The following is a 57,671-nucleotide window of genomic DNA, read 5'->3' as shown; positions in this document are numbered from 1 at the left end:
TCCAGGCTCATTTAAATGAATAGCACGAAGCTCAGAGTCGTTGTAAATCAATTGGTCAAGCGCCATTTGAGGAACTAATGTAGTCCCTAGTTTACCCGCAACCATTTGTGTCAAGGTATGTAAACTTGCTGAGTCAAAATTAGACTCTTGCTTATCGCTTTGTAGCTTACACGCCGCAAGTGCATGATCTTTCAAACAATGCCCCTCTTTTAACAACATTAACTTTTCAGTTTTTAACTGTTCACTTGTAATTTCGCGTAGTTGACTTGGACACTGATCTTTATGACTAACCCAATAAAAGTCTTCTTGCCAAAACTCAAAACTCATTAAACCATCAATAGCATAGGGCAATGCTAATATTGCAGTATCAATGTCACCATTTCGCACCATATCAACCAAGACATGAGATTGCTCTTCAATAATTTTAAGCTTAAATTCTGGGTATACTTTGCGTAACTCGGGTAAAACTTTAGGAAGTAAATAAGGTCCAATAGTAGGAATCACGCCTATAGTCATAGGGTTAGAAAAAGGTTTTTGCCCTATTGATGCTACTTGTAAAAGCTCATCTACTTCTAGTTTAATTAACTTAGCTTTATTTAAAATTAATTGCCCTTTATCAGTAATTAACACCTTTTTATTATTACGTTCAAAAATAGTCACCCCAAGCTGTTTTTCGAGTTCTGTAATAGCGGTACTCAAGGCAGATTGAGACACGTTACAGGCTTCAGCAGCTTTCTTAAAATGTAAAGTTTTTTCAATGGCTAACGCATAATGCAGCTGTTTTAATGAAATCATCGTTCTCTACTATTGATTTTATAGAATATTATCTAAATTATAATAGATATTTTAGTATATTGTTACTAGGATTGAGCTTATTGGTGGGATTAAATGAATAGTGAGATCCTATTAAGAGAGCTCACTATTCATATTGAATACAACATAAAAAATAAATATTACATGCCTAAGGCAGCTTTAACTCCCGCCCCATAAGCACTATCGGCTAAAGTACAATGCTTAATATGTCGTTGCTTAATGTCATCAGGTACATCAGCCATAGAAGCAGCGGTATTATTAAATAATGCCTGTTGTTGCTCAGCATTCATTAATCGAAATAAATCCCCAGCTTGTGAAAAGTAATCTTCATCTTCTCTATGATCCCAATGATCTGCAGCACCATCAATAGCTAATGGAGGCTCAGAAAAGTCAGGCTGTTCGGCCCACTCACCTTGGCTATTAGGTTCATAACCTATAGTTGCGCCATAATTCCCATCTGTTCGCATTTGTCCATCTCTGTGATAACTGTTGACAGGGCAACGTGCAGCATTTACGGGGATGTGATTATGGTTAACACCTAAGCGATAGCGCTGTGCATCACCATATGAAAATAATCGACCTTGTAACATTTTATCTGGTGAGAAACCAATACCAGGAACTATATTTCCAGGATTAAAAGCTGCTTGCTCAACATCAGCAAAGTAATTTTCAGGATTACGATTTAATTCCATAACACCAACTTCAATTAAAGGGTAATCTTTGTGTGGCCAAACTTTTGTTAAATCAAACGGATTATAAGGAACTTTTGTTGCATCAGCTTCCGGCATTACTTGTACTTTTAATACCCATTTTGGAAAGTCACGAGCCTCTATTGCTTCAAATAAGTCTTTTTGATGACTTTCTCTGTCTTTACCCACCAATGCTTCCGCCTCAGCATCAGTTAAATTTTTAATGCCTTGTTGAGTTTCTAAATGGAATTTCACCCAAAAACGTTCATTATTAGCATTAATAAAACTAAAAGTATGACTACCGAAACCATGCATATGTCGATAACTAGCAGGAATTCCTCTGTCACTCATAACAATGGTCACTTGATGCAAAGCTTCAGGCAACGATGTCCAAAAATCCCAGTTATTAGTTGCACTTCGCATGTTAGTTTTTGGATCCCGCTTAACTGCATGATTTAAATCAGGGAATTTAAGCGGATCACGTAAGAAAAATACAGGCGTATTATTACCTACTAAATCCCAGTTACCTTCTTCAGTATAAAATTTAACAGCAAAACCTCGAATATCACGCTCTGCATCAGCAGCACCACGCTCACCTGCAACAGTACTAAAACGTGTAAATAACTCAGTTTCTTTACCAATTTCAGAGAAAATTTTTGCTCGTGTGTATTGGCTGATATCATGTGTTACGGTAAATTTACCAAAAGCTGCTGAACCTTTAGCGTGCATTCGTCTTTCAGGAATAACTTCACGATCAAAGTGTGCCAGCTTTTCTAAGAACCAGACATCTTGTAAAAGCTGAGGTCCTCTAGGACCAGCGGTCATCACATTCTGATTATGTGCAACAGGACAACCTGCAGCTGTAGTTAATTTTTTATCTTTCATCGACATAATCCTTATTTCTTATATTAATAAAACTAAAGTAATTTCAAGTAGAGTTATCACCTACATTTATTGTAGTTAAGGAATCACAAAACAATATTCTGTTTTTTAGAACATTAAATTCAATTCATTCAAATATACCTATTAAAAAAACTTATCTACTATAGCTCCATCGAAAGCAAACAAGCTTTCAAATACAAAACATTTATTAAACAACATTTTTAAACAAGAGAGGAAATACTCATGGCACAGATAGGCAAATTAATTCCAGAATTTAAAGCACAAGCATTTCACAACGGTGAGTTTGTTGAAGTAACATCTGACAGTGTTAAAGGTAAGTGGTCAATATTCCTATTCTACCCTGCTGACTTTACTTTTGTATGCCCTACTGAATTAGAAGATATGGCGAACCAATATGAAGAATTACAAAAATTAGGCGTAGAAGTATATGCAGTATCTACTGACACTCATTTTTCTCACAAAGCTTGGCACGATTCTTCAGAAGCTATTGGTAAAATTAAATTTCCAATGATTGGTGACCAAACAGGCAACATTACTCGTGGTTTTGATGTAATGATTGAAGAAGATCACATGGCTCACCGTGGTACTTTCTTAGCAGACCCAGACGGTGTTATTCAAGTCGCTCACATCCATGCTGGTGGAATTGGACGTAGTGCAAAAGACATGGTTCGTAATGTTAAAGCAGCACAATATGTTCGTGAAAACGATGGTGAAGTATGTCCAGCTGCTTGGGAACAAGGTGAAGCAACATTAACACCAAGCTTAGATTTAGTTGGAAAAATCTAAACTAACTTAAATTAAATTCATTTATAGCAATTGCTATATAACTCTCCAATGTACTGGCGAGATCTGGAATCTCCAAATCTCGCCTTTTTTTCCAGATTGCAGTAATAAGGTAATACTATGTTAAGCAACGATATTTTAAATGCACTAAAATCATATACTCAAAATATGACTAACAAGGTGGCGCTAGTTCTACAAACTGGTGAACATACAAAACGCGCAGAGTTAGTCGAATTTTTAACACAATTATGCTCTGTATCAGATAATTTAACCTTGATTGAGCGTGATGATAACCTACGTAGTCCTATTACGTTTTATTTAGAAGTTGAAGAAAAAAATAATGGCATTCATTTTTCAGGTATTCCCAGCGGCCACGAATTTAACTCATTAGTTTTAGCCATACTACATTCTTCTGGTACAGAGCTTAAACTTGATAACACCTTGAGTAGCATGGTTAAGAAAATTAAAGACTCGCTACACTTTGAAGTATTTATTTCGTTAAGTTGTCACAATTGCCCTGACGTTGTGCAATCGTTAAATCAATTTGCTCTACTTAATGAAAACATCAGCACTGAAATGATAGACGGCGGTTTATTTCAAGACCTAGTCAACGAGCGAAATATTCAAGGCGTACCCAGTGTTTATTTAAATGGTGAATTATTTGCCAATGGTAAAATTGATACAGCTCAACTAGTTGATAAGCTTATACAACGCTTTCCTGAAATAGTCGGTGGTGACGAAACGCAAGCCCTACCATTACAAGATGTGACTATAATTGGCGGCGGTCCTGCGGGTATAGCATCGGCAATATATGCTGCACGTAAAGGCTTAAATGTGACTATGATTGCTGACCGTATAGGTGGACAAGTAAAAGATACAGTGGGTATTGAAAACTTAATTTCAGTACCCAAAACCACCGGCGCTGAATTAACCGGTAATATGCAAGCACATTTAAATGATTATGATGTGACTATAAAAGAATTTTTACGCGTTGAAACCATTGAAAAAGGCGACGCAACAACAAAATCTGCACACAAACTACACCTTTCTAGCGGTGAAACTATTGAAACAAAAACAATTATTGTAGCTACAGGTGCAAAATGGCGTGAACTAGGAGTTCCTGGTGAAAAAGAAAATGTTGGTTCTGGCGTGGCTTACTGTCCACACTGTGACGGGCCTTTCTTTAAAGGAAAAGACGTTGCTGTTGTTGGCGGTGGTAACTCAGGTATTGAAGCGGCGCTTGATTTAGCAGGCATGGTTAATCATGTAACAGTATTTGAATTTTTACCCGAATTGAAAGCCGACCAGGTATTAGTAGAAAAAGCACAAGCACATGAAAAAATTACCATTATTAAAAATGCGGCAACAAAAGAAGTGATTGCAGAAGATGGTAAAGTAACGGCTCTTGCTTATGAAGACCGAGTTACGGGTGATATTAAACAACAAGCACTATCAGGTATTTTTGTACAAATAGGTTTGTTGCCTAACAGTAGCTTCTTAGAAGGTGTAGTTGAACGTACTCAGCATGGAGAGGTTGTTATTGACGAAAAATGTCAAACGAATATTCCAGGGATATTTGCAGCAGGTGATGTAACGACAGTACCATATAAACAAATAATTATCGCAATGGGTGAAGGTGCTAAAGCGTCTTTATCAGCTTTTGATTATATTATAAGAGAAAGCTAGACACTGAAATTAAACGGTTTCTAAAACGAGAAACGCCCCACTTAACGATGTCTAAGTGGGGCGTTTTTTTATTAGTAATCTCGCTTAATAGGCACCAGCGCCGTATGTTAATTCATAACTATGGCTATAAATTTCAAGAATGTTACCAAATGGGTCTTCCATGTATATCATTCGATAAGGTTTTTCATTCGGATAATAATAACGAGGTTCTGCCATGCGTTTTTTACCGCCCTCTGCCACGATTTTTTCAGCTAGTTCTTCTAAGTTTGGATCTTGAACACAAAAATGAAATACCCCGGTTTTCCAATATTCAAAATTGTTTTCTGGTTGCTGCTGATTTTCAAATTCAAACAACTCAACACCTATTCTATCCCCCGTTGAAAGGTGGGCTATTTTAAACTTGTTCCATTTCGCTCCAAATACATCCGTGCACATTTCGCCAATAGGACTATCATCTTCCACGATTTCTGTTGGTTTCATAATTTCGTACCAACCCAGCACTTCGGTATAAAATTTAACGGCTTGTTCTAAATTAGGTACTGAAATACCTATGTGTGAAAAAGTTCTTGGGGATGCTTTGCTCATTTTAATTCCTCAATTGATGTAATGACCAAAGTATAAAACTTATGATAAAGTATAAAAAATTATCATTTATTATCAATATAAGTACATTTCGTAATGATTAATCACCTTTGGTTGAAAACATTTTGCACTCTTGCAGAAATAGGTCATTTTACTAAAACAGCTGATAAGCTTTTTATGACGCAATCAGGAGTCAGTCAACATATTAAAAAACTAGAACAGCAATTAGGAATCACACTGTTAATTAGAGATGGTAAATCATTCACACTAAATGACGCTGGCAACAAATTATTTATCAAGGGACAAGAACTTCTTAAATCGTCACAGGAATTAGAACGTTTAATTACCCAAGATGAGCCACATGAAGGCTCTATCATAATGGCATCACCGGGTAGTGTTGGTTTACAACTGTATCCGCACTTACTTAATATTCAAATAAAGTACCCTAAATTAGTGATAAATTATGATTTTGCACCCAACCGCAGTATTGAACAAAGGTTAGCCAATAGAGAAATAGACTTAGGCATAATTTCGCAGCTTAGCGGTTTAGGAAGCATTGTTTGTGAGAAAATAGCAATTGAGCCTTTAGTGCTAGTCACTTCGCAAAAATTTCACTCGATAGATTGGCAAACCTTATTATCACTTGGCTTTATATCACACCCTGATGCTAATCATCATGGACAGTTATTACTCAGTAAAAACTTTCCGGAATTTGAACATGTAAATCAATTTATCCAACGCGGTTATTCTAATCAAATTAGCTTGATATTAGAGCCCGTATCTAAAGGGTTAGGCTTCACTGTATTACCTCTTTTTGCCGCTAAAGCATTTCACCAGCAGAACTTAATTAACATCCATCCATTAATAAATTCTGTCAGTGAAAGCCTATATTTATGTGTTAATAAACACGCTATACCTACCAATAGAGTCAAATTTATGAAAAATGTGATCAAAGATTTTCTCTGTTAATATCATGAGAAATACCTTAAATAAATCAAAGGTTAGTAGAAAGTTATTACTTTGAAACTTAAGTTTTTATAAACCAAGCAAAGGGAGATGTTTTATTTTTTTGTATCGTAGTGAGAGTGAAATACAATGTGATAGTTCATTCACCGGCAGCGCTTGCCCTCTATTGAATACAAGAGCACGATTACCTTCATAAATAAAAATATTGCCATACACTTCTTTGAATGTTTCTATCAATGTTGTTTTGCAATTAAAGTAGACATAATATTGTTCAGGAGATTTAGCTTTCCAGTCAAACCTAATGCTACTACCGATTTTTGAAGTATAACTAGGCTCACCCCACTTCAAGGTTTCAATTAAATCACTAATACCTTCTTGTGCTGCGACTCTTAAAATAAGATCACGAATCGTATGCAGCGAAATAGCAATATCTTTTGGATAAGTTTCGAATTTCTGTTTTACACTACAGTTTAGCATCCTGTACTAATGATGGTGATCACAGGTTCGCCATCACTTTTCCAATGATATTCAAAATAACAGTTGGTCGCTTTCACTTCAGCAACTGATGGTTGTGCTATATCTAAAACACTGCGAGGTGAAGCAACCACAGAATAACTACCGCCTGTTGTATAAATACGATATGCCCAGTCATTCACATCTAAACCTGCACCTTCAAATATTTCAGGGGGAGAAGAGTAATCTGCAGAAAATCCAGCACCTAAAGCTGTTGCAGCCCAAGGTTGATAATTACTGCCCTTTACACCTGAAAACTCAACAACGGTAGTAAAACTATTACCTGATGTTAATGTTTTTGCCTTAAATAGCGATACTGCTGATTTAATTGCGCCCGTAGCACCTTCCATTATCGCGAGGTTAGCATCTGACTTTAAATTAATATATTTGGGGAGTGCCGTAACAGCCAAAATACCAAGAATAACAATAACAACAACTAACTCGATTAAAGTAAAACCTGAGTTTTTCTTAACTACTACTTTTTTTGTCTGTAAGTGCATTAAATTAACCGAAATAATAAATGATGCTAATTGATTAGTAGGCAAAGGTTAAAGCATACTTTTATCACGCGCAAGTAGTGCTGTATGCTTCAGTAAATTTATATCACCGATTTTACCATGGCCAGGCACCACTATGTTAATATCAGGGTATTGAGATATTACTTTTTCAATAGATTTTGGCCAGCTACTTATAGATGCATCCGCAGTATTGCCTAAGTTTTTACTCTCAATACTTTTAACAAAACAGCCCCCAAAAAGTACTTTACTTTTAGGTAACCAAACCACGATGTTGTCATGACTATGGCCCGCTCCTGGATAAAATATTTCTATTGTATTTGGCACTAATACATAGTTATCACTGATAATTTCATCACTAGATTGTTCTTTATTATTGAGAGCTAATAACTCATTGGTTAGCGATAATGCATACGTTTTTATTTTAGAACGATTAAGAATAGGAATACCCGCACTAGCATCTTCGTGAAAATGAGTAACAACACTTGCCTTAAGTTTTAACCCTTTGGACTTTATCCACTTGATCAATTGCTGAGTATCGGCCAACGACCATGGCGTATCAATAATATAAGCATCGTTGCCATCAATAACTACTAAGCCAGAAGCGGCAACCATTCCCCATGGTTTAACATGTTTATATGATATATGTTGATAAACATCATTACTTATCTCTACTATTTTTAGTTGCGGTACATCTAATTGAGTTACGTTTGTCTGAGGTATTTTTTCATTAGCAAGACTAATGAAGGTAATAACGCTAAATAAAAAAATAATATACTTCATGCTCTAAGCTCATTAAATAGGAACTCGAACAAGTTAGCATATTAAATTTATCAGTGAAATATTGATAAGAAAAATAAAAGAAGCATCAAGACGCCTTGCTGCTTCTTAACTTTTTAGGATGGAATTTATTGGCTAATAATCACTACTTAGTTAAAAGCCTCAAATAATTACTTTGTTCTAGACAATAAATACTCGGCCACTGCAAGACGTGTTTTTTCGTCTAAATAATTCTGTGGTGGCATTTCAGGATAATCTTCACGTTTTTTAGTTGGGTTATTAATATAATCAGATATACCTTGAGGGTTATCCATATATAGAGCCTGAATTATTTGAATTGGAGGACCAATCATACGACCTGTGTAGGTATGACAGCCCGCACAAACACCATTATATACTACCTTTCCACGTTCTGATGGATCAATAACTCTCGGCGGTACAGGTTCATCTAATAAATAAGTATCAATCGATGCGGTATTAGTAAACCCACACTCTTCCCAGCCTTTTACACCAACACTAACATAACGATGACGATTGATAATACAGCTACCTGTACTTTTACCAACACGGACAATGTCAGGTTTCCCTTGTTTAAACTCAGTCAACATTAATGCTTTAACTTCATCGATAGTGTCATAACCATTATTATGCATAAGGTTATTCAATATTTTAACACCATCAGGGTTAGGATCAGATTCTGGATCAGTTGTTACATTTGGCGCATTGGCATGGTCGGTAATTAATATTCCAGCCGTTTTATTTCCGGTGATAATGTTATTTTCAACGACAACGTCATCAGCAGCCATAATCAATATACCGGTACCAGCAGGAATACCACCAACAGTTGAACCAGGTGCCCCAAAGTTTTTATGATTGTTATCATAAATAAAATTATTACGTATAATTACATCAAACGTTGTTTTTATAGGTAAACCTGGAGTAATAAAAGCTAAAATCCCCCCAGTATTATTGTAAACATTGTTATTTTCAACAATTGCATGGCGTGAGTTTTCAATTTCAATGCCAGCAACATTAGCAAATACATCATTATGAGATACATGAATATTATCACTCATTCCAACATAAATAGCAGCGTCTTCAATACCCGAAATCACGTTATATTCAACAATGCCATTTTTTCCTAATTGAGGGAATATACCGTACACGCCAGTATCGATAATTATATTATTTCGGATCTCAAAATTATTACCCGCCTGCCCCATTATCGCATTACCTTTATATTTGGTAATAATAAAGTTTTCGATAACAAAGTTATTACCCGAGTATAAAAAGGCATCATTTAAAATCCCTTCACCATCTAAGGTAGCTCGTTTACCTTCTTGGATCACTCCAATAATACGAATGTCATCTTTATCAACATAGACTGTTTCATGATAAGTACCAGGCATAACCTGAATAGTATCTCCAGGCTTTGCGGTAATTACCGCATCCATAATTTTATCACCATCATTTACTACATGAACTTGGCCTGCAACTGTTCGCTCTGCGGCTGCCGTTTTAAGCGCACTTTTAGCCACATCAACATCGGCTGACTTATCATAGCCACCACTATAACTTGCACCACCAGAAGTATTTGTGATCACTGGGGTTGCATTTTGATTTCCACCAAAATACATTCCTCCTGCAAAGGCTCCTACGACAAGTATTGCACCAATTATTTTTCCTGAACTCATATTATTCCCCACTATGCGTGATTATTTTTTCGTTATTTGGTTTTAATTGTGTTGATTGTTTTACTAATGTTGATGATTGATTTTCACTTATTCTTTGTTGATATTTTTTATCTACCACAGGTAAGCCTGAAGGCACTTTCGTTGGAATTCTTGGAGTTAAACTTGCATCGGTTAATGTACCTAAAAAGGTCACAATTAAGTCTAGTTCATCGTCGGTTAAATTAGGCTCAGAGATATGCCAATGAATTAACATTGTTTCACCTTCTGGGATTGAATTTCCACGGCCATCATTATAAAACTTAACGGCATCTCTCAAATTATCGTATCGGCCAGAGTGCATATAAGGAGCTGATTTAACGATATTTCTCAACGTCGGAACTTTAAAGCCACCACGCAGCTTAGGTGCGTTATAAGTTTTTTCTGCTCCAATATCTAGTTTTCTTCCTTCTGGTTCCGGAGCACCGATCACTGCAACTTCGTTATTTGTAAATAAAGGAGGTTGATGACATTCTGCACATCTTGCAACAAACGAGCGAAACACATTTAACCCTGCAATTTCTTCCTCTGTTAACGCTTTGTGATAACCATGTGCATATCGATCGTAACGGCTATTTAATGAAATAAGAGAAGTTTGAAATGCCGTAAGGGATGTATATATTTGCGCTAATTCAATCTTTTCTTCTTCAGGAAACGCTTGCTTGAACATAGCGACATAATATTCATTGGTACGTAAAGTCTCTAATAACTGACTTGGGTTATTTCCCATTTCAAGAGGGTCATATAATGGTCCCAACGCTTGTTCCTCTAAACTAGTAGAGCGAGCGTCCCAAAAAAACTTATCAACAAAAGCTACATTCCATAATGAAGGAGCAGAACGCGCAATTTTCTCACCTGTAATTCCGATACTTCTATCAAGATCATCACTAAAACCTTTATCAGGTTGATGACAACTAGCACAAGAAATTGAACCATCTTTTGATAACGCAGGATCGAAAAACAAAAAGCGTCCTAAATCAATTTGTGCAGGGGTAAAACCATCTCTATGTGGCGGTAAATTAGTTTGTGTCCCCCCTAAACCTTTATTTTGTACCGAGCTATAAAATTGATATTGAGTTAACAATCTACAAACACCTTGTTCTGTTAACTCAAAGCTTGGTGGACAATGTTGTGCTAGCGTAAAATCTTCAACTTGCTGAAATACAGCTAATGTTTGCCTAACTTTATTTTGTTTGGCCACAGCAGCACCTTGAGGAGCCGCATTAGTAAAAAAGATAATACTAAAAATAACTAACACTGCGATACTCGTTAGTGTTTTCATAGCGTTATTACTTCTGCGTTGAAATGTAATAAAAAATATCTTCAAGCTCTTTGCCTGAAGAGGTTTTAGACATCATCGCCATTTGACGACCAAGCTTATCATCTGAATGCGTACCACGAATTCCAGTTGAAAAGTTAATCATTTGGCGTCTTAAATAGTCTATGCTTTGTCCTGATAATTTAGGTGAATTCATTGAAGGATTCCCTTGGGCTTGTCCACCATGACATGCGCCGCATCTTGCTTGATAATAACGGTCTCCATTTTTTAAATCACCTGTAACTTGATGTTCGATAGTAGGTGAAGGCAATGCCGCTAAGAAAGTGGTAATTTGGGGAACTTCCGTGTTCAAATCTAATTGTTTACTAATAGCAACCATTTGCATACCAAGCACATCTTTTTCATGACGTCCTCGTAGTCCATTAGTAAAATTCAATAATTGTCTATTAAGATAATTAGCTGATTGCCCTGCAAGTGCTGGTGACTTTAATTGTGTATTTCCCTCTCCTTGCTCTCCATGACATGCAATACATTGACGATAACTTTCAGGCATTTTATTGGCACTTAATGAAAAACTAAAACTACTTAGAAGTAAGCCAACTAAGATCAAAAATGTTGCCCGTATATTTTTAATAAAATATACGTTGATTAAATTCGCAGAAGATAAAAAATTCAATTTACTCATAAAAAACTTATTCATAAAGAAGTCACCTTAAAATTTAAGGATCAATATAAAGTTAGAAGAATTAAATTGCTGACGAATTCCAGAAAAAAGCTGACGAATTACATAAAAAGTTAAAAATTAAAGAATAAATAAAGGGGAATATACAAGGTAAGGATTAAAAATGAGTACTAATTATAATTTGATAATAAAAAGGCGAGCTATCAATACAAGCCGTTCAGTTAATGTGGTGCTAGCGCTTAATATTTTATAAAAATGCACTATAATTTAGTTAGTTAACTTAATTATGGTGCTTTTTTGTGAGAAAGAAATCTAGCCAGAAGGATTGGCCTTCCTTCCCTGAGCCGTATAAAGGATTGCAAGTCAACTGTTGTAAGTTTACTAAATGCGAGAACTTTGGGATATCCCCTGAGGATGCTACACATCGAGCATTATCTGACGAAAACTTTAACGGCAATGTACCAGAACGTCAAGTAACTAAACACCACCCGCTTTATGGAACATCTGGCTCAGGTAAAAATGAAGCCGCGCTTGTATGCAAAGCTTGCAAGAACAGAATAGCCAATGGAGAGCTAGTTCAAGCCACCTATATGCTCAAGAGCAATCAAGCTGTTATCGAAGAATATGAGCGATTAAGTCGATATCTGGAAGTTGAGAAGCCCAAGTGTACTAACCCTGATTGTCCTACCTATACCGTTGAATTCTTTGAGCCTAGTGTAAAAAAACGTGGTTATACAGGTGCTGGAACACCTAGGTATGAGTGCAATCATTGTGGAAAAACCTTAACTATTGGTAAGCAGACCAGAAAGCAAAAGAGACCTGAGATCAATATCAGGTTGTTCGATCTGATATTGATGCACACACCGCTAAGAAGGATCATTAAACATTTAGATATTTCACCCCAAACGCTTTACGACAAGATAGATTTTATTCATAACCAATGCTTGAAATTTGTAGCAGAGCGAGAAAGAAAGTTAGTTGAAGGCAAGTTACAACTAGACCGACTTTATTTAGCAACAGATAGACAGGTACAAACAACGAATTGGACTAAGCGAGAAGATAAACGTAACACTGAGCTTTATGGAATCAGTACAGCTTGTCTAAAGACTAGTTACATTTTCGCGTTCAATTTCAATTTCGAAGAACGATTAACCCAATCTGAAATTGAGCTGCTGGCTGATACTTATAACGATCATGAAAAACCCAAGCATCATCGATATACCGCTAGGATATGGCTTGAACATGAATTTGCTTTGGCTACTAAACAAAAGTCTAAAGTGTCAGAGTCGCAATCCAGCAACCTTCAAGAACAAGTTGCACTAAAAATTGAACAAGAGTTGTCTTCATCTGACTTAACAAGCTCTGAACATATTGATGGCGATGTAAAATTACCGTCAAAAGGTGTGTTGGTTCACAATGAATATACAATGATGGCACATTTCCTTCTCGTTAAGAGACTTACCGAATACGCAGGAAAAACTCGCTTTTACATGGATCAAGATACAGGGATGAAAACTGCCTATTTAAGCATTTTTAAAGACGATATATTGAAAGGTCTTAGCGATGGTTTTTTAGTTAGGGCTTCAAAAAATTTGAGTGTCGATGAAAAGCGAAAGGCTGTAAGAGCAACAAATCGGGTCATAAAGAAACGTACTGGTATACCAAGACAGGATTTATCAAATAAAGAGTTTAGAACAGTCGTTAATGAGATGATTCTAGAGCGACTAGATAAACTCCAAGTAATTAAGCACTCCCCTGAAAAGTGGTTGGAATATCCTGTTGCAACACTGCCAGAGCCAGCAAAATTGGTAGCGGCAATAACAAACATATCCAGATACGATGAAAAGCACCAAGCTAACTTGTATAGAAAAGCTAGCCTGCACGCTGTCGATAGATTTTTTATGCACGTGAGAAGAAGCGTTAACCTTTTGGAACGCCCTCATTCTTCTGCAACGAATCGCTCACGAACATGGCATGGCTACGCTCCATATAACCCCGCCATGCTAACTAAAATGGCTGATATATATCGTGTCTATTACAACTACGTTAATAAAAATGATAAAGGTGAAACACCAGCAATGAGACTAGGGCTGGCTAAAGGTCCTGTAACAGTAGAGAAGATAATTTATTTCGGAAAATATCAAAAAGACAAAGATTAAAACGTCTTGAGTTATTTGCAATACCGATACTAGGTATCACAACAAAAGAAAGCTTTAAAAAGTTTCCTTACACCTTTCATTAATTAGTTCATTTGTCTTTTTGTAATTGTTGAATGAAAAGTTATCTATTAGCCAATCATAGTGAGTAACGATGAAATCAATAGACTGCTCTAGGTTAAGATTCCAGCGACCTTTGCTTGCAGGTTCAATTAAATCCTTGATAAAACTAACAGGCCACAATTTCTGTTTTATTTTTGCAGGACCAACTTCAATTCCATAGATTCCTCTTTCACAATAAACTGAAATGCATATAAAGTTGTTTTCAAAGGTTTTGTATGCCCCCATAGAGCCACTCATCTTATCTATTTCTCTAAACTTTTTATCTTGGAGCTTTACCAGCAAATTATTCTTCGCCCACCGTTCGATTTCGTAGATGTAATGCATATATTTAGTATCCTAAATGTATAATTAGGGCCTTTCGAATAACCATCGACTTTTTCGAATTTGTATTAAGCGATCATTTTCAAATTGCAGATAAATTGAATTTACCCAATTGGACGGTATTTCAATATCCCAACGAGTTGTTAATAACAATGGAGCTGTCAATTCTTCAATTTCTGTTATTGGCACTTTATATTCGCTATAGCGCCTTCCGGGGTAATCTTTCCACTTTGTGTTTTGAAAGGATTCGAGTTTAAGATTTATTTCAGAGTCTTTAGGCCATAAGACTCTTAGTAAATAACCTGATTCGCTATAATTCTTTTTCACATCGGCAAATACTTCACTTTTGGTTGAACCAATAGCGAAGTGATGAGCAGTCCCGTCCGTTACCTGTTCATCTCCCTCTATGAATGGAACACCATTAAATACTGAATAAATGAGAAAAATAAAGGAAATAAGTATGGTTAACAAACTATAACCAACGATTTTCAAGAACATAGCCATTTCTAATACTTTCCTTAGTATGCAATGAGTACTAAATTAGCATGTTAAAGCGTTCATTTGTAATGATATATAAGTTTCAAATGTAATAAAGCGACTACAAAGGTAAACGAAAAGGTTTACTAGTAGTCGCTTTAATATTTACGCAAGTCAACCAAGAACCACGTTAACTGAACGGCTTGCTATCAATAGCTCGCCTTTTTAAGAATATTTTGATCTTTGTCTATTAGCTGTTTACGCGTTTTTCAGCAAATGAAGCTAACTCAGAAGAAGTAATTGAAGCCAATAAATCAGCTACTGTTTTCTTTGGTAATTTACTGATCATTAACTCACCAGTTGACGTTGCATTTTGTTGGGCAGCAAACGCAACTAAGTTCATACCGTTACATTGAATGCCGTCAAATACTGAACGAATTTTTAATTTGTTAGTTTTTAAAAATGAACGTAAACGCTGTTTATCGTCTGCAGCAACATAATCACACATAGTTTGAGCAATATTTGTTGCAGAAGCTTTTGGAGAAATAACCGTAGCAGTTAAAGATAATGCCGCAATAAAAGTAACAACTAATAAGTTTTTCATTTAATAACCCTTTAATATAAATTTGTAAAATCAATTAAAGAAACGATTACTAATTACCTTCGCGCACATATAAGTAAGATGTGTTCTGCTGAGGTAACTCCGCTGTCTTAGACTCATGTCCTTAGACCGGTAGTTTTGCGTAGTACCCTTTCAAGTACCTTGCCGTTTCTAGCTGCGGCGATTATACGGTGAAAAAAAAACCAGTCAACAAAATTTTCACCATTTTTTATGATTATTTTATTACTTATTAAATAACTAATTCGTGTACTCTATTTTTCGCCATGATAAAATCGCACACAACAAAAAAATAAATGACCTTTAATGGATTCTACTTTGAAGACACCCAGCTTAGAAATTGAACTCGCCACGCAACCAATCGAGCTATGTAAATTATTAAAAGCAGTTGACTTAGTTAGTGGTGGCGGTGAAGCCAAAATGGTGATCAGCGAAGGTTATGTCTACGTTAATGGCGAACTAGAAACGCAAAAACGCAAAAAAATCTATCATAATGATCAGGTTGAATTTAATGGTGAATGTATTGTTGTTATTTGTCATGCACCTGTAGAAGATAAACCCAAACGAAAAACTAAACCAACAACTGCTAATCAAAATAATACAGCGATTAAGCAAAGTAATAATAGCCGTAAAAAAACACCTCAAAAGAATAAGTCAAAAACTAATACTGCAAATAAAACAGAAAAAACCAGACAACCAATTAATGATAGTAGTGGGCAAAGAAAACCTATTAATTTTTAGTATTCATTCCACTTTTATTATTAATACCAATTAATGTTGTTTTGACTGCACATTCCGCTTTTGCCAAGAGTGTTGCCCTGCTAGAATAACCGCACTAAAATTTTATCTCTTGTTACTTACGGAATTTTGCATTCATGCGCACGAGCCAATATCTACTATCAACACTTAAAGAAACCCCTGCTAGCGCAGAGGTCATTAGCCATCAATTAATGTTACGTGCTGGATTAGTCCGTAACGTAGCGTCAGGCTTATATACTTGGTTACCCACTGGCTTAAAAGTGCTGCGTAAAGTAGAACAAATTGTCCGCGAAGAAATGGAAAAAGCAGGCGCTATCGAAGTGCTAATGCCAATGGTGCAACCAGCGGATTTATGGGAAGAATCTGGTCGCTGGGAAGATTACGGCCCAGAATTATTACGATTAAATGATCGCCACAACCGTTCTTTTGTCTTAGGTCCTACTCATGAAGAAGTGATCACTAAGTTAATTGCTAATGAAATCAGTAGTTATAAACAATTGCCTGTAAACTTATTTCAAATTCAAACTAAATTTAGAGATGAGATACGTCCAAGATTTGGTGTAATGCGTGGTCGTGAATTTTTAATGAAAGATGCATATTCTTTCCATTTAGACGAAACCTGTTTAAAAACCACCTACCAAAATATGTATAACGCCTATTGCCGTATATTCGAACGTTTAGGGCTAGATTATCGTCCTGTTATAGCAGATACAGGCTCAATTGGTGGTGATGCATCACATGAATTTCATGTATTAGCTGACTCAGGTGAAGATGATATTGCGTTTAGTGATCAAAGTGATTTCGCCGCAAATATTGAAAAAGCAGAAGCATTAGCGCCAAAAGGAACAAGGCCAAGTGCAACTCAAGAGTTAACGCAAGTTGCAACACCTAATGTGAAAACTATAGAAGAAGTCGCTACTTTTCTATCTGTAGATGCACAACAAACAGTTAAGACGCTTTTAGTACAAGGTGCTAATGAAAACACCCCGGTGATTGCGTTGGTACTTCGTGGTGATCATCAATTAAACGAGATTAAAGCTGAAAACTTAAGTGAAGTAGCATCTCCATTAACTTTTGCTACTGATGAGCAAATTCAAACTACAGCTAATTGTAACGCAGGTTCAATTGGCCCTGTTAATTTGCCAATACCCGTAATCGTTGATCGAAGTGCTGCTCATCTTGCCGACTTTATTTGTGGTGCAAACGTTCACGACACTCACTTTAGCGGCGTAAACTGGGATAGAGATATTCAAAACTATCAAGTTGCGGATATACGTAATGTTGTTGAAGGTGATCCTAGTCCTTGTGGTCAAGGAAATATCGTGATTAAGCGTGGTATTGAAGTAGGGCATATTTTTCAGTTAGGTGAAAAATATGCACAAGCGATGAACTGCGGGGTATTAACCGAAACAGGCAAAAATCAAACGTTAACCATGGGTTGCTATGGTATTGGTGTTTCTCGAATTGTTGCTGCTGCTATTGAGCAAAATCATGATAAATACGGTATAAAGTGGCCAAGTGCTATTGCTCCTTTCCAAGCGGCTATTGTACCAATGAATATGGCTAAATCGGCTCGCGTTAAAGAAACCGCTGAACAACTATATGCGCAATTACAACGAGCCGGTGTTGATGTTATTTTTGATGATCGAAAAGAAAGACCTGGTGTTATGTTTGCTGATCATGAGCTTATAGGCACGCCGTTTTTACTTATTATTGGTGAAAGAAACTTAGATACCCAAGAAATTGAAGTTAAAAACCGCATAACAGGTGAAAAATCGCTAATGAAAATTGACCAAGTAATGTCATTATTTCAATAACCAAGCCTCTGATTAAATAAGATCTCAGTATAGTTTGAATATTAAACCGTCAAAAATGCAAGTAGGTAACGTGTTAATACTTACTTGCATTTTTTTCATATACACTACATATCATCTAACAGCTTATATAAATCTAACTTACTCAAACGCTGATCAATATCAATTAACAATGCGCGATATTCTTGTGTATAAATTGCTTTATATTTAGCTTCAAATCGTTGAGACGACAAATTTTCAGGTAAACCATCAATAATAGGTAACAGTGTCTCATCGGTTATTTGAGCTAATATATTTTGCGCTTTTATCGCTTTTTCTGAAGAAAATGTTGCTAGCTCGGCTAAACGCGTTCCAGCCCTATCAGCCATTAAATCTGCAAATGAAAAACCAGACCCGCCCTTATTACTATCAAGAAACTCTTTAAACTCACCAATAGCGTCACTTGCATCTACCGATGAAAATATTTGTAAGGCAACAGAATAGATAAAATGCTTTTGCAAGTCGTTTCGCCCTTGCAATAATGTTTGACGCTGCAATTTTTGGCGCAATAATTGGTTATCAGTAGAAAGCTGAGAAATATCACCTACTAATAGCTCAAACTTATCTTCACCAAAATATAAAGCTAAGGCAAGTAAAGCTGCTTTATTTTCATTTATTATTTCCGATTGTTGAACGAGCAAACTACGCTGTTGGGCAAATTGAAATAACTGTCTAAAATAATAGGCTAATGAGGCTTTTTCCGGTGCAAAACCGGATATTCTTACTAACTCCTGATAATAAGTATAAATAACTTGAGGATCACCAAAAAGCGTTAACTCATCTCTTAATGCCAATAATAAAGATCCCTCTTTGTTTGCTTTAATTAAATTTGCAGGCAATAACAAGTTAAATGTGCAGTACTTACTATTAATAGTCACTTCATTCACCATTGTTAAAAGTGAATCACCTAATTTAGGTTGTACATAATGATTAAGTCCCCATCGTACTACCTTAAGCGCTACCTTACCTGATAATGATAAATCCCCTATATGAATATTACCCAAATTAAGTGTATTAGTTGACGGTAAGACTTGTGTTTTTATATTGATGTAGCGCTTAACCATAGGTAAGTATATAGAAAAGGCTAACTGCATATTAGTTTGAGACAATGTAATATCGCTGGTAATAGTAGGTATAGCCCTATGCAATAATGCCGACAAGGCATTTAATTCATCTTGGGATATTATTATTTGTGAAGCTTCTTTACGTCCTCTTAATACTGATATTGCCCGTTTTATTAATTGTTTGCTTTTTTGTGCAGTAACACTATCGAGTTGGTAACTTTGTGAGACACTGGGTTTTGCATCTAATGCTAAAAATAAAGTAATACCAAAAGAAAGTATCAATAAAAAAAGTAGGGCTAAAAACCATTTTATAAAACGAGCAAGCAAGTGATATTAGCCTCAAATAATTGGCTGTAAAAATAAAGCACACAATATTATCGAGTTCATAAGAAATGTATAGCGCTTTCCGTAAAATATATTATTGCTAATTTTTAGTATCACATAAATCCCAATATATTTTACGGTCAAAGTGTTGGGCTAAACGCAAATTAAGCGACTTAAACGTTGATAATGGTACATCATTAGGCTTGAAGCACTGCCAAATAAATTGATGGCAATTATTATCAATCATGTGATATGGCACATGCGTAAATATTTTTTCAATTGCTCTTGATGCTGCCAATGGGCAACTTAATGGTTCACCATTAGAATCACAAGCAATGAAAATATCTTTTCCCGATCTTTCTTTGGTAAAACGTCTTGGTGAAATTGGCTTTATTAGCCCCTCACCATCAAGTTCTATAATCATATTATCTTCAACCCAAATCCCAGTATGATCTAACACACCACCAATCCCACAACAAACAATAGCTCCGATCTTAGGTTTAACCAGCTGTAGCGTAGTTAATATCTCACTAGGATAAGTAGCAATGGGCGACTCGTGCCGTTCCAAATGAGATAATGTTTGTACTGTACGATATTGTTTCCTTTTTTGTTGCTGAAGTTTTCGATCATCAGCCAGTGTTTTTACAGTGACGGCAGATAGTGTTGCAGCGCCTAACCACAATAAAGGTAGAGGCATAAATAACTCCCTTTACATCATGAAAAATACATTAATAACTAGATTAGACAAAAAATAATTAATTACTATAAAAAAAATGAAAGTAACTGTTTCATTATAGTAGATAATTCGCTTTAATAGAGTCAGTACTGTAAGCAAATACTTAAGCACTATGGTATGCACCTCTATCTATCACTCATCGTAAAATTAAGAAGTAAGTTATGAAAAGCGTAAGAAAATCGTCGAAACTCAAAAATGTCTGTTACGAAATCAGGGGACAAATTGCAGCCGAGGCGAAGCGCTTAGAGGATGAAGGTCATAAAATATTAAAATTGAATATTGGTAACCCTGCCCCATTTGGCTTTGAAGCTCCTGACGATATACTCAAAGATGTAATTCATAACCTTCCTCGCTCTCAAGGTTATAGTGATTCAAAAGGAATTTATTCTGCTCGTGTTGCAGTAATGCAATACTTCCAGCAACAAGGCATTTTAGATGTTCGCGTAGACGATATTTTTATTGGCAACGGTGTAAGTGAATTAATTGTAATGGCTATGCAAGCCTTGTTAGATAATGATGATGAAGTACTCATTCCTGCACCCGATTATCCATTATGGACAGCTGCGGTATCATTATCAGGCGGCACACCCGTGCATTATCAATGTGACGAAGATAATCAATGGTTCCCGAATATTGAAGATATTAAAGCTAAAATAAGTAAGAAAACTAAAGCTATTGTGTTAATAAACCCTAATAACCCAACAGGCGCAGTATATACAGAAGAAGTTTTACGCGACATTATAAATTTAGCTCGTGAGCATAATTTAATTATTTTTAGCGATGAAATTTACGATAAAATCTTATATGACGATGCCATTCATATTCCTACAGCAAGGCTCACGAATGACGTATTAGTGATCACGATGGGCGGATTATCAAAAAATTATCGTATAGCCGGATTTCGCGCTGGTTGGATGGTGATTACTGGCCCAAAAATTCACGCTGAAGATTACCTCGAAGGTTTAACCATGCTGTCTTCAATGCGACTGTGCTCTAACGTACCTTGTCAACATGCGATTCAAACAGCTTTAGGTGGTTACCAAAGCATTAATGAATTGATTTCAGGCGACGGACGACTAGTTAAACAACGTAACTTAGCCTATAAAATGATAAACGAAATTGATGGTCTTTCTTGTAACCAAGCAATGGGAGCATTGTACTTCTTCGTAAAAGTCGATCGTAAGAAATTTAACATTAAAGACGATGAAAAAATGATCCTTGATCTGTTAAAACAAGAGAAAATTTTATTAGTTCATGGGCGCGCCTTTAATATAAAAGAACATCACTATTTTCGCTTAGTATTTTTACCGCATGTAGATGAACTTCGCCCAGCCTTGGAAAGGTTAAAAAACTTTTTCTCAACGTATAAACAGGAATAATAGGATAATAAATGCCTGATTCACAAAGCACTTTTCTTGCATGGATGTTCAGAATGCCCTTAATCAAACGCTGGGCATTAATGTTTTGCGTTAAACCTGAAAATGTTGCAGAACATTCACATCAAGTAGCGATTGTAGCCCATTTACTAGCAGTCATTCGTAATAAGAAATTTAAAGGCAATATTAATGCTGATCGCGTTGCTACAGTTGCTTTATATCACGAAGCCTCTGAAACTCGTTACGGCGACATTGTTAGCCCAACTAAGTATGCAAATCCTGAAATAGCTAGAGAATTTAAAAAAATAGAAAGCCTTGCTGAAAAAGAATGTTTAGCGTCATTACCAGAAGAGTTTCAAGAGTTATTTTCAGATATAATTGTGCAAGATAATGTTGATGATGAATATAAAAAAATTGTCAAAGCCGCGGATATTCTAGTCGCTTACATTAAAGCATTGGATGAACTAGCACATAATAATCATGAATTTGATCACGTAGAAGAACGATTAGAAAAAAAATTAAATGATATAAAGCAGCAAATGCCTGAAGTAGATTATTTTTTAAAAACTTTTTTAAAATCTTGCTCAGCTACTGTAGACCAATTAACGAAGAACATTTAACTTAAACATCAACGACTTAAGCATATTAAGCCTTCTCGACTAAGTTCTGATAGAGATCAAGTTTAAGGCATAATTAAAAGGTATTAAATGAAATTTTTCCCTAAATTACTCCACATTTTAACGACAACGACACTGTTGTATAGTTGCTCAATAACGCCTAAAACTCAAAACTATACTGATGTCACTTTTGACTGCTCTAGAGAAACAACCATTTCAGTACGTTTCTATGAGGATCAAGCATTAGCTTTGCTTACCTATCAAAATCAAACCTCGAAGTTACAACAAAAACCTACAGCATCAGGCTTTTATTATACCAATATGAAGACAAGTCTCAGAGGAAAAGGTGATGAAATAACATTTACTATAGGCAGAATGACGCCATTAACCTGTATTGCTAAAAGCTAGATAGTATAATCTCCCCCAGTCCCCTTTTATATTCATATCAGTGCGCAAGTATAAATACATGTGCTATTTTTAATATAAATGTTTTAATAACTACTTGGAGATAGTAAATGAGTGATAATCCTGTTGGCTGGTTTGAGATTTATGTGGATGATTTATCTAGGGCCAAAAATTTTTATGAAGCCGTGTTTGATGTTAGCTTAGAAAACTTAATCGTTCCTGCTGACGAAACTATTCAGATGTTAGCATTTCCTTCTAACATGGAAAAATATGGTGCTTCGGGCGCGCTGGTGAAACTTGATGGTTTTACCGCAGGTGCTAACAGCACCCTAATCTATTTTTCGTGTGACGATTGTGCATTAGAAGAATCAAAGGTAAATGCCGCTGGTGGTAGTGTAGAAACATCTAAAATGTCAATTGGAGAGTATGGTTTTATTAGTTTAGCCAAAGACAGTGAAGGAAATATGTTTGGCTTGCATTCTTTAAAATAAATACTTCAGCTATGCCTGCGCCTATAACAATTAATAGGCGCAATAGTTAAGTAAAATAGAGGCAACATCAACTAAATCCAGTCTGCTTGAATTTTTCCTAATTCGCCATAGTGTTCAAGAAAAAGCTCAACTAAAGAGGGTTCAAATTTTTTCCCTTTCTGTTCAATAAAAAATGTTTTGATTTGTTCATCATCCCATGCATCTTTATAACTGCGAGTAGAACGTAAACTATCATACACATCGGCAATAGCCATTATACGAGCCTCTAAAGGAATAGCCTCGCCAATTAAACCTTCAGGATACCCAGAACCATCCCAGTTTTCATGATGTGACATCGCCATTTTAGCCCCAAGTTTAGAAATATTCGCTTTTGATTTAGATAATAATTCACTACCTTTTTCAGTATGCTGCTTCATGATTAACCACTCAGCGGCGTCAAGCTTTCCTGGTTTTTGTACAACAGATTCTGGCACAATAATTTTGCCAATATCATGAAGAGGTGCGGCTAGTCTGATAGCCCTAACATGCTCGCTAGGCAACCCCAACTTAATTGCTAATAACTCACAAACTAGCGCAACTCTATGTACATGTTGCCCCGTTTCTTTACAACGAGCTTCTATTGCATCTCCTACAATATAAATGAGCTCTTTTTGTGTTCGTTCAATTTCATGTTGCTTAGTTAAACTTTCTAGGATTAGTGCCACATTAGTTGCGAATAACTCCACTAAATTGGAACGAAAATGCTCATTATCATCTTCAAATTCTATATACAATACTGATGAAACATTACTCGCTGTTTCATAATAACCAATAAAACAATCATCATTCGAAAAATGTGATTTATTATCAAATGTTTCACGTATTAGTTGTTTAATATTTTCATCAATTTCAGAGCTATCTAAATCATCTGATTCGCTAACGTACTTGCCCGTACACGCCAAAATAAAATTTGTAGATTGTTGATCATAATCTATTTGATTTCGGGCAATATAAAGTGCTGAGCTATCTAAATCCATGAGAGTTAATAAATTATTTAGTGCAGCCGAACCAAAAGACTTAAACTGATTAATTCTTAAAAGATCATGTGTTGATTTAATAAGTTGCTTGAACGCATCTAAACTGCGTTGAATCGTAATAATATCTCGGTACGCTCTTATTGCAGCATATACCGTTGTGATCATTTTATTTGAGGTGAAATCTGTTTTTTCTTTATAGTCGTTAATATCAAATTCTTTTATAACTTTTGCTTCGGGAGCTGTGCCTGCTTGTCCCGTACGAAGTATTAATCGAATCGCTTGATTTTTTAGTGTGTTTCTAATCCAATCAACCAATTCAAGCCCTGCATGATCGGTTTCCATCACAACATCAACAAAGGCCATACAAAATGAATCATCGTTGTTTAAAATATCTTGTGCTTCTTTGGATGAATAGGCTGAGACCATTTCAAGTCTGCGGTTTTCAATAATAGCGTCTAACAATACAAGTTTAGTAATTTGGTGTACCGCTTCATCATCGTCAACAATCAAAACTCTCCAAAGTTTTTTACTTGTTTTAATTGCCTCTGATTTTTCAATGGGTTCTTCATCCTTAAACACGAACATTGACATAAAACTAAAATCCTGAAGTAAAACTATAAATTTAGTGTAACTCAGTAAATAAAATTTGCTAATCATTTATGTATAAATAATTAAAATAATTTGAATAAACTAGATATATATCATTGTGATAGCTGTATTAATCCAGCTTTATTAGATATGTTAAATCTAAAAATTCGACTGCACTTTGTATTAGAATTAAAACTTACATTACAAGCTTTCCAATACTGTCAATTGTCTTCATAAGAAATAGTTATAACTAAAATCAAATAATTTGTAATTATAGGTTGACACAAACAGTTAAACCCCTTAAAAATATAGCCACGCAAATTTACATTATTTAATTTTTTATAAAGTGTATTAACAAATGAATTTTTCAACTTTACTCAACGTCGTCCTCTCTGTCGTGGTGGTTATTAAACCAGCGCGAGGATTGTGTTTTGTATAAATAATGTAACGTTATAACCAAATACCAAACCCTCGCTCTGAAAAGACCGAGGGTTTTTTAATGAATTTTTTAGGTACTATTAAGGGAAAGCACATGACAACAAACTCGTTTACAGGCGCTGAAATGGTGGTAAAAGCACTAGCAGCGATGAAGATTAAATATATCTTCGGTTACCCCGGTGGTACCGTATTAGATATTTACGATGCTATTTTTCAGCAATCTGAATTCGAACATATCCTTGTACGTCATGAGCAAGCCGCAACCCATATGGCAGATGGTTATTCACGAGCAACCGGCGAAGTGGGTGTAGTATTAGCCACCTCGGGTCCTGGCGCGACTAACTGTATTACCGGCATTGCAACCGCTTATATGGATTCTATTCCAATGGTAGTATTGTCTGGTCAAGTGCCGACTAATTTAATTGGCGATGATGCTTTCCAAGAAACCGATATTGTTGGTTGTTCTCGTCCAGTAGTAAAGCATAGTTTTAATTGTAGAAGCGTCGAAGATATACCTAATACAATTTCAAAAGCATTCTATATCGCGAAATCTGGTCGTCCCGGCCCAGTAGTTGTAGAACTTCCTAAAGATATTTTAATGCCACATAATAAAGGCGAATTTCACATTGAAACCGATGTGCAATTACGTTCATATAACCCTACGGAAAAAGGTCATCCTAAACAAATTCGTAAAGCTGTAAAAGCAATAAGCTCCGCCAAAAAGCTCGTTGTTTATTCTGGCGGTGGTATAGTGTTAGCTGATGCAGCTGAGCTATTAACAGAGCTGGTAGAAACATTAAATGCTCCTTGTACTAACACATTAATGGGGTTGGGTGGCCTTTCTGGCACACATAAAAACTTTATTGGCATGTTAGGGATGCATGGTAGTGTTGAAGCTAACAAAGCAATGGCAAATGCTGATGTTATTTTAGCTCTAGGTGCTCGCTTTGATGATCGTGTTACCAATAATGTAAAAAAATTCTGCCCAAACGCTACCATTATCCATGTAGATATAGATCCAACCTCTATATCTAAAACAATTAATGCGCATATCCCAGTTGTTGGTTTAATTGATATTGTATTACAACAACTATTAGATGAATTAATAGAAACCGACTATCAAATTGATCAAAAAGCAAACGACAGTTGGTGGCAACAAATTAATCAATGGCGTGCCGTAAATAGTGTTGGTTACACTCAAGGCGAAGGTAAAATTAAACCTCAACGCGTAATAGAAGCTATGTATAAAATTACTAACGGTGAAGCTTATGTGTGTTCTGATGTAGGACAACACCAAATGTTTGCTGCACAATACTACCCTTTTGCTAAACCCCGCCAATGGATTAATTCAGGCGGACTCGGCACCATGGGCTTTGGCTTACCCGCAGCCATGGGAGTTAAGTTAGCTTTTCCTGATAGCCATGTAATTTGTATTACCGGTGACGGCTCAATCCAAATGAATATTCAAGAGCTATCGACATGTTCACAATATAACTTACCTGTAGTTATTATCTCTCTTAATAATCGTTCTTTAGGCATGGTGCGCCAATGGCAAGATATGATCTATGGCGGTAGACATGCTTCATCTTATATGGAATCACTACCAGATTTTGTGAAATTAGCCGAATCCTACGGTCACGTAGGAATGCAAATAAATCATTTAGAAGAGCTTGATGATAAGCTTACAGAAGCTTTTAATATTAAAAACCGTTTAGTCTTTGTTGATGTACTGGTTGATGAACTTGAACATGTTTATCCAATGCAAATACGCCTTGGTGCTATTGATGATATGTGGGTAAGAAAAGGAGAGAAAGCATAATGCGTCGTATTTTAGCTATATTATTGGAAAATGAACCAGGTTCCCTTTCTCGCATTGTTGGCTTATTTTCACAACGAGCATTTAACATTGAAAGCTTAACCGTTGCTCCAACTGAAGATGCCAGTTTATCGCGTATAACTATTGCCACAAGCGGTGATGATCGTGTCCTTGAGCAAATAGTAAAGCAAGTAAACAAATTGATCGATGTGATCAAAATTACCGATCTCACTGAACGTAGCCATATAGAAAGGGAACTTCTATTGATCAAAGTATTAGCAATGAATGAAAAATCACGTACGGAAGTAAAACGTATTACAGATATTTTCAGGGGTTCAATAGTTGATATTGGCAAACAAATTTATACTGTTCAGTTAACAGGTAATGCTGAAAAACTTAACGCTTTTATTGAAACAATGGGGAATGAAACAGAAATTATTGAATCTGTTCGCTCAGGTTGTGTGGGTATTGCCCGCGGCGAAAAAGCGCTAAGGGTATAGACTGACAGTACTTTAGTAAAACAAAACCAAGCATCATGCTTGGTTTTGTTTATTACAGCTATAAAATCAAATGACTTTACACATAATAACCGCAGGTAAAAACGATAAAAAAAGAATCCTGAATTTTTATAAACAACAACATTATTCAGCGCGTTTTTTAGGCTTAGATCACACCTACTTTATTAAAGAAGGAGAATTGATCATTGCATGCGTTATTGTTTCCTATATTACAAAAAATAACCCTCAAGGTTTTTTACACGCTTTGGTGGTAGATAAAAAATATATGGGTAGAAAATTAGCATCTAAGCTAATACACCATTGCATTCGTCAGCATCCTATACTTATTTGCTTTGCCGGCCAGTCTTTAACTCCACTTTACCTTAAAAATAAGTTTACAAAGGGAAATATAAACACTCTATCAAACGAACTTTTACTTCGCTTTAACGTGTATTTCAACAAGGATAAGCAATTAGTTATATTTTCCCATATACTCCAATAGATCCCAATTTAAGTCATTAAGCATTTTAACAAAGGCCGAAAGCCTATATATTAGTACGATTAATTTGGTTTATAAAAACGTAGGCTATTGTAGTAATGTCATCATTAGAAAACTCGACACCAGCTCATTCTTCACACGCTAGTTCAACAAAAGAAAGTAAACCTCAAAAGGCAGGAGGATTTTCTTCTTTGAAATCGACTATTAAGCATATTATTGACAGTCAACAGCCCAAAACCAACATTAAAAACTTATTGAAAGCCAATAAAGATAAAGGGTTTGACTGTCCGGGGTGTGCTTGGGGTGATCAAAAAGAAGGCTTACTGCAATTTTGTGAAAATGGCGCAAAAGCTATTGCATGGGAGTCCACAACTAAAAAAGCCGATACTCAATTTTTTAAAAAACACAGTGTTAGCTATCTAAAAAAACAAAGTGATTATTGGCTAGAGTATCAAGGCAGGTTAACGGAACCTTTACGTTACAACTCGGCAACGGATCATTATGAGGAGATTGATTGGCAAGATGCGTTTAAATTAATAGCCCATTATTTAACTCAGCTATCCTCTCCTGATCAAGCAGAATTCTATACTTCAGGCCGAGCAAGTAATGAAGCCGCATTTATCTATCAATTATTTGGACGTATGTATGGCACAAATAATTTTCCTGATTGCTCAAATATGTGTCATGAGGCAAGTGGAGTAGCACTTAATGAAAGTATTGGTATCGGTAAAGGCACTGTTACTCTAGAAGACTTTGATCATGCTGATGCGATTTTTGTCTTTGGTCAAAATCCGGGAACCAATCACCCTAGAATGATGAATGCATTGCGAAAATCATCACGTGCAGGTTGCAAAATAGTGTCGTTTAATAATTTAAAAGAAGTCGCATTAGAGCGTTTTGCTAGCCCACAAGATCCCCTTGAATTATTAACCCCTAGTGCAACTACCATTAGTCATTTATATCTCACTCCTAAATTAGGGGGGGATATGGCTGCTATTCGCGGGATCTGTAAACATATTTTTGAAAAAAATGAACAAGAAATGAGTCAAGGGCGCGACGCTATTATCAATAACAATTTTATCGAACAGCATACCCTAAATTTTGATAAATATTATCAGCAAGTTATCAATACATCATGGCAAAAAATAGAGCAACAATCAGGTTTATCAAAAGCCCAGTTATTAAATGCAGCAGAAGTTTATTTACAAGCAGAACGAGTCATTTGCACATGGGCGATGGGAATTACTCAACATAAACATTCTGTTGCTACTATACAAGAAATAGTTAATTTACAGCTACTTAAAGGAAACATAGGTAAAAAAGGTGCTGGGTTATGTCCAGTTCGTGGCCATTCAAATGTTCAGGGCAATCGAACCGTTGGCATCAACGAAAAACCGAGTAGCGATTTTATTAATGCTTTAACACATTTAGTTGATAAACCTTTACCTTTTACCAGCGGCCATAACGTTTATCATGCACTGAAAGCATTATTAAATAAATCAAGTAAAGTCATCATCTGTCTAGGCGGAAATATAGCAGCTGCAGCACCAGATACCGAACAAACACTAGAAGCATTATCAAATAGCGAACTCAATGTTCAAATTAGCACTAAGCTAAATCGTAGTCATTTAGCTATTGGCAAAGATGCCTTAATTTTGCCTTGTATTGGTAGAACTGAACTAGACATTCAGGCGAGTGGACCACAACATATTACCGTTGAAGATACTTTTAGTATGGTACATGCCTCACAGGGCAATGTTGAACCTTTATCCTCTGCGCAAAAATCTGAAATAGCAATTGTCGCAGGTATCGCCCAAGCAACCCTAGGCAATCAGCATGTGAAGTGGCAAGAATTAACTGATAATTATGATGTGATCAGAGATATGATCAGCGAAACATTACCAGAATTCTCCGACTTCAATAATCGCCTAAATGCCCCTGGTGGATTTTATTTAGGTAATAGTGCGGCAAAATTGCAATGGCTAAATAAAGCTAAAAAAGCGCTATTTAGCGTACATACTTTACCTGAAAAATTAATAACAGAGCATTTTCAAGAAAATAAAAAACAGCCATTATTTACTCTTCAGACATTGCGCTCACACGATCAATACAATACAACGGTTTACGGTTTGAATGATCGCTACCGAGGTGTTAGCAATGAGAGAAATGTCGTTTTTATTAATATCAAAGATGCTAAAAAATTAGGGCTAGATGAAGATGATATTGTTACTATCACATCGATTTGGTCTGATGATAAAAAGCGCTCAGTCAGTGGTTTTAAAATAAAGATTTATGATATTCCTCAAGGTAACTTAGCTGCGTATTACCCTGAAACAAACCCTTTAGTGCCATTAGACAGCATTGGAGATCGATCATATACGCCAACATCGAAAGCAATCGCTGTAATGTTAGAAAAAACAGCTAACGAACGCATTATCTAATAAAATCAAAATACTGGTGATTAACTAATGGAATTTTCTCGTTTAGGTTCAAGTAATATAGAAGTATCACGTGTTTGTTTAGGCTCCATGACTTGGGGAATTCAAAATAATCAAAGTGATGCTAATCTTCAAATAGACTACGCAATAAACCAAGGGATTAATTTTATAGATACTGCTGAAATGTATCCTATCCCCCCTTCGGCTGAAACCTCAGGACAAACTGAAGCTATATTAGGTAATTGGCTTAACAATAATAAAGCTAAACGTCATGATTTAGTCGTTGCATCTAAAATTGCAGGACCTGGTTTAAAATGGATAAGAGAAGGCGATCAGATTACAGGTAAAAATGTAATAGAAGCGGTTAATAGCTCTTTAAAACGGCTGAAAACCGATTATATCGACTTATACCAACTGCATTGGCCAAATAGAGTTTCCCCACATTTTGGTAAGCAATGGCCCAATCAAATACCTTTAACAACGGTTAACGCTGCAGAGCAAACAGATCAAATGCACGACATATTAACAGGGTTAAGCCAATGTGTTACTGAGGGAAAAATTCGTTATTGCGGTTTATCAGACGAAACCCCATGGGGTATTAATACTTACCTTAAATTAGCTCGTGAGCATAACCTACCGAAAATGGTATCTATTCAAAATGAATTTAGTTTATTACATAGCAAAGATTGGCCATATTTAATTGAAAACTGCGTACATGAAGACATTGCTTACTTGCCTTGGTCACCACTAGCCACAGGAATGCTAACAGGTAAATACCTGAATGGCACTCGACCTAAGGGAAGTCGATGGACTTTAATACAACGTAATGGTTTATTTAGAGATACACCACTTGCTCAACAAGCTGCTGAAAAGTATTGTCAACTTGCGAAAAGCTATCACATGACCCCAGCTGAGTTGGCACTGGCTTGGTGTAATCATATAGACGGTGTTAGTTCCACAATAATTGGTGCAACCAGTATAATTCAACTTAAAGAGAACATTAACGCATTCTCAAAGCCAATATCTGATGAGTTATCATCTGACATTGAAGAAATACTAAAACAATATCCCGCTACTTTTTAAGGAAAAATTAATGCAAAAATTTGTTATTTTATTCAGAGGGATTAATGTTGGCGGACATAATAAGTTACCGATGAAATCACTCGTCCCCATATTAGAGGCTTCAGGGTTTAAAGATATACAGTATTATATTCAAACAGGTAATGTGATTTTATCAAGCGAAGATGAACCAACAACTAGAATTAAAAAGATTATTTCACAACATTTTAATATTACCCCTGAAATTATTACCTTGAACGCTGAAGATTTTTTTCAAGCGCTATCAAAATGCCCATACCTCAATAACGAAGGTAAATTAGTACATTTTTATTTCTGTAAAAATACGGCTGAGTTAGCAATGGAGAAAATTGAAAAGTATCAGATTGAGAGTGAGCAATACTCCTTAATAAACAATATAATGTATCTATATGCTCCTGAAGGCATTGGTCGTTCTAAGTTTGTCGCTAATATGGAGTCTTGTTTAGGTACAGCAGTAACAGGGCGTAACCTAAATACCATAAATAAGATCAATACTATGTTATAAAATAACCAAAAATCATAGTCAGAAATAAATTAATTTTATATGTACTGTTGAATTTTTGATATAAAAAATGCCGCTACCTGCGGCATTGTTTTATCTCTACTATTTTAAAAGATACTTTAGAGTGAATCTTTAAATGATAAGGCTAGTTTCATTACATCAAATATTTCTTCCAATGTATTTTTAGTTAATCCCTCTCCTTTCTCATTGAGAATACTCACAGCGGTTCTGTTTTCACTTTCTTCTAAATGAAATTGATACTTACCCTCAGGTAAGTCTATCACTGGGGCATCATCTCCCCAAAAACTATCCCATATACTTGTTTCAGGTTTAGTATAAGTAACATAATAGATTTGTTTTGATTCATTCAAATCATTAACATCAAATCCATATTTAGAAAATAAAATAGGCATGTTAGACCAAAGCATATCCTTTTCCATTTCAACAATATATGCCGCCTGCCCTTTTTCATTTTCACCAAGCGAAACAAGTTGTTGATTAGCTCTTAATAACTGATTTTCACGTTGATAACTTCTATATTTAAAGTCTACTTGGGCAATAATCTCATTGAGCATAGCCATTTCAAAGCGCTCTTTATCAATCAAATCAATCTCTGTAGTTTGACCTGATTCATTCACTTTTTCATAATCAGTCAACTCAACTATAACAGCAACACTTCTACCATGAGGCTTAGTTTCTAACTGATACTTAAATTTAACTCGTACCGTTTCTTCTATCGATGTAAATAACCAGCCTGATTCTTTCTCATTAGTAAACCAGCTTGATTGATAAAGTAACTTATCACTATCAAGCTCTGACAAAGTAACTTGATTAGTAGCCAATTCATCAACAATAGCTTGATAGATAAAAGTTTTTAAATCTTTGTCTTCAAGCACTTTATCAAACCATATTTTGATTTGCTGGCTCTCATTTTCAATACGCGTAGCGGCCGCTATTGGTAAGGCTAACGATGGAGCTCTTATATCAACTTGTTCACCAATAGGTCCTTTATGATTAATTTTATCACTAATAACAAAATCATCTTTATATTTAGGCTGTTCTAAGTTTTCTGGTATAACTAATGTTGATGACTCTTCTTTACTAGCGTATTCAAAACCACCTATTGCGTGTTTTTTACTAACAGTACTACAAGCCGTGATTGCGATACAAATCAAAGACAGAGAAATTATGCTTCGGTTCATCAAAACTCCTGACGAAAATAAACCTTAATACTAGGATGTACTTTTCTTTATTAACTGGCAAACTCAAGCAACCAGCTAACTGTAAATTTAATAGATTACGCGCTTTTGAGTCACTTTTTAATAATTAGTTCCTCAAAACACCAAACTTACCACTTAATATAATCAATAGCGCATAACACAAGCGCACCATGGTACTTATCTGATTTAACAAACACAAGCGCTAGTTTACATTAGCCCGAATAATTAATTTGCGTTACAATAACGCCCTTTCAGTTAACCTAGGTTTAAAATGTCTCAATATCTTGTATTAACAGCTATGGGCGCTGACAGAACAGGCAGTGTTAGTGAGTTAACCAAACTTGCAAGTGATTGTGGCTGTAATATTATTGACAGTCGGATGGCGAGATTTGGTTTAGAATTCACTATGATCATGTTGCTTAAAGGTACAGTAAAAGCCATTAATCAACTAGAATTAAAATTACCTCATGTTGCTCATCAACTTGAACTAATAACCATGATGAAACGTACCTCTGGCTACAAACGTCGTGATTTCACTCAACATTTTCAAGTAGAATATGCGGGAATTGATCAAACTGGTGTTTTAAAAGCAGTTACCGCTTTTTTTGCTAATCGAAGTATTGATATATCCTCATTAAAGTCTGAATATAATCATCAACATGAACAAACTCACGCCACTATTCTTATTGCATTAACGGAAGACAACAGTATTGAAAAACTTGAAGCCGATTATATCGAATTATGTGAACAACTCGATATTCAAGGCTGTATAAAACCAGTTGCCGCCAATCAAATTTCAGATTTTGATTAGTTGGAATTACACCTAACATTAAGGAAACTACAATGAAAACAATTACAGTGGGTGAAACAGCGCCACTATTTAGCTTACCTGATGAAAATAACGAGTTAGTATCTCTTGCTGATTATATTGGGAAAAAGCAAGTATTAGTGTATTTCTACCCCAAAGCAATGACACCAGGCTGTACCGTACAGGCTCAAGGCTTAAGAGATAGTAAAAAAGAATTAACAGACCTTAATACCGTCGTTTTTGGTATCAGTCCTGATGAACCTAAACGATTACTTAAATTTTGCCAACGTGATGAATTAAATTTCACTTTGCTTTCAGATGTTGACCATAAAGTAGCCGATGCTTTTGGTGTTTGGGGCTTAAAGAAGTTTATGGGCCGCGAATATGACGGAATTCATCGTTTAAGCTTTTTAATTGGCTTAGATGGCAAAATCAGTCATGTTTTCAATAAATTTAAAACCAAAGATCATCATCAAGTCGTTTTAGATGAATTAAGCAAAAACGTTTAAGCTAACTTAATTTAACTCATAAAAACTCGGCGATAGTCCGAGTTTTTTTATGAGTTAAATTCACTGAAGCCTTAACTGTGCCTATTAATTATTCTCGCCTGACAATTCAAATTTAGGGCTAGACCAAGCCGTAATTACCGCTTTTACTAAGGTTGCTAATGGAATAGCAAAAAATACTCCCCAGAACCCCCACAAACCACCAAATAAGATCACTGCAATAATAATAACAACAGGATGAAGATTTACAGCTTCTGAAAATAATAGTGGTACTAATAAGTTTCCATCAAGCGCTTGAATAATTCCATACGCTAGCATGACATACCCAAATTCAGCCCCGGTACCAAATTGAAACAAAGCAACTAAAAGCACAGGCAAAGTTACAATAGTGGCTCCCACGTAAGGAACTAATACCGACAAACCAACTAACACGCCTAATAACAAAGCATAGTTAAGCCCTAAAAGAGCAAAAGTAATCGTTGAAGCTGCCCCAATAATAATAATTTCAATGACTTTTCCTCGAATATAGTTCATTATTTGTTGATTCATTTCATTACCAACTTGAACTGCCATTGCGCGATCTTTAGGCAAAAGCGAAGAAAAATTTTGCAAAAATTGTTTTTTATCTTTCAAAAAGAAAAATACCATCAACGGCACTAAAATAAGATAAATAAGTAAAGCAACAAGGTCTGAAATTGAATTTAATGACGCCTTTAGTGCCACTTGCCCCCATTCTATTAAATTACTTTTAACGAAGCTAAAAACCGATTCTATTTGATCCGCTTTAACAAGTTCTGGGTACTTTTCAGGCAAAGTTAATAAATAGCTTTGTCCTTGTGTCACCATATGAGGTACTTCTTGAATTAAATTGCTACTTTGCTGCCACATGATAGGCATCAAGCCAAAGCTGGCGATTAAGGTCACACCTACAAACATAATCACAACAAAAGAGGCTGCTAATGTGCGCGACAAGCCCATATTACTTAACCTATTAACAGGTAAATCTAGCAAAAAGGCTATTGCAATAGCAACAAAGACTGGCATTAATAAACTGCTAAAAAAGTATATAAATAAAAATATCGAAAGTAAGATAACCAACAAAGTTACTGCATGAGGATCTGAAAACTTACGCTTGTACCATTGAGTGAAAAAAGACACCATAAAATTAACTAACCTGCTTAATTTGCAACTCAACAACTGAGTCACTTAATTTTTTCTGGGAGAAATGATAACCTTTTTTTGTTAAATAATTAGGAATATCAGCGATTGAACCAGCGTCAGAAATTTGCATGATACAAATATCATTTTTGACCATTTTATTCAAAAGGACACGCATTTTAACTAAAGGTAAAGGACACTTATCTTTTACAGCATTATATTGATAAATCATCAGATATTTTATTCTCGATCCCCTTTCGTTTAATTATCTAATTTGCGACAATCGATTACAATAGGTCTTTTAAATTTTAGCGGCCATATATTCTTTGTAAAGGCTCGCTAAATTATCTTACAATTTTTACATTTGGATTAAATTAATCATTTCATGAAAGAATTACCCTTAAATCCCAGTCTTAAAGATGTGAATAATTATAAAAAGAAGCTTAATTGGGGAGAAGTTCCACCTATTTATCACATGGCAGCAATATCCATAGGTGACTTAGATAGCATCCTCACTGATGGCTTTGATAGCGGATATAAAACTATTTTTAATCGAAATAATTGGAACTTAGCCTATCTAAATGGTCATGTAGATTTGGCTGGTGAAATCCATGTAGAACGTAAACCCAAAATATCTCTCAGACATGTTTATAGTGAACAGCATTACGAATTACACTGTTATCCTGTGGTACATGGTGAACGCATCAATAGAACAATGAGGGATCATGAATTTTGTTCATTCAAATTTTGGCAACCAGAATCAATGCGAGTACTTTTTAGATTGAGTAATTTAGTCTCATTTATTATTTTTGCGTTTCGCAATGGTGATGAAGCAGATATGGCACTTATCAAATATGCTCACCAACGCGTTGAAAATTTAATTGAAAAATTAAATGAATCCTTTGAAGTTATTGATGTCAGAGGTTTTAGTATTGTGAAGTTTTGCCAAGCAATTAATGACAGCAAAAGTGCACTAGAAATTAACCAACTTCTTGATGATCCTAATGGAGCTTTGGAAAATTAACTTGTTAAACTATAAAAATTTAAGTTATTTCTTTTTTATCGGTTGTTTTGTGGTCGGAGCGTTAACTGCTAGTTCGTATTCGTGGGCAGCAAGTGCTGATAAAAACAAATTACCACAAATAGGCACTTCCGGCTTTAGTGTTTTATCAGTCGATAAAGAACGCTTGATTGGTACCGCAATGATGCAGCAAATCCGAGCTCGAGGCGGTATCATTAATGATCCTGTATTAATCGAGTATATTAATCATTTAGGTAATAGCCTTGTTAAAAATGCAAATGATGTTAATTACAGCTTCGAATTTTTTATCGTTAATAATCAAGAGCTAAATGCATTTGCTTTTTTTGGTGGTCATATAGGCATCCACAGTGGCTTGATAACAACCGCTGACACCGAAAGTGAACTAGCATCAGTGATTGCACACGAAATCTCTCATGTAACCCAACGACATTTAGCGCGAAGAATTGAAGCGCAAAGTAGAACACAGCCATTAACGCTAGCTGGTATTGTGTCAGGTGTATTATTGACAATGATTAACCCCGCTGTTGGTATGGCAGCCCTGAGTACCAGTATGGCGGCTAGCCAGCAATTTGGAATTAACTATACCCGCGGTAATGAAAAAGAAGCGGATCGAGTTGGCATCACCCTATTAGCGCATAGTGGCTTTGATCCACTTGGTGCGCCTAATTTTTTCAATAAAATGCTGGAAAAATATCGCTACACCAGTAAACCACCCGCTATGTTACTCACTCATCCACTACCTGAGTCCCGAGTATCAGAAGCGCGGATTAGAGCACAAAACTTTCCTAAAATAAGTGTTGCGCCTAAATTAGATTTTGAGCTAGCAAAAGCGCGGATTAAAGCAAGATACGAAGGTGATCCTGAATATAATATCAATCATTTTTCTAGTGCAATAAGTAAAGGCCAATATGCCTTTCTTGCTGCTGCACGCTACGGTTTAGCTCTTTCTTATTTTGAAGATAAGGCTTATGACAAAGCTCTAGCAATATTAAACGATCTTCTTCAAGAAGATGCCAATAACCTGTTCTATATTGACGCTTTATCCGATGTACTTATTGCATTAAAACAATTTAAACAAGCAGAAAAAATGTTAGCTACGGTTAATTGGTTAATGCCTAACAATCAAGTCGCAGCACTCAACTATGCAAATGTATTACTTGAAATGGGTAATTTGGATGCATCAGCTCAAGTACTTCAAGATTTCTTATTAGTGAGTCCTGACAGCTTTATAGCTTATGATTTACTAACAACGGTTTATCGCAAACAAGATAAAAAAGCACTGATGCATGTCAGCAAAGCACAAGTAATGGCATTAGTTGGTGCTTATACTCAAGCAATAGATGAACTACAAACAGCGATGACTTACGCCGATGATTTACCCATTATCAGTAAACGTATTAAAGGTAGAATTTTACAATTGCAAGACCAACAAGAGAAGCTTAAACGTTTAAATTGATCGCTTTTAAACATAGAATAATTAGATAAAGTTTATTATTAAAAAAAGGCAATATATTGAAAGCCTTAAATTAAAAATAGGATACATAATGTTCACGATATATCATAACCCCCGATGTTCAAAAAGCAGACAAACCTTAGCACTTTTAGAAGAAAACAATGTAGACATTAAGGTAATTGAATACTTAAAAAATCCATTAACTGAAGGTGAAATAAAAACATTATTAACAAAATTAAATAAGTCGCCAATCGACATAATGCGAACAAAAGAGACTGAGTTTAGTGAACAGCACCTTAAAGACGCTGATGATGGCACTTTAATTCAAGCGATGGTTGATACACCCAAGTTAATGGAGCGTCCTATTGTTGTAAAAGGTAATGCAGCAATTATTGGACGCCCTCCTGAAAATGTCTTAACTTTAATCAGTTAATTGGAACATAAAACGTTAATGAAACGCTATATATCAACACAAACCCATAAAAAAATAGCCTTAACCGGCTATTTTTCATTATTACTATTTTTGCCGATTTGGTTATTAGTAATTAATCCTTCTGAAGGATTATCACCATTATTAACATTGATTATGTTTATCGTCCCTTTGCTGTTTCCTTTAAAAGGATTACTTCAAGGTAACCCTTATACATTTGCTTGGTCTAATTTTATTGTAATGTTGTATTTTTTACACAGCTTAACTACGTTATGGGTATCGAAAGAAGATTATATTTGGGCAACTTTAGAACTAATATTTGCAACAGCTATGTTCATTTCTGGTACCTATTATGCTAAATATCGTGGGCAAGAATTAGGCTTAGGGTTAAAAAAGAAAAAAGATGAAGAACAAAATAAACTTAGCTAATTCAAAGATCATAATTTTGCTTTTTACAGTATATTTACAAGGATAGTTTAAAAGGAATATTAATTAAAATGAAAAACTCATATTTATCTCTCTTGTTCGTTACTATATTTTTGATTGCTTGTGGTGGAGGCAGTTCCACAAGTCAAACGTCCAATCAATCTACAGGGGAGACTCCCGTTCAAACAACCGCTAGCATTATTGTTATGGAAGAAACAATAAAATTAGATCAAAGTGCCGATCTAGTTTTATTTTCTCCCAACGAACCTCTTTCCAATATCTCTTGGTCACAAACATCCGGCGAGTCAATCACTTTATTAGCAAAAAATAGCAAAGTTGTTTCTTTCTCTACACTGATAGCTGGTGATTATAGTTTTAATGTAACATTTGAAGATAGTAATGGTAATCATCATTCATTAGATCAAACTATAACTGTTACTAATGAACTCAGTCCAATGTCGCTAAGACTAAGCCATGCGGTGGTGGAACAAAACGCCGTATCTTTAAGAACTTATTTTAACGAAGACATTAATACCGACACTATTAAGTGGAAGCAAGTATCAGGACCATCAGTTACTTTTACAGAAGATGATACAGATGGTAAGTTTGCTGTGTTTTTCGACGCCCCTACCGTCACTAAAGATACACTATTAGAGTTTGAAGTTTCTCTGACTGATAATGGTGAAACTTTTACTGATAAATTAGCTGTGCTAGTTGAAAATAGTGATATAGAAGTATTAACAACAAACGATGCCTATTTTCAAAATAATCGTGTAGCTACCGTATTTCCATACAACCCAAATTCGCCTGTCGCAGATGTTTTAGCTGATTGCGTCTATTCAAACAAATTAAAAATAAATAGTAATGCCTGTAATTTTTCAACATCTCCATTAATTGCACATGTAACCAAAACACCGACAGTAGACGATATAATGGATCATGTTTTAGTATCTCATCAATGGATGGGGGATCGCTTTAAAGCTTTTCTTGAAACCTTTGATAACGAACATAATGACTTTAAAAACTTATTACGAGCAACAACTGCCATAGTAATTTCGTACGATATTCGCCCTTCTTTTTATCAGTCTTATACAGGTGCTATCTATTTAGATCCTGACGATTTGTGGCTGACTCCAGAAGAGCGAGATACTATAAATCAGGCGCCTGACTATCGTGCCTCTTTCGGTAGTGACTTACAATTTGAAATGCCTTGGCGTTATGTAAAAGACAATAACTACGCAAGTTTTTTTCCTAATATAAGATATCGTCTATCACGAGATATTGAGGATACATTATATAGCTTTGCGTCATTGCTATATCATGAACTCGCTCACGCAAATGATTACTTTCCAAGTACCTTGTGGGATAACGTTAATCGTACAAACAAAATTGAATCTATCGCATATAATCGTATTGTACAAAATGCTATTCAGTCAGATTATCTACAAACCGTACTGCCACTTAATGGTGATGAAATGTGGGACTTAGCGAGAGTAAGGTTTCATAATGATCCGCCGGCAAACGCTACACAAAAAAGCTATAGACCAGAAGATATTGCCAACTTTTTTAAAGATGAAGGTGCTCCACAATTTTATAGCTACTCAAGTACCAGAGAAGATTATGCTATTTTGTTTGACGGTTTTATGATGAAAACACGCTATAACGTTCAACGCGATGTCATGGTCACAGATCAAAACCTTGAGAATATCGCTTGGGGACAAAGAGGACGAGAAGGCGAAGAAAATATAATGCCGAGAATTGAATTAGTCGTTGAACGAGTTCTGCCTGAATTTAATGATCTGATATCTGCTCTTGCAGAATTACCTGAACCTATCACAATACCTTCTGGGAGTAATTTTTGGGATACTTTAGCGTTAAACTCCCCTGCAAAAAATACAATTGCAAAGCAATTATTAAAGCAAAGTGAGCAACAAGACCCTCGATATTCGCCAGTAATAGGCAGACCATTTAATACGCAACATTTAACAAGAATGGAACTTAAAATTGAAGGAAATAATAACGAAGAATAAATAACGTAAGTTCAAATGACAATATTACAATAAAACGTTCTTAATAAACGGAATAGTAATTTTACGTTGTTCCCTTATTGACGCTTGATCTAAAGCATCTAATGCTTGGATCAAGCTTTTCATATCACGCGATAAACGTGTCACCAAAAAACTCGCTACTTCATGACTTAATACAAGGCCCCGTTGTCCAGCCCTAAATTGTAATGCCTGCAATTTATCTTCATCATTTAACAACTTTACTTGCTCAACATATCCCCAAGATAAACGGGAAGCTAAATCAGGTAAGGTTAAATTAAGCGCTTTAATACTTTTATCGCCAGAAATTATAATTTTATTATTTTGCTCACCAATTCGATTATATAAATCAAAAACAGCTTGTTGCCAAACACTCGAACGAGAAATTAATTGAATATCGTCTAAACACACTAAATCAATATGCTCTAATCCATCTAAAATATCGACCGAGTATTGTTGAACTTCACCTAATGATAGACACACGGAGCTTAGTTTAAGCTCTGCTGCTAAACTACAACTTGCATGTAATAGATGTGATTTTCCTGCCCCAGACAAACCAAATAAATAACAACCTGGAATAGCTTTACCGTTAATCACATTATGCTCTGACTCTACTTCATTAGGAGAAATATAAGTGCTGAGCATATCAATTAATGCTTTACGGTTTTCTCCCCGATAACTTAAAAATGTTTCGTCATCGGGTAATTGGACTTGTAAGGCAAGTTGTGTGTGTTTGGTCACAACTTACTCCAATAAAAGACGGGAACAGCATCCTCAACAACAGGGCCAAGGGGATCGTATGCTTGCTTTAAAGATTGATTAAGCTTTAACGACGACATTAACGCTTGTTTTGATCCAAGTAAAGTTAACTTAAATCGACGATTATCCCCTTGAGCACTTAATAATTGAATAGATTGAACTGAAGACAACTGAGTTAAAAACTCGGTAAGTTCAGTATAAATAGTTAATGAAGTTACGTTAGCCACATCAATAATATATTCATTACTTTCATCGCTACTCAACGCATAATTTTGATATATTTCATCGGTAATATCTGATAGTGCTTGTGAAAGTAAGACTTCTTTATCAAGCCCTTGGTAAGACTGCCCAACGTTAAAGCTTGAAGCATTACTTGCGTCAGAAACTAAATACCAATCAAGTACAAACGAAGGCTGACATAAAGGACAAGACTCTGCAGTTTGCAACTCTTGTTCAGAAAGTAAACTACGATTTGATATCCGCAATGCAATAACGGTTTCGGCTAAATAACGATTCGATGCTTGAATAATGGGCCCTGAGAATCTCCCCCAAACATCTGAAATTGAAATCATATTTGCGTCTGTCAAGTCCATCAAAGGCATTAAAATAGGTAATCCGCGCTTCTGTGAAAAACTTAAAAGCTGTTGCTGAATTTCAGGTGAATTTGAACCTGATACAATTTTACGCGATAAACCATCTTCATTAACAATCCAAAAAAGTACTTGTGGACGCAAACTTCCCCACAACGAAATATTACTATTAATAAATAATTGATTAATTTTTATTTCATCAAATGTCGCTACTAAATAATTTTGATCAGCTTTTTTTTCATAATGATACTTTGATAGATAATGATTATACCGCGACAACGCAGACCGGATCTCAGGTTGTGAAAGGACTTGCTGTTGCCCGCCAACTTTAAGAAATACTGAAGCGAGGGCTGATTTAAGTGCTTGACCACGCTCCTTACTACTTTGCGAGCTTACTTCAATTTTTGCTACATATAAATCAGTTACTTCTATTGCAGAACTCAAGCTACTTAGGCTTAACAAGCAAAATATCAAACAATATCTAATCATATTAATAAGGTAGGCAATTTTCATAAGTTTAATCTTATCACAAAGTATGGAAAAAAATTCACGGAAAAAAATAATTTATCATAATGATTTTCACCGCGCTCTTGCACTGGTAGAATATGCGCCTTTACGACTAAATGGCAACAAATAGAGGTTTCCCCCGTGAGCGAACAAAAACAGTCTTTAAGTTACAAGGATGCTGGTGTAGATATTGATGCTGGTAATGCACTAGTAGAAAACATTAAAGGCGCGGTAAAACGCACAACTCGTCCTGAAGTTATGGGAGGCCTTGGTGGCTTTGGTTCTGTTTGTCAATTACCTACAGGGTATCAAGAACCAGTACTTGTTGCTGGAACAGATGGTGTTGGCACAAAACTTCGTTTAGCAATTGACTTAGAAAAGCATGACACTGTTGGTATTGATTTAGTTGCTATGTGTGTAAACGACTTAATTGTTCAAGGTGCTGAGCCGTTATTCTTTTTAGATTATTATGCTACTGCTAAATTAGACGTAACTGTTGCTTCTGCTGTAGTAGCAGGTATTGCTGAAGGATGTGTTCAATCAGGCTGTGCCCTTGTTGGTGGTGAAACGGCTGAAATGCCAGGTATGTACCATAAAGGTGATTATGATATTGCAGGATTCTGTGTAGGTGTTGCTGAAAAATCTCGTTTGTTAGATGGAACTAAGGTTGCTGCAGGTGATCAATTAATAGCATTAGGTTCATCAGGCGCTCATTCAAATGGTTTTTCATTAATACGTAAAGTATTAGAAGTAAATAATACAGATACAACAGAATTACTTGACGGTAAATCAATCGCAGACCACTTAATTGAACCTACTAAAATTTATGTAAAATCTGTTTTAGCCTTATTAAAAGAAGTAGATGTACACGCGCTGTCACATATCACAGGTGGTGGTTTTTGGGAGAATATTCCACGTGTTTTACCTGCAAGTGCTCAAGCAGTGATTAACGAATCAAGCTGGGAATGGCCCGTAATATTTAACTGGCTACAAGACAAAGGAAATATTACTACTCATGAAATGTATCGTACGTTTAACTGCGGTGTTGGTATGATCCTCGTAGTACCTGCTGATAAAGTACAGCAAAGTCTAGATATTTTAACTGCTAATGGTGAAAATGCTTGGCATATAGGAGAAATTACTTCATTAGCCGAAAACCAAGAACAAGTGATTATTCAGAAAGGATAAGTAGCCATGCCCAGCCGCATAGTGGTATTAATCTCGGGCAGTGGTACAAATTTGCAAGCATTAATAGATGCTTGCAAAGCTACTGACTATCCAGGAGAAATTGTTGGTGTTATCTCAAATAAAGCCGATGCCTATGGCTTAGTTCGAGCACAAGACAATAACATAGCAACTCACGCCCTCTCTCATAAAGACTTTAACTCTCGCGAAGATTACGATCAGGCATTAATCAAGCAAATAGATCTTTTTCAGCCAGATGTTGTTGTGCTAGCTGGTTTTATGAGGATTTTAACTGCAAATTTTGTTCAACATTTTTCAGGAAAATTATTGAACATTCATCCATCTTTGTTGCCTAAGTATCAAGGACTCAACACTCACCAACGTGCAATTGATGCAAAAGATACAGAACATGGTGTTAGTGTTCATTTTGTTACTGAAGAGCTTGACGGTGGTCCTGTTATTCTTCAAGCTAAAGTGCCTATTTTCGAAGGGGACACCATCAACGATTTAGCGAGTAGAGTTCACGAACAAGAACATCGTATTTACCCATTAGTGGTAAAATGGTTTTGTAGCAAAAGAGTGATGATGATTCAAGATAAAGCCGTATTAGACGGAAATGTTTTACCTATTTCAGGTTATGCTAGCGAATAAAATATTAAGGTTAATTATGTTAAAAAAATTACTCTCTCTAGGTATTTTTTATGGTTTATTAGCAACAACAACTCAAGCAGAAGAGGCAATTAAAACAAACTTAGTTAACCCGATAATTGAGCCTTTTACCGCCAATTATACGATAATTCACAAATCAAAGCCTGTAGGAACAGCAATACGTGAATTAAAAAAACTTGATAATGGCCAGTATGAGTACAGCTATCATACGGATATTGAATGGCTAATATTCAGTGATGTACGTACAGAAACGTCAATCCTTGAGATTGACAATGGACATGTTACGCCATTTGCTTTTAAATATACTCGTGAAGGTACAGGTAGAGATAAGTCATCTCATTGGCAATTTGATATCAAAAATTCGACCGCTACCGATATTGAGGAAAAAAGAACTTACACTGTTGAATACCCTGTAAATGTTCAAGATACTTTAAGTTATCATTTACAGCACCGCTTCAATTTAATAATGAATCCCGAGCAAAAGAACTTTGTTTACCCTGTAGTAAAAAATGAAGATAGAATTAAAAATTACGTTTATCAATATGACGGTGAAGAAAAAGTAATGTTGCCTTACGGTTTAGTCAAAACAATAAAACTAAAACGTGAAGTGATAGAAAAGAAAAGAGTCACTTATGCTTGGTTTGCCCCTGAATTAAATTATTTAATGGTTAAATTATACCAAACTAAAGGTGGTGTAGAGCAATTTGAAGCTCAGTTGAATACTGTTACTAAGAAATAAAAACATAGATTCTTTAGAAGGTAGCTTTTAACATTAATATTAGTCTGACAAGTTATGCTTAATGGTTAGCTACCATAAATTAACGTTTAAAGCGTTTCACCACTGGCAAGGGATTCTCCCAAACAAAATAATTGCCATTGACCACTAGACATCTTATGCCATGTTTCATCTTCAGTTAAAGGTTGAGTAGCTATTACGGTAACAATATCTTTATCCGTTGTTTCATGATGAAAGTTTACTCTCATTTCAGCATCAATTAATGTCGCCTCTCCAAAAGGTGAACGACGAGTTATCCAGTGTAAATTATTCGAACAAAAAGCAAACAAGCAATCACCATTACTTAATAACAAATTAAAAACACCTAAATTTTTTATTCGTGCCGACAGTTCAGCAACATAAGAAAAAAGTATGGTTGCTTCCGGCTCATTCCGACCAAATTTACTCTGTAGCTGATCTAAAATCCAACAAAAGGCATGTTCACTATCAGTTGTTCCAATAGGTATGTGAAGGTTTATAGGCAATTTTTCCTGATAATCTTTTAATTGGCCATTATGAGCATAAGTCCAATTTTTCCCCCACATTTGTCTCACAAAAGGATGAGTATTTTCTAAACAAACAGCACCTGAGTTTGCTTGTCTAATATGGCATATTACCGCCTCACTTTTGATGGGGTATTCAGTCACCAGTTTAGCTATAGCTGATTCAGCGCTTGGTAATGGGTCTTTAAAACTTCGACAGCCTTTACCTTCATAAAAAGTAATGCCCCACCCATCTTTATGTGGTCCGGTATTCCCGCCTCTTTGCATTAAGCCACTAAAACTAAAGCAGATATCTGTAGGTACATTGGCACTCATAGCCAAGAGTTCACACATAAAACTTAAACCTTAATAATCAAACAATTAGATTTTCACCACTAACATTTGCCTAATTTTTAACTTATGAAAAAGGTAGAACAATAGAAGTACTAAAAATGAAAATTATAAAATAAAATGTACTATACTAAATTTTAAAAACACATTGCTATTTTTTACACTTAGAATTAAGCTTTAGCTTAGTGGTCTGACCTGTATTTTACACTTAAGGAGTTATTTTGGACGCTTTTACTTGGATACTAATTGCAATAGCATTTAGTGGATTTGCCGCTTATAGCCGAGCTTCGCTTACTACATTTTCATTAGGCTTTGCTGCACTAATGGCGCTAGGCACATTTGTCGATGTTATTTCATTCTTTTCTTGGCTGATTTTTGCTGTGGTCATTATTCCACTCAATATCAACGATGTACGTAAAAAATATATCAGTCAGCCCTTGTTAGCATTATTCAAAAAAATAATGCCTGAAATGTCTCGAACTGAGCAAGAAGCTATCGATGCCGGTACTACTTGGTTTGAAGCAGACTTATTCAGAGGGGCTCCGGACTGGAAGAAACTTCATAGTTACCCACAACCTAGCTTAACTGTTGAAGAGCAGGCGTTTCTTGACGGGCCTGTAGAAGAAGTTTGTAGGATGATTGATGACTGGGAAACCACTCATGAACGTACAGACATGTCTCCTGAGGTTTGGCAGTACCTTAAAGATAACAAGTTCTTTGCCATGATCATTAAAAAGAAATTTGGTGGACTAGAATTTGGGGCTTTCGCTCAATCTCGCGTGTTACAAAAACTTTCAGGTGCGAGCACAGTACTTGCAAGTACCGTTGGTGTACCTAATTCTTTAGGGCCAGGAGAATTGTTACAGCACTACGGCACTAAAGAACAACAAGATTATTATTTACCTCGCTTAGTTAAAGGTGATGAAATCCCTTGTTTTGCACTTACTAGCCCGGAAGCAGGTTCTGACGCTGGTGCAATTCCTGACTTTGGTATTGTATGTCGCGGAGAATTCGAAGGCGAAGAAGTATTAGGTATGAAACTGACCTGGAACAAGCGCTATATTACCTTAGCGCCGGTTGCTACTGTTTTAGGTTTAGCTTTTAAATTAAAAGATCCTGAACATTTATTAGGCGAAGAGGAAGATTTAGGTATTACTTGTGCATTAATTCCCACAAATATTGATGGTGTAATTACAGGCAGAAGACATTTCCCGCTTAATGTACCTTTTCAAAATGGCCCTACACAGGGTAATGAAGTATTCGTTCCGCTAAGTTTTATTATTGGTGGCCCAGAAATGGCAGGTCAAGGCTGGAGAATGCTTGTTGAGTGTTTATCTGTTGGTCGTGCCATAACATTACCTTCAAATAGTGCCGGTGGTATTAAATCTCTCGCTTTAGCAACTGGTGCTTATAGTAGAATTCGTCGTCAATTTAAATTACCTATTGGTAAAATGGAAGGCGTTGAGGAAGCCCTAGCTCGTATTGGCGGAAATGCTTATTTAATGGATGCCGTAACTATTATGTCAACAGGCGCGATTGATCTAGGTGAAAAGCCGTCTGTAATTTCCGCTATTTCAAAGTATCATTTAACCGAGAAAATGCGTAGCTGTGTTTCTGATGCTATGGATATACATGGTGGTAAAGGTATTTGTTTAGGTAAAAATAATTATTTAGGCCGTGGCTATCAAGGTGCTCCTGTTGCAATAACAGTTGAAGGTGCAAACATACTTACTCGTAGCATGATTATTTATGGCCAAGGTGCCATTCGTTGTCACCCTTACGTGTTAGCTGAATTAGCTGCAGGAAGTAACACTAATGAACAACAGGCAATAAAAGAGTTTGATCACGCATTATTTGGCCATATTGGTTTTGCCATTAGTAATATTGTACGCTCAGTATGGTTCTCTTTTACTGGATCTCGTATCCTAAAAGCTCCTTTTAATGATGATACTCGTCGTTACTATCAGCTAATGACCCGCTTTAGCTCTAATTTAGCGATGTTATCTGATATTGCTATGTTAGTACTTGGCGGCGATTTAAAGCGAAGAGAACGTATTTCAGCACGACTAGGCGATATACTTAGCTATTTATACTTAACGAGTGCGACATTAAAACGCTTTAATGATGAAGGGAGACAAGCTTCAGAGTTACCAATGGTAAAATGGGCTGCTGAAGATTCACTTTATCGTACTCAACAGGCCATAGATGAATTAATCAATAACTTCCCTAATAAAATTGTTGCGGGTGCTTTACGTTTAATTATTTTCCCTTTGGGAACATGGTTACAAAAGCCTTCTGATGCATTAGATCATAGCGTTGCAAGAATATTACAAACTCCAAGCCCGGCTAGAACAGCATTAGGTAAGGGTCAATATTTAACTCGCGACGAAGACAATATCTTAGGCCAGTTAGAGCAAACGCTTGACGATATTCTAGCAAGTGAACCTATTTTTGATAAAGTGTGTAAAGGATTAGGTGAAAAGTTACCTTTTTATCGTTTAGGTGAAGTTGCTGATAGAGGTTTAGCGGAAAACATTATTACAGAAGCAGAAGCAGAACTTTTGAGAAAAACAGAGGTTGGCCGCTTAGCTGCTATTAATGTTGATGATTTTGATACCGAAGAATTAGTATCTGCCAAATTTGCAGCACAGGCAAAGTAATTCTGCGTATAACAAACATAACGCTATATAAAAACACAAAAGGTAAGCTATTCATGCTTACCTTTTTATATTCAATCTATACTTTCCACTTCTTTAGCGTACAGCTGTAACAAATAAAGCAATACACTTCATCACTAATTATCGTTAAAATATGATCTAAGTGTTTACTCAACTCACCGTTTGGTCATTTATTTCATGCTTTCTTTTTTGCCTTCTGCTATTTTAATGCCATTTTCATTTTTATTATTTAGCTTAAATTTAGCTGTAATAGGATCTATTATCACTATAGGCGGTTTATTAAAGTGGCTGATTCGCATTAACGCTTTTCATCAAATACTTTACCGGCCTATGCACTTTTTTTATCGCTTATGGGCGCTAAATAATTACTTAATTATCATGTTATTTAATCGTGTCGATTGGCAGATAACAGGCTGTGAGCAACTAAATAAAGACTCTTGGTATTTACTAATAGCTAACCATCAAAGTTGGTTAGATATTATTGTACTCTCACATTTAACGAATAAATATACAGCCGAACCAAAATATTTTTTAAAAGAGTCTCTTAAAAGAATTCCTTTTCTGGGGGTTGGCTGCTGGGCATTAGACATGCCTTTTATGAAACGGTATTCAAAATCATTTCTTGCTAAAAACCCACATCTAAAGGGGCAAGATATTATTGCTACTAGAAAGTCATGTCAGTCATTTAAACAACATCCAACAACTGTTATTAACTTTGTTGAAGGCACGCGTTTTACTCAGGTGAAACAACAGCGTAACCCAGTTTACAGTCATTTACTGCCTCCAAAGGCTGGTGGGATTGCTTTTACCTTAGCAACGTTAGGTACACAATTCGATAAGATTCTAAATGTAACCATTCTTTACCCTGATACCTCGTATCATATTATGAAAGATGTACTTAAAGGGCGTTTAACTAGAGTCATTATCAAAGTTGAAGCTATTGAAATTAATGATTCTTTAATAGGTGATTACAGCAATGATTCAACCTTCAAATCTCATTTTCAGCAATGGCTAAATGCTATTTGGCGCAAAAAAAATAGTACCATTAAGCATTTGTCACACTAAAACGTTATATCAATTTGTTATCAATTAATTGAAATTTCACCATAAATACGTTAATTTACTGTTAATTAATCGGGAGAATAAATAATACTATGTTAGCAATAAAGGAAAATGTTACGGTTAAACGTCGCAGTAAAGGTGAGCAAACTAGGCATAATATTCTAGTCGCTGCTATTGATGTTTTAGCTAAAAATGGGATTAAAGGAACAACCCACCGCGCTATCGCCAGTCATGCTGGTATTCAGTTATCTTTAACAACATACTACTTTAAAGATATTCAAGAGTTAGTTCACCAAGCATTTAAATTAAATTCTGAACTTGTTACTCAATTAACTGACTTTGCTTGGCAACAAGCATTCGATTATCTCGAATCGATAGGTAAAACCCAATTAAAGAAAGTATCAGTTAGAGTACAAGTTCGTGAACAATGTGCTCAACTTGCTACTGAATATATTATAAATAAAGTGTCTGAGCGCTCAACAGCACTCGCAGTTGAGCAATTATTATTTACTGAAATACAAACAACCCCTCAATTACGAGAATTGGCTAATGAATATAGAAACTTATTATTAATGCCATTTATACAGTTATGTAGCTATTTTGATAAAGATAATGCGGAAATAGATGCTGAAATATTATTTACTATTTTTACGCAATTGGAATATAAAAATATTATGTTGCCTGCTGATGAAATTGACCGAGAAGCAATTTATCAACAAGTAAATAGGGTTATTGGCTGGATAATGAAAGTCAAATAAAGATCCACGTTTTATAAAAAACACCACGATATAATTATCGTGGTGTTTTTAGTTCAAACATGCTTTAACTGCTGTTTATAATAATTCTTCATTTAACTGCATTAAAGACTTAGGATCTGCCATCATAGTCGCTGCATATGACTTAGTGCGAGGTAGTAGTCTTTCAAAATAAAACTCAGCGGTTTTAATTTTAGCGCGATAAAAATCACGATTTTCAACACCCTCACCTAATTTTTCATAGGCTGCTTGTGCCATTTGCGCCCAAAAATACGCCATAACAATGTAACCAGAATACATTAAGTAATCTACCGATGCTGAACCTACAATATCACGATCTTTCTTCGCTTTAATAGCTAGACGTACTGAATACTGCTGCCAATTAGCTACAGCTTTACTTAGTGGCCAAATAAATTTATTCATTTGACGTTTATATGGGTTACTAGAGATCATACTCTTATCTTTACAAAAGCCTAATACTTCCATCGTAAAACTTTTAAGTGATTTACCACGGCTTAATAAAATTTTACGGCCAAGTAAATCTAATGCTTGGATCCCAGTTGTTCCCTCATAAAGAGTAGCAATACGAGTATCACGAACAATTTGCTCCATACCCCACTCTTTAATATAACCATGCCCACCAAATATTTGTACACCATGGTTAGCACTCTCAAGCCCAACTTCTGTTAAGAAAGCCTTTAAAATAGGTGTAATAAAGCCTAAACGGTAATCTGCACGCTTAACTGCTTTTTCATCTTTAGATGTTTCAATGGTATCAACTAATTTAGCAGCATAATAAATCATTGCTCGTCCACCTTCTGAAAAGGCTTTTTGAGTCAACAACATACGACGTACATCAGGATGAACAACAATAGGATCAGCGACTAATTCTGGCTTTTTCTTACCCGTTAATGAACGCATTGATAAACGTTCTTTTGCATAAATCAACGCGTTTTGATACGACAATTCTGAGGCACATACCCCTTGTAAGGCCGTACCAACACGGGCTGTATTCATAAAGGTGAACATACATTCTAAGCCTTTATTTTCAGGCCCAATAAGTACACCTTTTGCTTTATCAAAATTCAAAACAGCTGTAGCAGAACCCTTAATACCCATTTTATCTTCTAACGAACCACAGGTAACATTATTATTGTCACCACAATTACCTTGTGCATCAACTGTCATTTTAGGGACGATAAACAAAGAGATTCCGCGGGTTCCTTCTGGCGCATCAGGTAACCTTGCGAGAACAATATGAATAATATTTTCAGTTAAATCATGTTCACCAGCAGAAATAAATATTTTAGTTCCTGTGATGTCATAAGTTCCATCATCATTGGGTGTCGCTTTGGTTTTTACTTGCCCCAAATCAGTACCACACTGAGGTTCAGTTAAGCACATAGTACCTGTCCAAGTACCTTCAGTTAGCTTTGTGAGATAAATTTCTTTCTGTTCTTGTGTTCCATGTGCTTGAACAGTATTCATTGCGCCATGACTAAGCCCAGGATACATTGCCCATGACCAGTTAGCACTTCCCATTAATTCAGATTTAGCTAATCCTAATGATGGGGGTAAGCCTTGACCACCATGATCTACTGGATGGGATAGACTCTGCCAGCCACCTTCCACATACATTTGATAAGCTTCTTTAAAACCTTTTGGTGTACGAACTTCACCTTTATCAAAAGTACAACCTTCTTTATCACCACTTTGATTAAGTGGTAACAATTCATTTTCACAGAATTTAGCACATTCTTGTAAAATAGCATCAACCATATCCGGAGTTGCATCTTCAAACTCAGGATACTGTTCATAATGTGGGTAATATTTTAAAACGTCTTCAAATAAAAACTTAATATCATCTAGTGGTGCTTTATAAGTAAGCATTGTTGCACTCCAAGGATTAGATCTTAACTAAGCATAGTTAACCACGAGAAATATACCAAAGTCAACTGGTCTAACCTCTTACCTCGATATAATTTTAGCCAATTATCATTTAACTCTTCGCCAAAGTGCTCGACTTACCATTCTTACCTTTGTTGGTAACTTCATTCGTTTCAAGTTAGTCGCAATAATCCCTTGAGTAAAACGTGTTTTTTTTGAGTAATCTATATTAACATCTAACACCACTGATACGCTCTGCTCAGATAATTCAATAGCTTGAGTAATAGCTTCACCAATCTCATCGTTAGTCTCGATTCTTATATAACAACAACCACTTGCTTCAACCAAAGCTTTTAAACGTAAATTAGGTAATAGTGTGCAAGTTTTTTTATTATAAGGAACTGATTGTGCCTGAGAAATTTGCGCTAATTCCCCATCATTAAAAATCGTAAAAATAGCACCTATATTTAAATGAGATGCGGTAAAAAGCTCCGTATGGCTCATCAAAAAAGCACCGTCGCCAATAATACCTACAACTTGTCTATGTGGGTTTGCCAACTTGGCACCAATAACTGCAGGAACAGCATAGCCCATACAATTAAAGTCAGTAGGGCTAAAAAAGTGTTTAGGGTGATAACATGGCATAAGCTCTGCGGTTAAAAACGTATGATTCCCATCATCTGCAATCACGAAAGTATCATCGTTTATTTGTTCACGTAGTGATAAAAAGAAACGCGCTGGGTTTACTCTATCTTCACTATCATGGTCAAGCCATTCTTGAATATAAGCTTGCTTATCTTTTGCTATTTTTTCTTGTTTAGTCTTATTTATATCTGAATGTAAAAAATTGGTTTGAGCCAATTTTTCACTTAATTTCGCTAAAATTAAAGTTGCATCTCCTTCAATTGCAACCTTAGCTGGATAATTTGCATTAAACACCTTTTTATTTATATCAATATGAATAAGATTTTCTGGTACTGTGACACCAAAACTGCCAGTGGCTATTTCAGCAAAGCGGGTTCCAATAGCTAATAAACAGTCACACTCTTTAAATGCATTAGTTGCAGCCGGCACTGCTGCCGGGCCAAAGCTCATTCCTGTATGTAAGGGATGTTTTGCTGAGAAAGCACTTAAACCTTGCAAAGTCGTTGACACTGGGGCATTAATTATCTCCGCAATAGCAGTAGTATATTGGCTCGCTTCTACCCCTCCCCAACCCACAAATATTCCCGGATTTTTTGCATTTATTAATAATTCAACAGCCTGATTTAATTGGTCATCAATGTTCTGTTTAAGTGTTTTTACTTTAGGCTGAAATACAGGAAGTTCTTTAATTTCTCCTTTATCGAGCTGCAAATTTACTGGAATTTCTACAAAAACAGGCCCTGGCTCACCATCATTTGCAAGGGCATAAGCTTCAAAAATAGTCGAAACGACTTCTTCGTGATTATTTACTTTAAATGTTTTTTTGGTAATAGGCGCTAACATCTTATGCTGATCCATATCATGCAATTGATATTCAAATTGAGAGTCATTTCTCACTCCGCCACAAATCACTAACATGGGAATACCATCAAGATGAGCTTCTCCAATACCGCTAGCGGCATGAGTAGCACCAGCGGCAGGTACAATAACTAACGTCCCAATACTATCACTACTGCGACTGACTGCATCTGCCATAAATGCACCATAGCCTTCATGGGTCACTAATATTGGCGATATTGATTCTGACTGGTCTAATTCATCATATATCTCAGTGTTATGTACACCAGGAATGCCGAAAGTAAATTTGACGTTTATTTGTTCTAATGCGTAACGAACTAACCATGCTGCTGTTTTCTTCATTATGTTTACTCTATTATTTTATTATTTCTGCTGTTCTATAATTGCTTGCGCCGCTTTTCGAGCGGTTAAAATACAACCTGAAAGAAAAGTCCCTTCTAAGGATCTCAGGCCACTAGCCCCGCCACCACCAAAACCAGCAGCTTCCCCTATACAATATAAGCCTGGAATAGCTTTAGCATTGTTATCTAGCACTTCACTTTTCAAGTTCGTTTGAATACCCCCTAAACTTTTACGGCTTATGAGTTGTACTCTAATTGCAATAAGTTTGTTTTTACCACGCTTAGTAAGAATCGGTTTAGGTTTACATGTTCTCAGTTTATCAATCTTCCATTGGCGAGCATGGTTTATACGCCTGAGTTGATCATCATTTTGTAGATGTTCTCCCCACGTTAGTTGTTCATCATATTGTTCAATTTGATTTTTAATAACTTGATAATCAACATACTCTTTACCAACGAGTGTATTCATTTTATCAACTAATTCACTAAGACTATCTGCACATAAAAAGTCATCACTCTCTTCTTCCAATTGCCTTATTAATCTATGATTACCTAATAGCGTTTCTTTAATAAAACTTAAAAAGTTTCTATTTACAATAGAGGGGTTATGCAAAGAGCCTGATACGGCTAACTCTTTTGCTGCAATATCCCAATTTAAAATATGCCAAGTCCATGGTTGTTCTTGTTTAGCCACTTGATGACATAAATAATGGGTGTCAAATCCTGTAACCAATGGAATTGGACCAATTCGTTTACCTGTATGATCCATCCACAGAGCTGACTTACATGGAATTAAACTTAGTCCATGACCGTCAAATTCTGCTTGAGGATGGTGAATTCCGGCAGCATAATTCCACATTTTATCACTATGAGTAACTTGCCCCCCTATTTGCACTAACTCATCATGCAATAACCCATCAGAAATAGGGTTTGCTCCATTAAGTAAAGCTTTAGGCGCTTTATCAAGTGATGGAAACCAATTATCTTTAACTCGATCAATACTACCGTTTATACCACCACATGCGATCACAACATGCTTACTTTCAATTGAAAAATGTTCCATTTTTAATTCATTTAAAACTTCAACACCACAAGCTATCACTATGTTACTTTGCTGCTCTGAAATTGGCTTAATGACTTTATGTTGATGATATATTTTAAGAGATGCCTTATTACCTGAAAAAGCTGAATGGGAAGGAATTAAATAAGGTGTAAGTTTGGCAATAATGGTTTCGACTAAATGCAAACCTGTACCCCATAATATATGATATCGAGGGACAGAGTTTCCTGGCGTAAACAAACCACGTTCAACCCAATTTACCGCAGGCATAAACTTTAATCCTAGTTTTAGCAACCATTGATAAACCATTTCATTATTATTTTCGGCATACGTTTGTGCCCATTGTTTTGGCCAATAATCCTCAGCTTCAAATTCAGCAAAGCTTTGCCAATCTTTTAGTAATAATGCAGGAGAGTCAGGCACTTTCATTCTTTTTTGTTGCTGTGTTTCTGATAACGCCATGCCACCGAAGGCCCAACGAGCAAGACCTCCCAACCTATCTTGAGTATCACGATCAATAATAATAACTTTCTGTCCTGCTTCTAGTAACTCTAGGGCACAAACTAATCCAGCTATACCACCACCTGCAATAACTGTGTCGCAACTGATTTTCTTTGATTCATTCATATAATTATTCACTGCCAATGTCACCTTGTATTATAGTGTGCTAATAAAGCTAACTTAACTATAGTAAAAATTACCTAATCAATATCAGTTCAAGATTGGCGAACGATAAATTTGAGGAAATATTCACAGACATGACACCCGACATATTTATTAGCAAACTATATCGAGACGCCTCTTTCGTGACGTTGGAAGATTTCTCTAGTTGGGCACTTGATTTATTACGCCAAGTTATTCCTTTTGATGGCGCTATTTGGGGGACTGGACATATCTCCTCTCAGCAATTTCACACACAAACCACACTTGATGTATCTTCCGAAATTTTTACTCAATTGAGAAAAACCCTCGCCATCAACCCTATATTTAAACAATTAATGTTAAATGAAGGTCAAGCAGTAGATATGAGAGAAATAATAAATGATGAGGAATTCTATCAATCTGAGCTCTATCTTAAATGCTTTAAGTTGTTTGAAATAGAAAGAATATTAAGCTCTATTGATTTTGAATTTCGAAGTGGAATATTCACCTTACTAACTTTATATCGGTTCGATAGAGCAGATCCATTTACAGAGCAAGAAAAATCAATACATAATCAATTGCTCTTTCATCTTCGCTGTGCGTTATCACATAAACAATTAATGACACTAAATGAGTCTGCTCAATTCGAAAAAAATGACAACAAATGCGCCCTTTGTGATAAAGAAGGTATATATCATAATGTAACCACCAGTTTTCTTGATTTATTAGAAGCTCATTTACCTGAATTAACGAAACAACAATTTCCATTAAAAATGTCCGGCTTAGAAAGCGAGTTTTCAATCGAAACTTTACAATTTAAAAGAGAAGCTTTTGGCGATTTATTTAAACTCACTGTACGAGTAAAAAACCAGCTCGATAAATTAAGTAAAAGAGAAAAAGAAGTAGTAGACGGCATTTGCCAAGGAAATACGTTTAAACAAATAGCTCGAACTTTGTCATTATCCCCTTCAACAGTATCAAATCATTTATATCGTATTTACTCGAAACTAGGTATTAACACTCGAAGTGATTTAATCGCCTTGGTCGCAAAGCAGAAACTCATAAAATAAAACACCAGAGGCTTCAACACTGAACCATTCAGTTTGTTAAGCTTGATCTTGAAAGTATTAAGGTTTTAACCTCAGAATCAATTTGAAGAATTGCAAATAGTAAAATTAAAGAGTTGGCGGAGTGGACGGGACT

54 protein-coding genes and 1 riboswitch (1 of these 55 running past the window's edge) are annotated in these 57,671 nt (G+C 35.8%); of the genes, 30 read left to right on the top strand and 24 right to left on the bottom strand.

The annotated features are described in order from the left end of the window. Together IE155_RS14870 and katE2 are read right to left on the bottom strand one after the other, a co-directional pair. Nucleotides 1–795 carry the 5' portion of a hydrogen peroxide-inducible genes activator gene (locus IE155_RS14870; RefSeq protein ID WP_189379041.1) on the bottom strand. Its footprint begins 108 nt before the window's first position, so the window shows 795 of its 903 coding nt (coding positions 1–795); the start codon lies at nucleotides 793–795; its stop codon lies beyond the left edge, outside the window. Nucleotides 796–953: 158 nt separating this feature from the next. Then, a complete protein-coding gene (gene katE2 / locus IE155_RS14865) occupies nucleotides 954–2,387 on the bottom strand; it encodes a catalase KatE2 (protein ID WP_189379040.1) in 1,434 nt (477 codons plus the stop codon). A 240-nt stretch (nucleotides 2,388–2,627) separates the two neighbouring features. On the opposite strand from katE2, the gene ahpC reads away from it, so the two are divergent. After that, complete coding sequence (ahpC, locus tag IE155_RS14860; protein ID WP_189379039.1) at nucleotides 2,628–3,191, top strand: alkyl hydroperoxide reductase subunit C; 564 nt, start codon at nucleotides 2,628–2,630, stop codon at nucleotides 3,189–3,191. Nucleotides 3,192–3,308: 117 nt separating this feature from the next. Further along, on the top strand, nucleotides 3,309–4,874 hold the full coding sequence (gene ahpF / locus IE155_RS14855) for an alkyl hydroperoxide reductase subunit F (protein ID WP_189379038.1): 1,566 nt from the start codon (nucleotides 3,309–3,311) through the stop codon (nucleotides 4,872–4,874). Nucleotides 4,875–4,958: 84 nt separating this feature from the next. Here ahpF and IE155_RS14850 read toward each other — a convergent pair whose 3' ends face one another. Continuing rightward, nucleotides 4,959–5,459, bottom strand: a complete 501-nt coding sequence (locus IE155_RS14850) for a lactoylglutathione lyase family protein (RefSeq protein ID WP_189379037.1) — start codon at nucleotides 5,457–5,459, stop codon at nucleotides 4,959–4,961. A 93-nt stretch (nucleotides 5,460–5,552) separates the two neighbouring features. On the opposite strand from IE155_RS14850, the gene IE155_RS14845 reads away from it, so the two are divergent. Then, on the top strand, nucleotides 5,553–6,425 hold the full coding sequence (locus IE155_RS14845; protein WP_189379036.1) for a LysR family transcriptional regulator: 873 nt from the start codon (nucleotides 5,553–5,555) through the stop codon (nucleotides 6,423–6,425). A 66-nt stretch (nucleotides 6,426–6,491) separates the two neighbouring features. On the opposite strand, the gene IE155_RS14840 is transcribed toward IE155_RS14845, so the two are convergent. The 6 genes from IE155_RS14840 to IE155_RS14815 form a co-directional block, all read right to left on the bottom strand. Next, a complete protein-coding gene (locus IE155_RS14840; RefSeq protein WP_189379035.1) occupies nucleotides 6,492–6,899 on the bottom strand; it encodes a DUF1801 domain-containing protein in 408 nt (135 codons plus the stop codon). Further along, a complete protein-coding gene (locus IE155_RS14835; protein WP_308433837.1) occupies nucleotides 6,893–7,480 on the bottom strand; it encodes a type II secretion system protein in 588 nt (195 codons plus the stop codon). Before IE155_RS14835 ends, IE155_RS14840 begins: the two co-directional genes overlap by 7 nt. A gap of 3 nt (nucleotides 7,481–7,483) precedes the next feature. Beyond that, entirely contained in the window at nucleotides 7,484–8,233 is a 750-nt protein-coding gene (gene bla, locus IE155_RS14830) for a subclass B1 metallo-beta-lactamase (RefSeq protein ID WP_189379033.1), read from the bottom strand. Nucleotides 8,234–8,400: 167 nt separating this feature from the next. Then, nucleotides 8,401–9,924, bottom strand: a complete 1,524-nt coding sequence (locus IE155_RS14825) for a parallel beta-helix domain-containing protein (RefSeq protein ID WP_189379032.1) — start codon at nucleotides 9,922–9,924, stop codon at nucleotides 8,401–8,403. 1 nt (nucleotide 9,925) lies between these two features. After that, nucleotides 9,926–11,242, bottom strand: coding sequence for a cytochrome-c peroxidase (locus tag IE155_RS14820; RefSeq protein ID WP_189379031.1), 1,317 nt, complete (start codon nucleotides 11,240–11,242; stop codon nucleotides 9,926–9,928). 7 nt (nucleotides 11,243–11,249) lie between these two features. Then, complete coding sequence (locus tag IE155_RS14815) at nucleotides 11,250–11,939, bottom strand: c-type cytochrome (RefSeq protein WP_189379030.1); 690 nt, start codon at nucleotides 11,937–11,939, stop codon at nucleotides 11,250–11,252. A gap of 338 nt (nucleotides 11,940–12,277) precedes the next feature. On the opposite strand from IE155_RS14815, the gene IE155_RS14810 reads away from it, so the two are divergent. Next, nucleotides 12,278–14,080, top strand: a complete 1,803-nt coding sequence (locus tag IE155_RS14810; RefSeq protein WP_189379029.1) for an IS1 family transposase — start codon at nucleotides 12,278–12,280, stop codon at nucleotides 14,078–14,080. Between the two features lie 54 nt (nucleotides 14,081–14,134). Here the strand turns inward: IE155_RS14810 and IE155_RS14805 are convergent, their stop codons facing one another. The 3 genes from IE155_RS14805 to IE155_RS14795 all read right to left on the bottom strand — a co-directional run bounded on the left by IE155_RS14805 (nucleotide 14,135) and on the right by IE155_RS14795 (nucleotide 15,602). Next, nucleotides 14,135–14,524 carry a hypothetical protein gene (locus IE155_RS14805; protein WP_189379028.1) on the bottom strand — a complete coding sequence of 130 codons (390 nt, stop codon included), beginning with the start codon at nucleotides 14,522–14,524 and terminating at the stop codon, nucleotides 14,135–14,137. A gap of 24 nt (nucleotides 14,525–14,548) precedes the next feature. Beyond that, the gene (locus tag IE155_RS14800) at nucleotides 14,549–15,019 is read right to left on the bottom strand and encodes a hypothetical protein (RefSeq protein ID WP_229817348.1); all 471 of its coding nucleotides are present in this window, start codon (nucleotides 15,017–15,019) and stop codon (nucleotides 14,549–14,551) included. A 229-nt stretch (nucleotides 15,020–15,248) separates the two neighbouring features. Further along, nucleotides 15,249–15,602, bottom strand: a complete 354-nt coding sequence (locus tag IE155_RS14795) for a DUF3718 domain-containing protein (RefSeq protein WP_189379026.1) — start codon at nucleotides 15,600–15,602, stop codon at nucleotides 15,249–15,251. A gap of 89 nt (nucleotides 15,603–15,691) precedes the next feature. Beyond that, a riboswitch (cyclic di-GMP riboswitch) is annotated at nucleotides 15,692–15,776 on the bottom strand. A gap of 159 nt (nucleotides 15,777–15,935) precedes the next feature. Between IE155_RS14795 and IE155_RS14790 the strand changes: the two genes are divergently transcribed. Together IE155_RS14790 and IE155_RS14785 are read left to right on the top strand one after the other, a co-directional pair. After that, a complete protein-coding gene (locus tag IE155_RS14790) occupies nucleotides 15,936–16,358 on the top strand; it encodes an RNA-binding S4 domain-containing protein (protein ID WP_229817346.1) in 423 nt (140 codons plus the stop codon). Between the two features lie 134 nt (nucleotides 16,359–16,492). Then, complete coding sequence (locus tag IE155_RS14785; RefSeq protein WP_189379024.1) at nucleotides 16,493–18,193, top strand: proline--tRNA ligase; 1,701 nt, start codon at nucleotides 16,493–16,495, stop codon at nucleotides 18,191–18,193. A 104-nt stretch (nucleotides 18,194–18,297) separates the two neighbouring features. Here IE155_RS14785 and IE155_RS14780 read toward each other — a convergent pair whose 3' ends face one another. Together IE155_RS14780 and IE155_RS14775 are read right to left on the bottom strand one after the other, a co-directional pair. Then, nucleotides 18,298–19,620: a hypothetical protein gene (locus tag IE155_RS14780; RefSeq protein ID WP_189379023.1), complete on the bottom strand. Its 1,323-nt coding sequence runs from the start codon at nucleotides 19,618–19,620 to the stop codon at nucleotides 18,298–18,300. A gap of 97 nt (nucleotides 19,621–19,717) precedes the next feature. Beyond that, nucleotides 19,718–20,314: a C40 family peptidase gene (locus tag IE155_RS14775; RefSeq protein WP_189379022.1), complete on the bottom strand. Its 597-nt coding sequence runs from the start codon at nucleotides 20,312–20,314 to the stop codon at nucleotides 19,718–19,720. A gap of 200 nt (nucleotides 20,315–20,514) precedes the next feature. On the opposite strand from IE155_RS14775, the gene IE155_RS14770 reads away from it, so the two are divergent. The 4 genes from IE155_RS14770 (at nucleotide 20,515) to IE155_RS14755 (ending at nucleotide 23,242) form a co-directional block, all read left to right on the top strand. Then, complete coding sequence (locus IE155_RS14770; RefSeq protein WP_189379021.1) at nucleotides 20,515–21,732, top strand: pyridoxal phosphate-dependent aminotransferase; 1,218 nt, start codon at nucleotides 20,515–20,517, stop codon at nucleotides 21,730–21,732. Nucleotides 21,733–21,743: 11 nt separating this feature from the next. Further along, the gene (gene yfbR, locus IE155_RS14765) at nucleotides 21,744–22,349 is read left to right on the top strand and encodes a 5'-deoxynucleotidase (protein ID WP_189379020.1); all 606 of its coding nucleotides are present in this window, start codon (nucleotides 21,744–21,746) and stop codon (nucleotides 22,347–22,349) included. Between the two features lie 87 nt (nucleotides 22,350–22,436). Beyond that, nucleotides 22,437–22,754, top strand: a complete 318-nt coding sequence (locus tag IE155_RS14760; RefSeq protein ID WP_189379019.1) for an MliC family protein — start codon at nucleotides 22,437–22,439, stop codon at nucleotides 22,752–22,754. Between the two features lie 107 nt (nucleotides 22,755–22,861). After that, entirely contained in the window at nucleotides 22,862–23,242 is a 381-nt protein-coding gene (locus IE155_RS14755) for a VOC family protein (RefSeq protein ID WP_189379018.1), read from the top strand. A 71-nt stretch (nucleotides 23,243–23,313) separates the two neighbouring features. Here the strand turns inward: IE155_RS14755 and IE155_RS14750 are convergent, their stop codons facing one another. Further along, on the bottom strand, nucleotides 23,314–24,849 hold the full coding sequence (locus IE155_RS14750) for an HD domain-containing phosphohydrolase (protein ID WP_189379017.1): 1,536 nt from the start codon (nucleotides 24,847–24,849) through the stop codon (nucleotides 23,314–23,316). A 529-nt stretch (nucleotides 24,850–25,378) separates the two neighbouring features. Between IE155_RS14750 and IE155_RS14745 the strand changes: the two genes are divergently transcribed. The 6 genes from IE155_RS14745 (at nucleotide 25,379) to IE155_RS14720 (ending at nucleotide 32,137) form a co-directional block, all read left to right on the top strand. After that, a complete protein-coding gene (locus tag IE155_RS14745) occupies nucleotides 25,379–27,103 on the top strand; it encodes an acetolactate synthase 3 large subunit (RefSeq protein ID WP_189379016.1) in 1,725 nt (574 codons plus the stop codon). Further along, nucleotides 27,103–27,600, top strand: a complete 498-nt coding sequence (gene ilvN / locus IE155_RS14740) for an acetolactate synthase small subunit (RefSeq protein WP_189379015.1) — start codon at nucleotides 27,103–27,105, stop codon at nucleotides 27,598–27,600. The genes IE155_RS14745 and ilvN overlap by 1 nt, the downstream gene beginning before the upstream one ends. A 70-nt stretch (nucleotides 27,601–27,670) precedes the next feature. Continuing rightward, on the top strand, nucleotides 27,671–28,099 hold the full coding sequence (locus IE155_RS14735; protein WP_189379014.1) for a GNAT family N-acetyltransferase: 429 nt from the start codon (nucleotides 27,671–27,673) through the stop codon (nucleotides 28,097–28,099). 95 nt (nucleotides 28,100–28,194) lie between these two features. Then, on the top strand, nucleotides 28,195–30,537 hold the full coding sequence (locus IE155_RS14730; protein WP_189379013.1) for an FdhF/YdeP family oxidoreductase: 2,343 nt from the start codon (nucleotides 28,195–28,197) through the stop codon (nucleotides 30,535–30,537). A gap of 27 nt (nucleotides 30,538–30,564) precedes the next feature. Then, on the top strand, nucleotides 30,565–31,617 hold the full coding sequence (locus IE155_RS14725) for an aldo/keto reductase (RefSeq protein WP_189379012.1): 1,053 nt from the start codon (nucleotides 30,565–30,567) through the stop codon (nucleotides 31,615–31,617). A gap of 10 nt (nucleotides 31,618–31,627) precedes the next feature. Continuing rightward, nucleotides 31,628–32,137 carry a DUF1697 domain-containing protein gene (locus IE155_RS14720; RefSeq protein ID WP_189379011.1) on the top strand — a complete coding sequence of 170 codons (510 nt, stop codon included), beginning with the start codon at nucleotides 31,628–31,630 and terminating at the stop codon, nucleotides 32,135–32,137. A gap of 116 nt (nucleotides 32,138–32,253) precedes the next feature. Here IE155_RS14720 and bamC read toward each other — a convergent pair whose 3' ends face one another. Next, nucleotides 32,254–33,336 carry an NlpB/DapX family lipoprotein gene (gene bamC / locus IE155_RS14715; RefSeq protein ID WP_189379010.1) on the bottom strand — a complete coding sequence of 361 codons (1,083 nt, stop codon included), beginning with the start codon at nucleotides 33,334–33,336 and terminating at the stop codon, nucleotides 32,254–32,256. Nucleotides 33,337–33,625: 289 nt separating this feature from the next. Between bamC and IE155_RS14710 the strand changes: the two genes are divergently transcribed. Together IE155_RS14710 and bcp are read left to right on the top strand one after the other, a co-directional pair. After that, a complete protein-coding gene (locus IE155_RS14710; protein WP_189379009.1) occupies nucleotides 33,626–34,165 on the top strand; it encodes a glycine cleavage system transcriptional repressor in 540 nt (179 codons plus the stop codon). Nucleotides 34,166–34,197: 32 nt separating this feature from the next. After that, nucleotides 34,198–34,671 (top strand): thioredoxin-dependent thiol peroxidase, encoded by a 474-nt coding sequence (bcp, locus tag IE155_RS14705; protein WP_189379008.1) that lies wholly within the window; start codon nucleotides 34,198–34,200, stop codon nucleotides 34,669–34,671. 84 nt (nucleotides 34,672–34,755) lie between these two features. On the opposite strand, the gene IE155_RS14700 is transcribed toward bcp, so the two are convergent. Together IE155_RS14700 and IE155_RS14695 are read right to left on the bottom strand one after the other, a co-directional pair. Continuing rightward, nucleotides 34,756–35,829, bottom strand: coding sequence for an AI-2E family transporter (locus tag IE155_RS14700; RefSeq protein WP_189379007.1), 1,074 nt, complete (start codon nucleotides 35,827–35,829; stop codon nucleotides 34,756–34,758). A gap of 4 nt (nucleotides 35,830–35,833) precedes the next feature. Beyond that, nucleotides 35,834–36,058 carry a sulfurtransferase TusA family protein gene (locus IE155_RS14695; protein ID WP_189379006.1) on the bottom strand — a complete coding sequence of 75 codons (225 nt, stop codon included), beginning with the start codon at nucleotides 36,056–36,058 and terminating at the stop codon, nucleotides 35,834–35,836. Between the two features lie 153 nt (nucleotides 36,059–36,211). Here IE155_RS14695 and IE155_RS14690 point away from each other — a divergent pair, with 153 nt between their 5' ends. From IE155_RS14690 to IE155_RS14670, 5 genes are all read left to right on the top strand, one after another. Further along, nucleotides 36,212–36,850: a hypothetical protein gene (locus IE155_RS14690; protein WP_189379121.1), complete on the top strand. Its 639-nt coding sequence runs from the start codon at nucleotides 36,212–36,214 to the stop codon at nucleotides 36,848–36,850. Between the two features lies 1 nt (nucleotide 36,851). Then, nucleotides 36,852–38,324: a beta-barrel assembly-enhancing protease gene (gene bepA, locus IE155_RS14685; protein ID WP_229817344.1), complete on the top strand. Its 1,473-nt coding sequence runs from the start codon at nucleotides 36,852–36,854 to the stop codon at nucleotides 38,322–38,324. A gap of 88 nt (nucleotides 38,325–38,412) precedes the next feature. After that, nucleotides 38,413–38,754 carry an arsenate reductase (glutaredoxin) gene (arsC, locus tag IE155_RS14680; protein WP_189379004.1) on the top strand — a complete coding sequence of 114 codons (342 nt, stop codon included), beginning with the start codon at nucleotides 38,413–38,415 and terminating at the stop codon, nucleotides 38,752–38,754. Nucleotides 38,755–38,772: 18 nt separating this feature from the next. After that, nucleotides 38,773–39,180, top strand: a complete 408-nt coding sequence (locus tag IE155_RS14675; RefSeq protein WP_189379003.1) for a DUF2069 domain-containing protein — start codon at nucleotides 38,773–38,775, stop codon at nucleotides 39,178–39,180. A 68-nt stretch (nucleotides 39,181–39,248) separates the two neighbouring features. Continuing rightward, the gene (locus IE155_RS14670) at nucleotides 39,249–41,207 is read left to right on the top strand and encodes a PKD domain-containing protein (RefSeq protein ID WP_189379002.1); all 1,959 of its coding nucleotides are present in this window, start codon (nucleotides 39,249–39,251) and stop codon (nucleotides 41,205–41,207) included. A 24-nt stretch (nucleotides 41,208–41,231) separates the two neighbouring features. On the opposite strand, the gene hda is transcribed toward IE155_RS14670, so the two are convergent. Both hda and IE155_RS14660 read right to left on the bottom strand, forming a co-directional pair. Then, a complete protein-coding gene (hda, locus tag IE155_RS14665; protein WP_189379001.1) occupies nucleotides 41,232–41,963 on the bottom strand; it encodes a DnaA regulatory inactivator Hda in 732 nt (243 codons plus the stop codon). Continuing rightward, nucleotides 41,960–43,015 carry a DUF2066 domain-containing protein gene (locus IE155_RS14660; protein ID WP_189379000.1) on the bottom strand — a complete coding sequence of 352 codons (1,056 nt, stop codon included), beginning with the start codon at nucleotides 43,013–43,015 and terminating at the stop codon, nucleotides 41,960–41,962. Before IE155_RS14660 ends, hda begins: the two co-directional genes overlap by 4 nt. Nucleotides 43,016–43,219: 204 nt before the next feature. On the opposite strand from IE155_RS14660, the gene purM reads away from it, so the two are divergent. From purM to IE155_RS14645, 3 genes are read left to right on the top strand one after another with little or no spacing between them, the layout of a single operon-like run. Beyond that, nucleotides 43,220–44,266, top strand: a complete 1,047-nt coding sequence (gene purM, locus IE155_RS14655) for a phosphoribosylformylglycinamidine cyclo-ligase (protein ID WP_189378999.1) — start codon at nucleotides 43,220–43,222, stop codon at nucleotides 44,264–44,266. Between the two features lie 6 nt (nucleotides 44,267–44,272). Continuing rightward, entirely contained in the window at nucleotides 44,273–44,914 is a 642-nt protein-coding gene (gene purN, locus IE155_RS14650) for a phosphoribosylglycinamide formyltransferase (RefSeq protein ID WP_189378998.1), read from the top strand. Between the two features lie 16 nt (nucleotides 44,915–44,930). Then, the gene (locus IE155_RS14645; protein ID WP_229817342.1) at nucleotides 44,931–45,671 is read left to right on the top strand and encodes a DUF3108 domain-containing protein; all 741 of its coding nucleotides are present in this window, start codon (nucleotides 44,931–44,933) and stop codon (nucleotides 45,669–45,671) included. A gap of 86 nt (nucleotides 45,672–45,757) precedes the next feature. Here the strand turns inward: IE155_RS14645 and IE155_RS14640 are convergent, their stop codons facing one another. Further along, nucleotides 45,758–46,543 carry a class II glutamine amidotransferase gene (locus tag IE155_RS14640; RefSeq protein ID WP_189378997.1) on the bottom strand — a complete coding sequence of 262 codons (786 nt, stop codon included), beginning with the start codon at nucleotides 46,541–46,543 and terminating at the stop codon, nucleotides 45,758–45,760. Between the two features lie 218 nt (nucleotides 46,544–46,761). On the opposite strand from IE155_RS14640, the gene fadE reads away from it, so the two are divergent. The 3 genes from fadE (at nucleotide 46,762) to IE155_RS14625 (ending at nucleotide 51,038) form a co-directional block, all read left to right on the top strand. Beyond that, nucleotides 46,762–49,200 carry an acyl-CoA dehydrogenase FadE gene (gene fadE / locus IE155_RS14635; protein ID WP_189378996.1) on the top strand — a complete coding sequence of 813 codons (2,439 nt, stop codon included), beginning with the start codon at nucleotides 46,762–46,764 and terminating at the stop codon, nucleotides 49,198–49,200. A gap of 195 nt (nucleotides 49,201–49,395) precedes the next feature. Continuing rightward, nucleotides 49,396–50,283, top strand: coding sequence for a 1-acylglycerol-3-phosphate O-acyltransferase, YihG family (yihG, locus tag IE155_RS14630; RefSeq protein WP_189378995.1), 888 nt, complete (start codon nucleotides 49,396–49,398; stop codon nucleotides 50,281–50,283). 89 nt (nucleotides 50,284–50,372) lie between these two features. After that, nucleotides 50,373–51,038, top strand: coding sequence for a TetR/AcrR family transcriptional regulator (locus tag IE155_RS14625; protein ID WP_189378994.1), 666 nt, complete (start codon nucleotides 50,373–50,375; stop codon nucleotides 51,036–51,038). A 75-nt stretch (nucleotides 51,039–51,113) separates the two neighbouring features. Here IE155_RS14625 and IE155_RS14620 read toward each other — a convergent pair whose 3' ends face one another. The 3 genes from IE155_RS14620 to IE155_RS14610 form a co-directional block, all read right to left on the bottom strand. Beyond that, nucleotides 51,114–52,925, bottom strand: a complete 1,812-nt coding sequence (locus tag IE155_RS14620) for an acyl-CoA dehydrogenase C-terminal domain-containing protein (protein WP_189378993.1) — start codon at nucleotides 52,923–52,925, stop codon at nucleotides 51,114–51,116. A gap of 105 nt (nucleotides 52,926–53,030) precedes the next feature. Further along, on the bottom strand, nucleotides 53,031–54,767 hold the full coding sequence (locus IE155_RS14615; protein ID WP_189378992.1) for a thiamine pyrophosphate-binding protein: 1,737 nt from the start codon (nucleotides 54,765–54,767) through the stop codon (nucleotides 53,031–53,033). A 21-nt stretch (nucleotides 54,768–54,788) separates the two neighbouring features. Continuing rightward, entirely contained in the window at nucleotides 54,789–56,465 is a 1,677-nt protein-coding gene (locus tag IE155_RS14610; protein WP_229817340.1) for an FAD-dependent oxidoreductase, read from the bottom strand. A gap of 119 nt (nucleotides 56,466–56,584) precedes the next feature. Between IE155_RS14610 and IE155_RS14605 the strand changes: the two genes are divergently transcribed. Next, nucleotides 56,585–57,538 (top strand): response regulator transcription factor, encoded by a 954-nt coding sequence (locus IE155_RS14605; protein ID WP_189378991.1) that lies wholly within the window; start codon nucleotides 56,585–56,587, stop codon nucleotides 57,536–57,538. Nucleotides 57,539–57,671: the final 133 nt, after the last annotated feature.

The organism is Thalassotalea profundi, assembly GCF_014653195.1.
GTDB lineage: Bacteria > Pseudomonadota > Gammaproteobacteria > Enterobacterales > Alteromonadaceae > Thalassotalea_B > Thalassotalea_B profundi.
This window is presented reverse-complemented; position numbering and strand designations above follow the sequence as displayed.

Bases quoted from the DNA above. Each gene is read 5' to 3' on its own strand.
- IE155_RS14775 (WP_189379022.1), bottom strand. From the start codon at position 20,314: ATGCCTCTACCTTTATTGTGGTTAGGCGCTGCAACACTATCTGCCGTC.
- katE2 (WP_189379040.1), bottom strand. From the start codon at position 2,387: ATGAAAGATAAAAAATTAACTACAGCTGCAGGTTGTCCTGTTGCACAT.
- IE155_RS14670 (WP_189379002.1), top strand. From the start codon at position 39,249: ATGAAAAACTCATATTTATCTCTCTTGTTCGTTACTATATTTTTGATT.
- ahpF (WP_189379038.1), top strand. From the start codon at position 3,309: ATGTTAAGCAACGATATTTTAAATGCACTAAAATCATATACTCAAAAT.
- IE155_RS14815 (WP_189379030.1), bottom strand. From the start codon at position 11,939: ATGAATAAGTTTTTTATGAGTAAATTGAATTTTTTATCTTCTGCGAAT.
- IE155_RS14735 (WP_189379014.1), top strand. From the start codon at position 27,671: ATGACTTTACACATAATAACCGCAGGTAAAAACGATAAAAAAAGAATC.
- IE155_RS14615 (WP_189378992.1), bottom strand. From the start codon at position 54,767: ATGAAGAAAACAGCAGCATGGTTAGTTCGTTACGCATTAGAACAAATA.
- IE155_RS14620 (WP_189378993.1), bottom strand. From the start codon at position 52,925: ATGCTTACTTATAAAGCACCACTAGATGATATTAAGTTTTTATTTGAA.
- IE155_RS14730 (WP_189379013.1), top strand. From the start codon at position 28,195: ATGTCATCATTAGAAAACTCGACACCAGCTCATTCTTCACACGCTAGT.
- bcp (WP_189379008.1), top strand. From the start codon at position 34,198: ATGAAAACAATTACAGTGGGTGAAACAGCGCCACTATTTAGCTTACCT.
- IE155_RS14850 (WP_189379037.1), bottom strand. From the start codon at position 5,459: ATGAGCAAAGCATCCCCAAGAACTTTTTCACACATAGGTATTTCAGTA.
- IE155_RS14820 (WP_189379031.1), bottom strand. From the start codon at position 11,242: ATGAAAACACTAACGAGTATCGCAGTGTTAGTTATTTTTAGTATTATC.
- IE155_RS14690 (WP_189379121.1), top strand. From the start codon at position 36,212: ATGAAAGAATTACCCTTAAATCCCAGTCTTAAAGATGTGAATAATTAT.
- IE155_RS14840 (WP_189379035.1), bottom strand. From the start codon at position 6,899: ATGCTAAACTGTAGTGTAAAACAGAAATTCGAAACTTATCCAAAAGAT.
- IE155_RS14675 (WP_189379003.1), top strand. From the start codon at position 38,773: ATGAAACGCTATATATCAACACAAACCCATAAAAAAATAGCCTTAACC.
- IE155_RS14805 (WP_189379028.1), bottom strand. From the start codon at position 14,524: ATGCATTACATCTACGAAATCGAACGGTGGGCGAAGAATAATTTGCTG.
- ahpC (WP_189379039.1), top strand. From the start codon at position 2,628: ATGGCACAGATAGGCAAATTAATTCCAGAATTTAAAGCACAAGCATTT.
- IE155_RS14760 (WP_189379019.1), top strand. From the start codon at position 22,437: ATGAAATTTTTCCCTAAATTACTCCACATTTTAACGACAACGACACTG.
- IE155_RS14800 (WP_229817348.1), bottom strand. From the start codon at position 15,019: ATGTTCTTGAAAATCGTTGGTTATAGTTTGTTAACCATACTTATTTCC.
- bla (WP_189379033.1), bottom strand. From the start codon at position 8,233: ATGAAGTATATTATTTTTTTATTTAGCGTTATTACCTTCATTAGTCTT.
- IE155_RS14695 (WP_189379006.1), bottom strand. From the start codon at position 36,058: ATGATTTATCAATATAATGCTGTAAAAGATAAGTGTCCTTTACCTTTA.
- IE155_RS14645 (WP_229817342.1), top strand. From the start codon at position 44,931: ATGTTAAAAAAATTACTCTCTCTAGGTATTTTTTATGGTTTATTAGCA.
- yihG (WP_189378995.1), top strand. From the start codon at position 49,396: ATGCTTTCTTTTTTGCCTTCTGCTATTTTAATGCCATTTTCATTTTTA.
- arsC (WP_189379004.1), top strand. From the start codon at position 38,413: ATGTTCACGATATATCATAACCCCCGATGTTCAAAAAGCAGACAAACC.
- IE155_RS14710 (WP_189379009.1), top strand. From the start codon at position 33,626: ATGTCTCAATATCTTGTATTAACAGCTATGGGCGCTGACAGAACAGGC.
- IE155_RS14845 (WP_189379036.1), top strand. From the start codon at position 5,553: ATGATTAATCACCTTTGGTTGAAAACATTTTGCACTCTTGCAGAAATA.
- yfbR (WP_189379020.1), top strand. From the start codon at position 21,744: ATGCCTGATTCACAAAGCACTTTTCTTGCATGGATGTTCAGAATGCCC.
- bamC (WP_189379010.1), bottom strand. From the start codon at position 33,336: ATGAACCGAAGCATAATTTCTCTGTCTTTGATTTGTATCGCAATCACG.
- IE155_RS14750 (WP_189379017.1), bottom strand. From the start codon at position 24,849: ATGTCAATGTTCGTGTTTAAGGATGAAGAACCCATTGAAAAATCAGAG.
- IE155_RS14755 (WP_189379018.1), top strand. From the start codon at position 22,862: ATGAGTGATAATCCTGTTGGCTGGTTTGAGATTTATGTGGATGATTTA.
- IE155_RS14770 (WP_189379021.1), top strand. From the start codon at position 20,515: ATGAAAAGCGTAAGAAAATCGTCGAAACTCAAAAATGTCTGTTACGAA.
- IE155_RS14720 (WP_189379011.1), top strand. From the start codon at position 31,628: ATGCAAAAATTTGTTATTTTATTCAGAGGGATTAATGTTGGCGGACAT.
- IE155_RS14745 (WP_189379016.1), top strand. From the start codon at position 25,379: ATGACAACAAACTCGTTTACAGGCGCTGAAATGGTGGTAAAAGCACTA.
- IE155_RS14700 (WP_189379007.1), bottom strand. From the start codon at position 35,829: ATGGTGTCTTTTTTCACTCAATGGTACAAGCGTAAGTTTTCAGATCCT.
- ilvN (WP_189379015.1), top strand. From the start codon at position 27,103: ATGCGTCGTATTTTAGCTATATTATTGGAAAATGAACCAGGTTCCCTT.
- IE155_RS14625 (WP_189378994.1), top strand. From the start codon at position 50,373: ATGTTAGCAATAAAGGAAAATGTTACGGTTAAACGTCGCAGTAAAGGT.
- IE155_RS14640 (WP_189378997.1), bottom strand. From the start codon at position 46,543: ATGTGTGAACTCTTGGCTATGAGTGCCAATGTACCTACAGATATCTGC.
- IE155_RS14605 (WP_189378991.1), top strand. From the start codon at position 56,585: ATGACACCCGACATATTTATTAGCAAACTATATCGAGACGCCTCTTTC.
- purN (WP_189378998.1), top strand. From the start codon at position 44,273: ATGCCCAGCCGCATAGTGGTATTAATCTCGGGCAGTGGTACAAATTTG.
- IE155_RS14725 (WP_189379012.1), top strand. From the start codon at position 30,565: ATGGAATTTTCTCGTTTAGGTTCAAGTAATATAGAAGTATCACGTGTT.
- IE155_RS14795 (WP_189379026.1), bottom strand. From the start codon at position 15,602: ATGAAAAACTTATTAGTTGTTACTTTTATTGCGGCATTATCTTTAACT.
- IE155_RS14825 (WP_189379032.1), bottom strand. From the start codon at position 9,924: ATGAGTTCAGGAAAAATAATTGGTGCAATACTTGTCGTAGGAGCCTTT.
- IE155_RS14785 (WP_189379024.1), top strand. From the start codon at position 16,493: ATGCGCACGAGCCAATATCTACTATCAACACTTAAAGAAACCCCTGCT.